Annotated in this window: 57 protein-coding genes (2 of these 57 cut by a window edge); 42 read left to right on the top strand and 15 right to left on the bottom strand. The window is 60.5% G+C overall.

What is annotated here, in order from left to right; translation table 11 throughout:
- The 23 genes from rpsA to cysE all read left to right on the top strand — a co-directional run.
- A protein-coding gene (gene rpsA / locus DWB67_RS00845; RefSeq protein ID WP_119805611.1) for a 30S ribosomal protein S1 crosses the window boundary here: on the top strand, window positions 1-1,609 show its 3' portion. It extends 74 nt beyond the left edge of the window; only the last 1,609 of its 1,683 coding nucleotides appear in the window; its start codon lies beyond the left edge, outside the window; its stop codon occupies window positions 1,607-1,609.
- Window positions 1,610-1,841: 232 nt separating this feature from the next.
- Window positions 1,842-2,126 carry an integration host factor subunit beta gene (ihfB, locus tag DWB67_RS00840; RefSeq protein WP_119805610.1) on the top strand — a complete coding sequence of 95 codons (285 nt, stop codon included), beginning with the start codon at window positions 1,842-1,844 and terminating at the stop codon, window positions 2,124-2,126.
- Window positions 2,127-2,186: 60 nt separating this feature from the next.
- Window positions 2,187-2,582 (top strand): LapA family protein, encoded by a 396-nt coding sequence (locus DWB67_RS00835; protein ID WP_119805609.1) that lies wholly within the window; start codon window positions 2,187-2,189, stop codon window positions 2,580-2,582.
- A 3-nt stretch (window positions 2,583-2,585) separates the two neighbouring features.
- Entirely contained in the window at window positions 2,586-3,224 is a 639-nt protein-coding gene (locus tag DWB67_RS00830) for a phosphoribosylanthranilate isomerase (RefSeq protein ID WP_119805608.1), read from the top strand.
- A 239-nt stretch (window positions 3,225-3,463) separates the two neighbouring features.
- Entirely contained in the window at window positions 3,464-3,871 is a 408-nt protein-coding gene (locus DWB67_RS00825; RefSeq protein ID WP_119805607.1) for a permease, read from the top strand.
- Window positions 3,807-5,168 carry a DNA-packaging protein gene (locus DWB67_RS00820; RefSeq protein WP_255418495.1) on the top strand — a complete coding sequence of 454 codons (1,362 nt, stop codon included), beginning with the start codon at window positions 3,807-3,809 and terminating at the stop codon, window positions 5,166-5,168. Before DWB67_RS00825 ends, DWB67_RS00820 begins: the two co-directional genes overlap by 65 nt.
- A gap of 68 nt (window positions 5,169-5,236) precedes the next feature.
- Window positions 5,237-6,421 carry a phage portal protein gene (locus DWB67_RS00815; RefSeq protein WP_182911447.1) on the top strand — a complete coding sequence of 395 codons (1,185 nt, stop codon included), beginning with the start codon at window positions 5,237-5,239 and terminating at the stop codon, window positions 6,419-6,421.
- A 4-nt stretch (window positions 6,422-6,425) separates the two neighbouring features.
- Entirely contained in the window at window positions 6,426-6,656 is a 231-nt protein-coding gene (locus DWB67_RS00810) for a hypothetical protein (protein ID WP_072297881.1), read from the top strand.
- Window positions 6,657-6,659: 3 nt separating this feature from the next.
- Window positions 6,660-7,187 (top strand): HK97 family phage prohead protease, encoded by a 528-nt coding sequence (locus DWB67_RS00805; RefSeq protein ID WP_119805605.1) that lies wholly within the window; start codon window positions 6,660-6,662, stop codon window positions 7,185-7,187.
- A 117-nt stretch (window positions 7,188-7,304) separates the two neighbouring features.
- Window positions 7,305-8,468 carry a phage major capsid protein gene (locus DWB67_RS00800; RefSeq protein ID WP_119805604.1) on the top strand — a complete coding sequence of 388 codons (1,164 nt, stop codon included), beginning with the start codon at window positions 7,305-7,307 and terminating at the stop codon, window positions 8,466-8,468.
- Window positions 8,469-8,665: 197 nt separating this feature from the next.
- Window positions 8,666-9,280 (top strand): hypothetical protein, encoded by a 615-nt coding sequence (locus DWB67_RS00795; protein ID WP_119805603.1) that lies wholly within the window; start codon window positions 8,666-8,668, stop codon window positions 9,278-9,280.
- Window positions 9,280-9,606, top strand: coding sequence for a head-tail adaptor protein (locus DWB67_RS00790; protein WP_119805602.1), 327 nt, complete (start codon window positions 9,280-9,282; stop codon window positions 9,604-9,606). The genes DWB67_RS00795 and DWB67_RS00790 overlap by 1 nt, the downstream gene beginning before the upstream one ends.
- Window positions 9,603-10,019, top strand: a complete 417-nt coding sequence (locus DWB67_RS00785; protein ID WP_119805601.1) for a DUF3168 domain-containing protein — start codon at window positions 9,603-9,605, stop codon at window positions 10,017-10,019. The genes DWB67_RS00790 and DWB67_RS00785 overlap by 4 nt, the downstream gene beginning before the upstream one ends.
- Before the next feature lie 13 nt (window positions 10,020-10,032).
- On the top strand, window positions 10,033-10,446 hold the full coding sequence (locus tag DWB67_RS00780) for a phage major tail protein, TP901-1 family (protein ID WP_119805600.1): 414 nt from the start codon (window positions 10,033-10,035) through the stop codon (window positions 10,444-10,446).
- Window positions 10,446-10,760 carry a gene transfer agent family protein gene (locus tag DWB67_RS00775; protein ID WP_119805599.1) on the top strand — a complete coding sequence of 105 codons (315 nt, stop codon included), beginning with the start codon at window positions 10,446-10,448 and terminating at the stop codon, window positions 10,758-10,760. Before DWB67_RS00780 ends, DWB67_RS00775 begins: the two co-directional genes overlap by 1 nt.
- Entirely contained in the window at window positions 10,757-11,005 is a 249-nt protein-coding gene (locus DWB67_RS00770; RefSeq protein ID WP_119805598.1) for a phage tail assembly chaperone, read from the top strand. The genes DWB67_RS00775 and DWB67_RS00770 overlap by 4 nt, the downstream gene beginning before the upstream one ends.
- Window positions 10,992-11,657, top strand: a complete 666-nt coding sequence (locus DWB67_RS00765; protein ID WP_119806127.1) for a phage tail tape measure protein — start codon at window positions 10,992-10,994, stop codon at window positions 11,655-11,657. The genes DWB67_RS00770 and DWB67_RS00765 overlap by 14 nt, the downstream gene beginning before the upstream one ends.
- Window positions 11,658-11,671: 14 nt before the next feature.
- A complete protein-coding gene (locus tag DWB67_RS00760; RefSeq protein WP_119805597.1) occupies window positions 11,672-12,304 on the top strand; it encodes a DUF2460 domain-containing protein in 633 nt (210 codons plus the stop codon).
- Complete coding sequence (locus DWB67_RS00755; RefSeq protein ID WP_119805596.1) at window positions 12,301-13,125, top strand: DUF2163 domain-containing protein; 825 nt, start codon at window positions 12,301-12,303, stop codon at window positions 13,123-13,125. Before DWB67_RS00760 ends, DWB67_RS00755 begins: the two co-directional genes overlap by 4 nt.
- Window position 13,126: 1 nt before the next feature.
- Entirely contained in the window at window positions 13,127-13,555 is a 429-nt protein-coding gene (locus tag DWB67_RS00750; RefSeq protein ID WP_119805595.1) for an NlpC/P60 family protein, read from the top strand.
- Between the two features lie 24 nt (window positions 13,556-13,579).
- Window positions 13,580-17,458 carry a glycoside hydrolase/phage tail family protein gene (locus tag DWB67_RS00745; protein WP_119805594.1) on the top strand — a complete coding sequence of 1,293 codons (3,879 nt, stop codon included), beginning with the start codon at window positions 13,580-13,582 and terminating at the stop codon, window positions 17,456-17,458.
- Window positions 17,448-18,158 carry a DUF2793 domain-containing protein gene (locus DWB67_RS00740; RefSeq protein WP_119805593.1) on the top strand — a complete coding sequence of 237 codons (711 nt, stop codon included), beginning with the start codon at window positions 17,448-17,450 and terminating at the stop codon, window positions 18,156-18,158. The genes DWB67_RS00745 and DWB67_RS00740 overlap by 11 nt, the downstream gene beginning before the upstream one ends.
- Window positions 18,159-18,272: 114 nt before the next feature.
- Window positions 18,273-19,064 carry a serine O-acetyltransferase gene (gene cysE, locus DWB67_RS00735; RefSeq protein WP_370453562.1) on the top strand — a complete coding sequence of 264 codons (792 nt, stop codon included), beginning with the start codon at window positions 18,273-18,275 and terminating at the stop codon, window positions 19,062-19,064.
- On the opposite strand, the gene DWB67_RS00730 is transcribed toward cysE, so the two are convergent.
- Both DWB67_RS00730 and DWB67_RS00725 read right to left on the bottom strand, forming a co-directional pair.
- Window positions 19,061-20,119, bottom strand: a complete 1,059-nt coding sequence (locus DWB67_RS00730; RefSeq protein WP_119805591.1) for a quinone-dependent dihydroorotate dehydrogenase — start codon at window positions 20,117-20,119, stop codon at window positions 19,061-19,063. The genes cysE and DWB67_RS00730 overlap by 4 nt on opposite strands.
- Complete coding sequence (locus DWB67_RS00725) at window positions 20,116-20,451, bottom strand: DUF952 domain-containing protein (protein ID WP_119805590.1); 336 nt, start codon at window positions 20,449-20,451, stop codon at window positions 20,116-20,118. The genes DWB67_RS00730 and DWB67_RS00725 overlap by 4 nt, the downstream gene beginning before the upstream one ends.
- A gap of 138 nt (window positions 20,452-20,589) precedes the next feature.
- On the opposite strand from DWB67_RS00725, the gene DWB67_RS00720 reads away from it, so the two are divergent.
- From DWB67_RS00720 to DWB67_RS00710, 3 genes are all read left to right on the top strand, one after another.
- Window positions 20,590-22,191, top strand: coding sequence for a bifunctional UDP-sugar hydrolase/5'-nucleotidase (locus DWB67_RS00720; RefSeq protein WP_119805589.1), 1,602 nt, complete (start codon window positions 20,590-20,592; stop codon window positions 22,189-22,191).
- 87 nt (window positions 22,192-22,278) lie between these two features.
- Window positions 22,279-22,875: a nicotinate-nucleotide adenylyltransferase gene (locus DWB67_RS00715; RefSeq protein ID WP_119806126.1), complete on the top strand. Its 597-nt coding sequence runs from the start codon at window positions 22,279-22,281 to the stop codon at window positions 22,873-22,875.
- A complete protein-coding gene (locus DWB67_RS00710) occupies window positions 22,872-24,275 on the top strand; it encodes a D-alanyl-D-alanine carboxypeptidase (RefSeq protein ID WP_119805588.1) in 1,404 nt (467 codons plus the stop codon). Before DWB67_RS00715 ends, DWB67_RS00710 begins: the two co-directional genes overlap by 4 nt.
- On the opposite strand, the gene DWB67_RS00705 is transcribed toward DWB67_RS00710, so the two are convergent.
- A complete protein-coding gene (locus tag DWB67_RS00705) occupies window positions 24,272-24,694 on the bottom strand; it encodes a tellurite resistance TerB family protein (protein WP_119806125.1) in 423 nt (140 codons plus the stop codon). The two genes, DWB67_RS00710 and DWB67_RS00705, sit on opposite strands and share 4 nt — an antisense overlap.
- An 88-nt stretch (window positions 24,695-24,782) precedes the next feature.
- On the opposite strand from DWB67_RS00705, the gene DWB67_RS00700 reads away from it, so the two are divergent.
- The 9 genes from DWB67_RS00700 (at window position 24,783) to DWB67_RS00660 (ending at window position 37,844) form a co-directional block, all read left to right on the top strand.
- Window positions 24,783-26,369 carry a lysine--tRNA ligase gene (locus DWB67_RS00700; protein WP_119805587.1) on the top strand — a complete coding sequence of 529 codons (1,587 nt, stop codon included), beginning with the start codon at window positions 24,783-24,785 and terminating at the stop codon, window positions 26,367-26,369.
- 163 nt (window positions 26,370-26,532) lie between these two features.
- Window positions 26,533-28,827, top strand: a complete 2,295-nt coding sequence (locus DWB67_RS00695) for a glycosyl hydrolase family 28-related protein (RefSeq protein ID WP_119805586.1) — start codon at window positions 26,533-26,535, stop codon at window positions 28,825-28,827.
- Between the two features lie 232 nt (window positions 28,828-29,059).
- Window positions 29,060-31,015: an acetate--CoA ligase gene (acs, locus tag DWB67_RS00690; protein ID WP_119805585.1), complete on the top strand. Its 1,956-nt coding sequence runs from the start codon at window positions 29,060-29,062 to the stop codon at window positions 31,013-31,015.
- A gap of 118 nt (window positions 31,016-31,133) precedes the next feature.
- Window positions 31,134-31,391, top strand: a complete 258-nt coding sequence (locus DWB67_RS00685; RefSeq protein WP_119805584.1) for a DUF4212 domain-containing protein — start codon at window positions 31,134-31,136, stop codon at window positions 31,389-31,391.
- Window positions 31,392-31,401: 10 nt separating this feature from the next.
- Complete coding sequence (locus tag DWB67_RS00680) at window positions 31,402-33,213, top strand: sodium:solute symporter family protein (RefSeq protein ID WP_119805583.1); 1,812 nt, start codon at window positions 31,402-31,404, stop codon at window positions 33,211-33,213.
- 60 nt (window positions 33,214-33,273) lie between these two features.
- The gene (locus tag DWB67_RS00675) at window positions 33,274-35,076 is read left to right on the top strand and encodes a DUF294 nucleotidyltransferase-like domain-containing protein (protein ID WP_119805582.1); all 1,803 of its coding nucleotides are present in this window, start codon (window positions 33,274-33,276) and stop codon (window positions 35,074-35,076) included.
- Entirely contained in the window at window positions 35,073-35,579 is a 507-nt protein-coding gene (locus DWB67_RS00670; protein WP_119805581.1) for a hypothetical protein, read from the top strand. The genes DWB67_RS00675 and DWB67_RS00670 overlap by 4 nt, the downstream gene beginning before the upstream one ends.
- Window positions 35,572-35,940 (top strand): response regulator transcription factor, encoded by a 369-nt coding sequence (locus DWB67_RS00665; protein WP_119805580.1) that lies wholly within the window; start codon window positions 35,572-35,574, stop codon window positions 35,938-35,940. The genes DWB67_RS00670 and DWB67_RS00665 overlap by 8 nt, the downstream gene beginning before the upstream one ends.
- Entirely contained in the window at window positions 35,934-37,844 is a 1,911-nt protein-coding gene (locus DWB67_RS00660) for an exonuclease domain-containing protein (RefSeq protein ID WP_119805579.1), read from the top strand. Before DWB67_RS00665 ends, DWB67_RS00660 begins: the two co-directional genes overlap by 7 nt.
- Here the strand turns inward: DWB67_RS00660 and DWB67_RS00655 are convergent.
- The 4 genes from DWB67_RS00655 to trpA form a co-directional block, all read right to left on the bottom strand.
- Complete coding sequence (locus tag DWB67_RS00655; protein ID WP_147385894.1) at window positions 37,841-38,221, bottom strand: hypothetical protein; 381 nt, start codon at window positions 38,219-38,221, stop codon at window positions 37,841-37,843. The two genes, DWB67_RS00660 and DWB67_RS00655, sit on opposite strands and share 4 nt — an antisense overlap.
- Before the next feature lie 43 nt (window positions 38,222-38,264).
- Complete coding sequence (locus DWB67_RS00650; protein WP_119805577.1) at window positions 38,265-39,008, bottom strand: molecular chaperone DjiA; 744 nt, start codon at window positions 39,006-39,008, stop codon at window positions 38,265-38,267.
- 63 nt (window positions 39,009-39,071) lie between these two features.
- Window positions 39,072-39,560 (bottom strand): GNAT family N-acetyltransferase, encoded by a 489-nt coding sequence (locus DWB67_RS00645; RefSeq protein ID WP_220475082.1) that lies wholly within the window; start codon window positions 39,558-39,560, stop codon window positions 39,072-39,074.
- A gap of 11 nt (window positions 39,561-39,571) precedes the next feature.
- Window positions 39,572-40,369 carry a tryptophan synthase subunit alpha gene (gene trpA / locus DWB67_RS00640; protein ID WP_119805575.1) on the bottom strand — a complete coding sequence of 266 codons (798 nt, stop codon included), beginning with the start codon at window positions 40,367-40,369 and terminating at the stop codon, window positions 39,572-39,574.
- A 127-nt stretch (window positions 40,370-40,496) separates the two neighbouring features.
- On the opposite strand from trpA, the gene ychF reads away from it, so the two are divergent.
- Window positions 40,497-41,594 carry a redox-regulated ATPase YchF gene (ychF, locus tag DWB67_RS00635; protein WP_119805574.1) on the top strand — a complete coding sequence of 366 codons (1,098 nt, stop codon included), beginning with the start codon at window positions 40,497-40,499 and terminating at the stop codon, window positions 41,592-41,594.
- Between the two features lie 74 nt (window positions 41,595-41,668).
- Here ychF and DWB67_RS00630 read toward each other — a convergent pair whose 3' ends face one another.
- Window positions 41,669-43,330: a D-alanyl-D-alanine carboxypeptidase family protein gene (locus DWB67_RS00630; protein WP_119805573.1), complete on the bottom strand. Its 1,662-nt coding sequence runs from the start codon at window positions 43,328-43,330 to the stop codon at window positions 41,669-41,671.
- A 255-nt stretch (window positions 43,331-43,585) separates the two neighbouring features.
- Between DWB67_RS00630 and clpS the strand changes: the two genes are divergently transcribed.
- Genes clpS through DWB67_RS00615 form a run of 3 tightly spaced genes read left to right on the top strand, consistent with a single transcriptional unit; the run spans window position 43,586 to window position 45,760 of the window.
- Window positions 43,586-43,915 (top strand): ATP-dependent Clp protease adapter ClpS, encoded by a 330-nt coding sequence (gene clpS / locus DWB67_RS00625; RefSeq protein ID WP_182911446.1) that lies wholly within the window; start codon window positions 43,586-43,588, stop codon window positions 43,913-43,915.
- 4 nt (window positions 43,916-43,919) lie between these two features.
- Window positions 43,920-44,957, top strand: coding sequence for a class I SAM-dependent methyltransferase (locus DWB67_RS00620; protein ID WP_119805572.1), 1,038 nt, complete (start codon window positions 43,920-43,922; stop codon window positions 44,955-44,957).
- A complete protein-coding gene (locus tag DWB67_RS00615) occupies window positions 44,954-45,760 on the top strand; it encodes an SDR family NAD(P)-dependent oxidoreductase (RefSeq protein ID WP_119805571.1) in 807 nt (268 codons plus the stop codon). Before DWB67_RS00620 ends, DWB67_RS00615 begins: the two co-directional genes overlap by 4 nt.
- Here DWB67_RS00615 and DWB67_RS00610 read toward each other — a convergent pair.
- Window positions 45,757-46,176, bottom strand: coding sequence for a hypothetical protein (locus DWB67_RS00610; RefSeq protein ID WP_119805570.1), 420 nt, complete (start codon window positions 46,174-46,176; stop codon window positions 45,757-45,759). The two genes, DWB67_RS00615 and DWB67_RS00610, sit on opposite strands and share 4 nt — an antisense overlap.
- Before the next feature lie 64 nt (window positions 46,177-46,240).
- Here DWB67_RS00610 and hemF point away from each other — a divergent pair, with 64 nt between their 5' ends.
- Window positions 46,241-47,107 (top strand): oxygen-dependent coproporphyrinogen oxidase, encoded by an 867-nt coding sequence (hemF, locus tag DWB67_RS00605; RefSeq protein ID WP_119805569.1) that lies wholly within the window; start codon window positions 46,241-46,243, stop codon window positions 47,105-47,107.
- A gap of 45 nt (window positions 47,108-47,152) precedes the next feature.
- On the opposite strand, the gene parE is transcribed toward hemF, so the two are convergent.
- From parE to DWB67_RS00590, 3 genes are all read right to left on the bottom strand, one after another.
- Window positions 47,153-49,111: a DNA topoisomerase IV subunit B gene (parE, locus tag DWB67_RS00600; RefSeq protein WP_119805568.1), complete on the bottom strand. Its 1,959-nt coding sequence runs from the start codon at window positions 49,109-49,111 to the stop codon at window positions 47,153-47,155.
- Window positions 49,112-49,220: 109 nt separating this feature from the next.
- Window positions 49,221-49,880: a glutathione S-transferase family protein gene (locus DWB67_RS00595; protein WP_119805567.1), complete on the bottom strand. Its 660-nt coding sequence runs from the start codon at window positions 49,878-49,880 to the stop codon at window positions 49,221-49,223.
- Window positions 49,881-49,938: 58 nt separating this feature from the next.
- Window positions 49,939-50,913, bottom strand: a complete 975-nt coding sequence (locus DWB67_RS00590; RefSeq protein WP_119805566.1) for an alpha/beta fold hydrolase — start codon at window positions 50,911-50,913, stop codon at window positions 49,939-49,941.
- Between the two features lie 165 nt (window positions 50,914-51,078).
- Between DWB67_RS00590 and DWB67_RS00585 the strand changes: the two genes are divergently transcribed.
- The gene (locus tag DWB67_RS00585; protein ID WP_182911445.1) at window positions 51,079-51,744 is read left to right on the top strand and encodes a DUF1007 family protein; all 666 of its coding nucleotides are present in this window, start codon (window positions 51,079-51,081) and stop codon (window positions 51,742-51,744) included.
- Window positions 51,745-51,761: 17 nt separating this feature from the next.
- A complete protein-coding gene (locus DWB67_RS00580) occupies window positions 51,762-52,652 on the top strand; it encodes a nickel/cobalt transporter (protein ID WP_370453555.1) in 891 nt (296 codons plus the stop codon).
- Here the strand turns inward: DWB67_RS00580 and hisG are convergent.
- The 3 genes in view from hisG to hisS are tightly spaced (each overlapping or abutting the next) and all read right to left on the bottom strand, a layout consistent with a single transcriptional unit that may run on beyond the window.
- Complete coding sequence (gene hisG / locus DWB67_RS00575) at window positions 52,649-53,329, bottom strand: ATP phosphoribosyltransferase (RefSeq protein WP_119805563.1); 681 nt, start codon at window positions 53,327-53,329, stop codon at window positions 52,649-52,651. The genes DWB67_RS00580 and hisG overlap by 4 nt on opposite strands.
- On the bottom strand, window positions 53,326-54,384 hold the full coding sequence (locus DWB67_RS00570) for an ATP phosphoribosyltransferase regulatory subunit (protein WP_119806123.1): 1,059 nt from the start codon (window positions 54,382-54,384) through the stop codon (window positions 53,326-53,328). Before DWB67_RS00570 ends, hisG begins: the two co-directional genes overlap by 4 nt.
- A protein-coding gene (gene hisS / locus DWB67_RS00565; protein WP_119805562.1) for a histidine--tRNA ligase crosses the window boundary here: on the bottom strand, window positions 54,384-55,317 show its 3' portion. It continues 551 nt past the right edge of the window; 934 of the gene's 1,485 nt are visible here — the last part of the coding sequence; the start codon falls outside the window, past its right edge — the gene reads right to left on this strand; the stop codon is at window positions 54,384-54,386. The genes DWB67_RS00570 and hisS overlap by 1 nt, the downstream gene beginning before the upstream one ends.

Raw genomic sequence — 55,317 nt, 5'->3', positions numbered from 1 at the left:
AGGTTCGGTTGTCAAAGGCCGTGTCATTGCTATTGAAGCAGGTCAGGCCATCATCGACGTCGGCTACAAGATGGAAGGCCGCGTTGATCTGAAAGAATTCGCAAACCCCGGCGAAGAAGCCAACCTGAGCGTTGGTGACGAAGTCGAAGTTTATCTGGACCGCGTCGAGAACGCCCGTGGCGAAGCCAGCATCAGCCGTGAGAAGGCCCGCCGCGAGGAAGCTTGGGATCGTCTGGAAAAAGCCTATGGCGACGAAGAGCGTGTCGAAGGCGCTATCTTCGGCCGTGTCAAGGGCGGCTTCACGGTCGATCTGGGCGGCGCTGTTGCGTTCCTTCCCGGTTCGCAGGTTGACGTGCGCCCCGTGCGCGACGCCGGCCCGCTGATGGGTCTGAAGCAGCCGTTCCAGATTCTGAAAATGGACCGTCGCCGTGGCAACATCGTTGTGTCGCGCCGCGCCATCCTTGAAGAATCGCGTGCCGAACAGCGTGCAGAAGTCATCGCCAACCTGACCGAAGGTCAGACGGTTGACGGCGTGGTCAAGAACATCACCGAATACGGCGCATTCGTCGATCTGGGCGGTGTTGACGGCCTGCTGCACGTCACTGACATGGCATGGCGTCGTGTGAACCACCCGTCCGAGATCCTGGCGATCGGCGAGACCGTCAAGGTCCAGGTCATCAAGATCAACAAGGACAGCCACCGTATCAGCCTTGGCATGAAGCAGCTGCAGGCAGATCCGTGGGATACCGTTGCGGACAAGTTCCCGATCGAGTCGGTCCATCAGGGTCGCGTCACCAACATCACCGACTATGGCGCATTCGTCGAGTTGGAAGCTGGTGTCGAAGGTCTGGTCCACGTTTCGGAAATGAGCTGGACCAAGAAGAACGTCCATCCGGGCAAAATCGTCTCGACCTCGCAAGAAGTCGAAGTGATGGTTCTGGAAATCGACGAAGCCAAGCGCCGCGTTTCGCTGGGTCTGAAACAGACCATGCGTAACCCGTGGGAAGTCTTCGAAGAAACCCACCCGACCGGCACCGTCATCGAAGGCGAAGTCAAGAACATCACCGAATTCGGTCTGTTCGTTGGTCTGGACGGCGACATCGACGGCATGGTTCACCTGTCGGACATCAGCTGGGATGCACGTGGCGAAGACGCCATTCAGGACTTCCGCAAGGGCGACGTCGTCAAGGCAGTTGTTCAGGATGTGGACGTTGAGAAAGAGCGTATCTCTCTGTCGATCAAATCGTTGGCGAACGAGCACATGGCCGAAGCCGTTGACGGCGTGAAGCGTGGCACGATCATCACCGCCGAGATCACCGCGATCGAAGAAGGTGGCATCGAGGTCGAATATAACGGCGTCAAGTCGTTCATCCGCCGCAGCGACCTTGCACGCGACCGTCAGGACCAGCGCCCCGAGCGTTTCCAGGTCGGTGACAAGATCGACGCACGTGTGACCAACGTCGACACCAAGACCCACCGTCTGGGCCTGTCGATCAAGGCACGCGAGATTGCTGAAGAAAAAGAAGCCATCGACACCTATGGCAGCTCGGTTTCGGGTGCGTCCTTGGGCGACATCCTTGGTGCCGCTTTGGGCAGCAAGAGCGAGTAAGCTTTTCTAGCATGATTTTGGCCCGCCCCGGTTCGTCCGGGGCGGGCTTTTTGTTGCCTATGGATTGACCTGTGATTGCCAAGTGCCTTGCGCGAAAGGAATAAAGCTGGCAACGCTATGAAACCAGAGGCTTCTTGCCTGCGTTGTTCGGGTTCGTGGGGACGGTCGTCGGCCCTTTTATACGGTTCCTTGAGGCGCTTCGTGTGAGGGACTCATCTATTTGGGGGAAAGCATGATCCGTTCCGAATTGATTCAAATGATTTCTGACGAAAACCCGCATCTTTTTCGCAGGGACGTCGAAAGAATTGTTAATACTGTATTTGAGGAAGTGATCGACGCCATGGCGCGTGGCGATCGGGTCGAATTGCGCGGTTTCGGCGCGTTTTCGGTCAAGCAGCGCGATTCCCGCGTGGGGCGTAACCCGCGGACGGGTGAATCTGTAGATGTCGACGAAAAGCACGTTCCTTTCTTTAAGACCGGAAAGCTGTTGCGTGACCGGTTGAACGGGGACGCCTGAGCGTCTTAAAAGGGGAACAGCCTGGCGCGACCGGGCGGGACAATTCAAGGGACACCGCCCATGCGCTTTATCCGTCTGATTTTCGTGGTTCTTCTGGCCTTGGTTCTGGTGGCCGTAGCGCTTGCTAACCGTCAGGTCGTCACGCTGTCTGCATTCCCCGCGAATTTCGGTCAATTCCTTGGTGGAACCTGGTCGGTCGGCTTGCCGCTGTTCCTTGTGATCTTTGTGGCATTCGCCCTTGGCATGCTGGCGGGTTTGTTGTGGGAATGGATGCGCGAATCGAAGATCCGTCGCACGTCACGGGCACGTAATGCCAAGGTTGTCCGTTTGGAAAACGAAGTCGGCCAGCTGCGTGAAAGCCACGCAGCCCCGCGCGATGACGTTCTGGCCATTCTTGAGCAGCCCGAAGCCAAACGTCCTGCACACGGTCGTGCACAACTGCCCGCGGCACGATAAACCGTGGCACAGGTCAAGATATGCGGGCTAAGCCAGCCCGCCCATGTCCATGCCGCTGTCGACGCAGGTGCGCGGTTTTTGGGCTTTGTGTTTTTCCCGAAATCCCCCCGTGCAGTCACGGCTGAAGTTGCTGGCGAACTCGCAGCGCTTGCACCTGTTGGTGTGGCGCGGGTGGGGCTGTTTGTGAACCCCGATGACGCTTTATTGGAACAGGTTCTGGCTGTCGTGCCGCTGGACATCATTCAGCTGCATGGTGCTGAAACGCCCGAACGTGTCACGCAGGTCAAAGAGATGTTCGGCCTGCCGGTGATGAAAGCAGTCGGGATCAGCGGTCCTGATGATTTGGGACAACTGACGGACTATGGGCTGGTTGCGGATATGCTGCTGGTGGATGCCAAGCCGCCGAAGGATGCCGCTCTGCCAGGGGGCAACGGATTGGCCTTTGACTGGCGATTGTTGGTGGGCCGTCATTGGCTGCGTCCATGGATGTTGGCCGGTGGTCTGACCCCCGACAACGTCGCCGAGGCTGTGCGCCTGACGGGGGCACCTGTGGTCGATGTCAGTTCGGGTGTTGAATCCGCGCCGGGGGTTAAGGATTCGCAACTGATCGCCGGTTTTGTTGTAGCCGCCAACGGTAAATAGGCCGCATATCGACAACCTGTTGCGTAACGTGCGCAACGGGTGTTGCATTGGTAACCTTATGAAAAATCAGTGTATTCGCATGTTGCAAAACAACCTTAGGTTTATAGATTGACTTTGCGAACGGCCTAAGGTAGAACTTTTACATGCTGGGAGAGATGGGCAAGCGGCCAAGGGAAACCTTGGGCCGCTTTTTTCGTCTTTCGGCTCGTGCGGACAGGACACGGGGCGGGACAGTTTGCATGGACAATATCAATTGCTGCGGGGGCAAGACCCCCGAAGGACCTTTTGTGGCTGGATCCTTGCCGGAAAAGGCAGGGCTGCGGTTTCCTGAAATTGCCAAGGACGAAGATGAAATCTCGGTCCTGCAATGGCTGTTCTGGGATTACGTCAGGGATCTTCGGGGTCTTCAGGCCAAGCTGGAAGTGGCAAAGCCGGAGGATCTTGATCCGGCTAAGTTGAAAAAGGCGATGGAGACCGCAAAGACCGTTCGCGAGGCGGTCCAGTTGCTGATGGCGGAAAGGAACAAGGTTGAAAAACTTCGCAAGGACATCGCGGGCGGGGTCGCCGAAGGCGGCCTTGACCTTGACGCCGCACGAGACGAGATCGGGCGCCGCTTGGCTTGCCTCCGCAACGCCGCAGGAGGTTGAGGCGTTTCTGGGCGGCTTATCGGAAAACACTTTGGGCAGCCTGCCGTGGCTGTTCGAATTCTGGGCCTTGCCGCATCAGTTGCCCCCGACGGGCGACTGGAAAAGCTGGGTAATCATGGGGGGGCGCGGGGCGGGGAAAACCCGCGCCGGTTCCGAATGGGTGCGGCGGATGGTCGAAGGGCCGACTGCGCGTACCGCAGGCCAATGCCATCGTGTCGCCTTGGTCGGGGAAACCTTCGATCAGGTTCGCGAAGTGATGGTGTTCGGTGAAAGCGGGATCCTTGCCTGTTCGCCCCCGGATCGTCGTCCGGTCTGGGAAGCCGGTCGGCGCAGGTTGGTCTGGGCCAATGGCGCGACAGCCACCGTCTATTCCGCACATGAGCCAGAGGCGCTGCGCGGGCCGCAATTCGACGCGGCTTGGGTGGATGAGTTGGCCAAGTGGAAAAAGTCGGAGGAGGTTTGGGACATGCTGCAATTCGCGTTGCGGCTTGGCAGCCATCCCCAACAGGTGGTGACAACGACGCCGCGCAATGTTGGTGTGTTGAAGCGGATTCTGGGGAACGCCTCGACCGTGGTGACGCATGCGCCGACGGATGCGAACCGTGCCTATCTGGCGGAAAGCTTTCTGGCCGAGGTTCAGAGCCGTTATGGCGGGACGCGGTTGGGGCGACAGGAGTTGGACGGCGTGTTGCTGGATAATGTCGAAGGCGCGCTGTGGACAACCGCGATGGTGGAAGGCGCGCGGGTTGAGCAGGTGCCGAAACTGGACCGCATTGTCGTGGCGGTCGATCCTTCGGTGACGAATGGAAAGTCAAGCGACGAATGCGGGATCATCGTTGCGGGTGTCGTTGCGCAGGGCGAGCCGCATGACTGGCGGGCCTATGTGTTGGAGGATGCCAGCGTGCGGGGCGGGCCATCCGATTGGGCCAAGGCGGCGATTGCAGCTATGGACCGCCACGGGGCCGAGCGTCTGGTCGCCGAGGTCAACCAAGGCGGTGACATGGTTGAAAGTGTCATCCGGCAGATTGATCCGTTGGTTCCGTTTAAAGGGTTGCGGGCATCGCGGGGCAAGGGATTGCGGGCCGAACCCGTGGCAGCGCTGTATGAACAGGGCCGTATCAGCCATCTGCGGCAGGGTGATCTGGGGTCACTGGAGGACCAGATGTGCCAGATGACTGTTCGCGGGTTCGAAGGGCGGGGCAGTCCCGACCGTTTGGATGCCATGGTTTGGGCCATGCACGAGCTGATGATCGAACCCGCGGCCAGTTGGCGACGACCACAGATGCGGCGGTTGTAAGATAACGAAAATGATATGAAAGGCCGTCCGTTTGGGCGGCCTTTTTCTTTGCCGATATGGAGGCGGATATGGCGTTTCGAATGTTTTCGGGGCAGGGAAAATCCTCTGCCGTGCCTGAACGAAAGGCAAGTGCAACAGGGCGGGTGGTCGCCTTTGCCAGCGGCGCGGGGCGCTCGGTCTGGTCGGCGCGTGATACGGGCAGCCTGACACGCGGCGGATTCGTCGGCAATCCGGTGGGCTTTCGGTCGGTCAAGCTGATCGCCGAGGCGGCGGCTGCGGTGCCGCTGATCTGTGCCAATCGCGACCAGCGGTTCGAGGTCCATCCGGTCATCGACCTGCTGCGCCGTCCCAATCCTGGGCAGGGGCGGGCCGAGTTGCTGGAGGCGCTGTTCGGACAGATGCTGCTGTCGGGCAACGGCTATCTTGAGGCGGTCAGTCTGGATGATGCGGGTCTGCCGCAAGAATTGCATGTCTTACGGGCGGACCGGATGACGATTGTGCCGGGGGCGGACGGCTGGCCGGTTGCCTATGAATATGCGGTCGGCGGGCGCAAGCACCGGTTCGATATGACCGGCAGTCCGGACCCGATCTGCCATATCAAAAGCTTTCATCCGGTGGATGACCACTATGGTCTGTCGCCGATGCAGGCGGCGGCGGTGGCCTTCGACGTGCATAACAGTGCCTCGGCCTGGTCGAAGGCGCTGCCGGACAATGCGGCGCGGCCAAGCGGGGCCATCATCTATAAGGGGATGGACGGGCAGGGCACGCTGAGCGCGGATCAATATGACCGCTTGGTGGGCGAGATCGAGATGAACCACCAAGGCGCGCGCAACGCCGGTCGGCCCATGCTGCTGGAGGGCGGTTTGGATTGGCGGCCCATGGGGTTCAGTCCAAGCGATATGGAGTTCCACGAAACCAAGCTGTCGGCGGCGCGGGAAATCGCGCTGGCATTCGGGGTGCCGCCGATGCTGCTGGGGATACCCGGCGATGCGACCTATGCCAATTACGCCGAGGCGCATCGGGCGTTCTATCGCCTGACGGTGCTGCCTTTGGCGACGCGGGTTGCGGCCTCGGTCGCGTGGTGGCTGTCCGAGCATCTGGGCGAAGAGGTTGAGTTGCGCCCAGACCCCGACCAAATTCCCGCGCTGGCCGAAGACCGCAACCAGCAATGGGCGCGGATCGCGGCGGCGGATTTCCTGACGGATGCGGAAAAGCGCGCCCTGCTGGGTCTGCCGCCTATGGACGGAGAATGAGCGGATGGAAGGCTCGCGTTTCGTCAAGGACGGTCTGTGGCAGGACCAGCGGATCGACGCGCAGGAACGGATCATGGCGCTGCAATTCGGGCAGGTCGAACGCCGGCTGGAACGAATCGAGGCCATGATCGAGGGGCTGGAGCGGCGGTTGTGGATGACCGTCTATGGCGTCGTCGCCGTGATCCTGACGCAGGCCGTCCAGGGGATACTGGATTATGCACCAAGAGGAGGCTGAAGGATGGTTCCGGGGTTGGAAGTGAAATTCGCGGGCGGTGCGCCTGTGCTGTCGGAAGGACAGGTGATCGAGGGCTATGCCAGCCTGTTCGGCCTGACCGATCAGGGCGGCGATGCCGTCGCCAAGGGGGCGTTTTCGGCATCCTTGGCGCGGCTGGCGGGCAAGGGCGACAAGGTGCGGATGCTGTGGCAGCACGACCCCACCCGCCCCATCGGTGTCTGGGATGAAATCCGCGAAGACGACGCGGGTCTGTGGGTCAAAGGCCGGTTGCTGCCCGAGGTGGCGCAGGCGCGCGAAGCCGCCGCGTTGATTCAGGCGGGTGCGATCGACGGGCTGTCGATCGGCTATCGCACCATCCGCGCCGAGCGCAACCAGAAGGGCGCGCGCGTTCTGACCGAGGTTGAGCTGTGGGAGGTGTCCTTGGTGACCTTCCCGATGCTGCCCGAAGCCAAGGTGGGCCGCAAGGAGGCCGATGATCTGCGTGAGGTTGCAGCCCTTTTCACAGCCGCCGCCGACGCGCTGCGCGGCTGACAGGTTTCAGGGATGCGCGCCTGACGCGCGTCCCGTTCAGGTTCGGACCCTGCCCCAAGCGGCCCGGTCCGGCAACTGGGGCGGTCGCGCCCTGATCATCGTGATGAGGAGAAGACCATGACCGAGGCGAAAACCGCGGCCGGCGGCGTCATGCCTGCCGATCTGCGCGGGGCCATGATGGGGTTCGTCGATGAACTCAAGGGCTTTCGTGAAGACATCCAGACCAAACTCAATGCACAGGAACACCGTATGACCATGATCGATCGCAAGACTGCCCTGCGTGGCCGCGCCCCTTTGTCCGCAACCGCCGAGGTCGAAGTGCCCCATCAGAAGGCGTTCAACGCCTATCTTCGCAGCGGTGACGATGACGGCCTGCGCGGTCTGGCCATCGAGGAAAAGGGCCTGACGGTTGCCAGCGACGGCGGTTTCCTTGCCGCGCCGACGGTTGCGGAATCGGTTCAGCGGGTGCTGCTGGGCGGTGCCTCGCTGCGCCGTCTGGCCAATGTGGTCGCCATCGAAAGCGCGTCATACGAGGTGCTGGTCGATAAGGGTGATCTTGGTGCCGGCTGGGCCACCGAGGCGGCTGCGGTCGAAGGATCGGCTGGCGGGATCGAGCGGATTTCCATTCCCGTTCATGAACTCTCGGCCATGCCGAAGGCCAGCCAGCGTCTGCTGGATGATGCGGCTTTCGACGTCGAGGGCTGGCTGGCCGAGCGTATCGCCGATAAATTCGCACGTTCCGAAGCGGCTGCTTTTGTCAGTGGCGATGGCGTCGATAAGCCGAAAGGTATCCTGTCCTATACCACGGCATTGAATGCGGCGGCAGGCGACAACCAGATCGGCACGGTTGTGACCGGCAAGGCGGGTGACTTTGCGGCGACCAACCAGGCCGATTGCCTGATCGACCTGATCTATGCCCTTGGTGCGAAATACCGTGCCAATGCCTCGTTTATCATGAATTCGAAAACGGCCGCGCGTATTCGCAAGATGAAGGATACCGACGGCCGTTTCTTGTGGACCGACGCGCTGAGCGTGGGTCAGGTGCCGCAGCTGCTGGGCTATCCGGTGCTGATCAGCGAGGATATGCCCGACATCGCCGCCAATTCGAAATCGGTCGGCTTCGGTGATTTCCACGCCGCCTATACCATCGTTGAACGCCCCGACCTGCGCGTTCTGCGTGATCCCTTCAGCGCCAAACCGCATGTGCTGTTCTATGCCACCAAGCGTGTTGGCGGCGGCGTGACCGATTTCCGCGCCGTCAAGCTGCTGCAGTTCACCTGAGCCATTTGCGGGACGGGTGAGGGAAGGGGACGCGCGCGTTGCCGGCCGTACCGGTTAAGCAACTGTCCGCGCGTGCTGATGGCTGGCGTGCGGGCGCGTCCCTTTTTTTCGAAACCTTTGGCAAACCGGACCATCCCCCGTTTCGGGGGGATGCGTCCTGATGATGTGTGCGGACGGCAGGACGGGAGGTTCGCAAGATGATGCTGATAGAGGAAACGGCGCCAGCGGCAGAGGCGCTGCCAGTGGCAGCGCTGCGCGGACATTTGCGTTTGGCATCGGGGTTTGACGGACCCGATGATGTCGCAGAGACGGCGGCGCTGTCCGGATTTCTGCGCGCTGCAATCGCCACGATCGAGGCGCGGACCGGCAAGGTGCTGCTGAAGCGGCGCTTCCGGATGCAGCTGGACGACTGGCGCGACCGGTTGGGGCAGTCGCTGCCTTTGGCACCTGTCCATTCGGTCGAGAAGATCGAGATCGACGATGGTTCGGGGACGGTGACAGCGCTGGCCGCCGAAGGCTGGCGGCTGGTGCCTGACGGACAGCGGCCGGTGATTTTGCCGACGGGGGTGATTCTGCCGCATGTGCCGCGCAGGGGCAGCGTGACCGTGACCTTTGTCGCGGGATTTGGCGATACATGGACACAGGTTCCTGCCGATCTTGCGCAGGCGGTGATCCTGTTGGCCGCGCGGTATTATGACGACCGAAGTCAGGACGGGCTGCGTCAGGCGCTGCCTTTTGGTGTCAGTGCCCTGATCGAGAAATGGCGGGCGGTCCGGACCCTTGCGGGACGCGGCAATCAGGGGTGGCGCTGATGGCCACACCGGATTTGAACGTCCAGCTGGCCCTGGAAACCCCCGACCGGCGTGCGGATGGCATGGGCGGCTATGTCAGCGCATGGCGGCGGCTGGGTCTGCTTTGGGCCGGAATGGATGCGGGATCGGCCAAGGATCAGGGTGCGATCAGTACCGTGCGCTGGAAAATCACCACCCGCGCTGCGCCCGTTGGTGACGCAAGGCGACCGCAGGCGGGACAGCGGCTGCGGTTGGGCGGGCGGTTGTTCCTGATCGAGGCGGTCGCTGAACAGGATGCGCGCGGCAGCTATCTGGTCTGTCACGCCCGGGAAGAGGATCCGACATGAGTTATGGCGCAGGTGTCGCCCTTCAAGCGGCTGTCTATCAGCAATTGCGCAACGACGAGGCGCTAGCCGATCTGGTCGGTGACGCGATCTTCGACGCAATGCCCGTCGAGGCCCCCAGCGGGGTGCATGTCGCGTTGGGGACCGAGGATGTGCGCGATGTCAGTGATGTCAGCGCCCGCGGCGCACGGCATGATTTCATCGTCTCGGTCATGTCCGGCAGCGATGGCGCCGGTTTCGGCGCGGTCAAGGCAGCAGCGGTCGCGGTGGCCGATGCTTTGCAGGACGGGTCATTGCAGCTGTCGCGGGGCAAGCTGGCGGGTTTGTGGTTTCTGCGCGCTTCGGCGCGTCGAATGAAAAGTGGCGCGTCACGGCAGGTCGATCTGACCTTTCGCGCTCGTATCGATTTAATCTGAGGGAGACTGGATCATGGCAGTACAGAATGGACGCGATCTTCTGATCAAGATGGACATGTCCGGCGACGGGGCGTTCGAAACCGTGGCCGGGCTGCGTGCCACGCGCCTGTCGTTCAATGCCGAAACCGTCGATGTCACCAGCCTCGAAAGTGAAGGCGGATGGCGTGAACTGCTGGGTGGTGCGGGGGTGCGCAGCGCCTCGGTTTCCGGATCGGGTGTGTTTCGCGATGCCAACAGTGATGGTCGCGCGCGTCAGGTGTTTTTCGACGGTGAAATTCCGCAATTCCAGATCATCATTCCTGATTTTGGTCAGGTTTCGGGGGCATTCCAGATCACCTCGCTGGAATATGCGGGCACCCATGACGGCGAGGCGACCTATGAACTGTCGCTGGCATCCGCAGGTGCCCTGACTTTCGAGGCGATCTGATGGTCAATCCGCTGAGAGGAGAGGTCCAGATAGTTCTGGATGGTCAGCCGCATATCGCGCGGCTGACCTTGGGGGCTTTGGCCGAACTGGAAGACGCGCTGGCCGAAGACAATCTGGCGGCGCTTGCGGGCCGTCTGGAAGAAGACCGCTTTAGCAGCAACGATATTATGGCGGTGCTGGTCGCAGGTCTGCGCGGTGGTGGCTGGACAGGGACGCAAGATGATCTGTTGGCCCGACAGATTGATGGCGGTCCGCTGGAAGGCGCGCGCATCGCCGCCCGTTTGATCACATTGGCCTTTCGGGACGCCGCATGAGCGGTGGGACCACGCTGGATTGGCAGGGATTGATGCGTGCAGGGATGCGGGACCTGCGTTTGCGGCCCGATGATTTCTGGGCGCTGACGCCCTCCGAGCTGGCCTTGATGCTGGGGATGGAACCCGCAGCCAGCCGTATGAACCGCAACCGTCTGGCGGATTTGCAAATCAAATTTCCCGATGCGCCCCGCTTAGGGGGCGGACCGGATTATGCATGTGGGGAAAATGGTCATGGCAATGAATGATGGCATCGGGTCGTCGCTGGACCTGCTAGAGGAGGATCTGGGCCGCAACGCCCAGATGACCAGCGAATTCGAAAGCGAACTGGCACGGCTGCGGCAGTCGATGCTGTTCACCACGCGCGAGGTGACGACCTTATCATCCGGTCTTGAACGGGGCTTGGGCGGGGCGATCGACGGTCTGGTTCTGGATGGTGGCAAGCTGTCGGATGCGTTGAAATCTATCGGCCAGTCGCTGGCTGATACGGTCTATTCCATCGCGATGCAGCCGGTGGAAAGCACGCTGGCGGGTAGTTTGGCGGGTGGGATGGCCTCGGTCCTTGGGGGCGGGACGTTCGGTCAGGTTCTGACGCCCTTTGCCAAGGGTGGTGCCTTTTCACAGGGTCGGACCACCGCAGTGGGCGGTATCGCCCAAAGCCCGACTGCCTTCGCGATGCGCGGCGGCTCCGGCCTGATGGGCGAGGCTGGCCCCGAAGCGATCATGCCGCTGCAACGCGGCGCGGATGGCAAGCTGGGCGTCGCGACATCGGGCGGGGGTAGTGCGGTCAATATGACTTTCAACATCCAGACGCCGGATGTTGCGGGTTTCCAGCGCAGCCAGTCGCAGATTGCCGCACAGATGTCGCGCGTTCTGGCGCGCGGCGACCGCAACAGCTGAAAACAGGTACTATCATGGCATTTCATGACGTCAGATTTCCCGCCAATCTGTCCTTCGGGGCGATTGGCGGGCCGGAACGCCGGACCGAAATTGTGTCCTTGGCCAGCGGTTTCGAACAGCGCAACACCCCGTGGACCCACGCCCGCCGCCGCTTTGACGCGGGGATGGGGTTGCGGTCGCTGGATGATCTTTCTGCGGTCATCGCCTTTTTCGAGGCGCGGGCAGGGCAGTTGCACGGATTTCGCTGGAAAGACTGGACCGATTACAAAAGCTGCTTGCCTTCACTTGCGCCGGTTTTTAGCGATCAGGTTATTGCCAAGGGCGATGGCGTTACGCGCAGTTTTCAACTGACAAAGGCCTATGTTTCGGGGGGGGCGACCTATCACCGGCCGATTTGCAAGACGGTGCTCAATTCGGTGCGTGCCGGGATCGGCGGTGCCGAGCTGTTTATCGGCATCAACTATCAGGTCGATCACCAGACAGGCATCATTACCTTTGACGAGGCACCTGAAACCGGTGCCGACGTCATGGCAGGATATGAATTCGATGTGCCGGTGCGGTTCGATACGGATCGGATCGCGGTGTCTGTCGCCTCGTTCCAGGCGGGGCAGGTGCCCGATATTCCGGTGGTCGAGGTGCGGCTATGACGACGACGACATTTGCACGGGCCTGGTCGGTCCGCCGTGCCGATGGCTTTCTTCTGGGCTTTACCGATCATGACCGTGGGTTGGACTTCGAGGGTATCAGCTTTCGTCCTGATCTGGGATTGACGGCGCAGGCCATCGTGCAGGCGACGGGGTTGTCGGTGGACAATACCGAAGCCTCGGGGGCGCTGGATAATGATGCGATCACCGAACGCGATCTGATGGCAGGTCGCTGGGATGACGCCGAATTACAGATGTGGGAGGTGGATTGGTCAGATGTCACATCCCGCAAGCTGGTCTTTCGGGGGTCACTGGGCGAAGTCACACGTGCCAATGGTGCCTTTCAGGCCGAACTGCGCGGCATCGCCGATAAGTTGAATGCGCCACAGGGACGGGTCTATCATCCGCGGTGCAGCGCGCGTTTGGGCGACGGATCATGCTGCGTCAATCTGGCAACCGAGGCCCTGTCGCTGGAACTGGCCGTTCAAGACGTTCGGGACGGTCGTATCTTCACGTTCGACGCCTTTCCCGCATTTGCCGGGAATTGGTTCGAACAGGGCCAGTTGCATCTGCTGGACGGCAATGCACAGGGGCTTCACGCGGCCATCAAGAACGACACCGCGCATGAGGATGGCACCCGCACCATCGAACTATGGGCCGGATTGGCAATCCCCCCCGCTGCCGGCGACCGGATCAAGCTGATCGCGGGCTGTGACAAGGCCGCCGGAACCTGCCGGCTGAAGTTCAACAACTTCCTGAACTTTCGGGGCTTTCCGCATCTGCCATCGGAAGACTGGCTGCTGGCACCGCAGGTGGGGGGGTAGGATGGAAAATGCGGTTGTTGATGCTGCCCGTCAATGGCTGGGCACGCCCTATGTGCATCAGGCCAGCGTGAAAGGCAGCGGTGCCGATTGTCTTGGTCTGATCCGCGGCGTCTGGCGCGATCTGCATGGTGACGAACCCGAAGCGCCGCCCGCCTATACCGCAGATTGGGCCGAATGTAACAGTGCAGAGGTTCTGCAGGATGCTGCCATGCGCCATCTGGTGCCTGTTGCCCGCGATGATGACTGGCAAGCGGGGCAGGTCTTGTTGTTCCGTATGCGTCAGGGCGCGATTGCCAAGCACCTTGGCATCCTGTCGCAGACCGGCCCCGAGGCGCGGTTCCTGCATGCCTATACCTATCACGGAGTTATCGAAAGTCCGCTGACGCCGCCATGGCAGTCGCGGATTGTTGCGCGTTTCTGCTTTCCCTGAGCAATTCCAACAAAGGAGGTCCTTATGGCCACGATTGTCCTGTCAGCGGTGGGTGCATCGCTTGGCGCGGGTTTTGGCGGCGCGGTCCTTGGGCTGTCCGGCGCTGTCTTGGGGCGCGCAGCCGGTGCTTTGGCCGGGCGCGTGATCGACCAGCGTTTGCTTGGTGGGGGTGCCAAGGCGGTTGAAACCGGACGCATTGATCGCCTGCGTATCCAGACCGCAGGTGAAGGTGCGGCGGTGCCGCGCGTCTGGGGCCAGATGCGTCTGCCGGGCCATGTGATCTGGGCCTCTCCGATGGAGGAGATCACCAAGACCGAGGGCGGTGGCGGAAAAGGTGCGCCCCAGACGCAGGTCACGCAGGTCAGCTATCGTTTGTCGGTCGCGCTGGCGCTATGCGAGGGGCGTATCCTGAGCGTTGGTCGCGTCTGGGCCGATGGCGAGGAGATTGCCGCCGAAGATCTGAACATGCGCATCTATCGCGGTGGTGAATCGCAAAGCCCCGATCCGGTAATTTCCGCGATCGAGGGTGAGGATGCGCCTGCCTATCGCGGTATCGCCTATGTCATTCTGGAAAACCTGACGTTGGAGCGCTGGGGCAACCGCATGCCGCAGCTTAGCTTCGAGGTGACCTGTCCCGCCCGTGACGGAACCGGCATGTGCACCGACGTCCGCGCGGTGGCCCTGATCCCCGGCACAGGTGAATATTCGCTGGCCACCACGGCTGTGTCGGAAGGCGATGATCTGGGTGAAAGCCGCAGCTTCAACGTCAATACCCCGATGGGCGGGACGGATTTTTCCGCCTCGCTTGATGTGTTGGGGCGCGAGCTGCCGAATGTCGGATCGGTCTCTATGGTGGTGTCATGGTTCGGCAGCGACCTGCGGATCGGTGATTGTCAGGTCCGCCCCAAGGTAGAATTCAAAGAAGTTGATGGCAACCAGATGCCGTGGCGTGCAGGCGGTATCAGCCGCAACGCGGCGCAAGAGGTTGCGCGTAAAGACGGTCGCCCGATCTATGGCGGCACGCCTGCAGACAGGGCGGTGATCGAAGGGCTGCGCGCGCTGTCGGCGACGGGGCGCAAGGCGATCTTTTATCCCTTCATCCTGATGGAGCAGCTGGCCGGCAATGGATTGCCCGATCCATATGGTGCCACCGAACAACCTGTCATGCCGTGGCGCGGCCGCGTGACCACAGCGATCGCACCGGGGCGTGCAGGCACACAGGATCTGACGCAGGCGGCAGTGGATCAGGTCAGCCGGTTTTTTGGACAGGCGAATCGCGATGATTTCCGGACGTCGGATGAGACGGTCATCTATTCCGGCCCCGATGAATGGAGCTATCGCCGGTTTATCCTGCATTACGCCCATCTTTGTGCCCTTGCGGGCAATACGGATGCGTTTCTGATCGGGTCGGAAATGGTCGCGATGACGCAGATCCGCGGGCCGCAGAACAGCTATCCTGCGGTGGCGGCGTTGAAGGTTCTGGCGGCGGATGTGCGTGCCATTCTGGGGCCGGATGTCAAAATCGGCTATGCCTCGGATTGGTCGGAATATTTCGGGCATCATCCGGGTGGCGGGGAACTGTTCTTCCATCTTGATCCGCTGTGGGCTGATCCGAATATCGATTTCATCGGCATCGATAATTATATGCCGCTGTCGGATTGGCGTGATGGCGACACCCATCTGGATGCACATTGGGGGCGGATCGACAATATCGACTACCTCAAGGCGAATGTGGCGGGTGGCGAAGGCTATGACTGGTTCTATGCCAGCGACGCCGACCGCGACGCCCAGAAACGCACGCCGATCACCGATGGCCAATATGACGAGGCATGGGTCTGGCGGTATAAGGATCTGGCCAGCTGGTGGCAGAACCTGCATTACGACCGTCCCGAAGGGGTAAGGCAGCGGCAGGCCACCGGTTGGGTTCCGGGGTCAAAGCCGATCTGGTTTACCGAATTGGGTTGTGCCGCGCTGGATAAGGCGACGAACCAGCCGAACAAGTTTCTGGATGCCATGAGCTTGGAGAGTATGCTGCCGCATTATTCGAACGGTGTTCGAAATGACGCGATTCAGGCGGCCTATATCGAAGCCTCGATGGGGTTCTGGAACGATCCTGACAATAACCCGCGCAATGCGGACGGTATGCCGATGCTGGACACCGATCGCGCGCATATCTGGTGCTGGGACGCGCGGCCCTATCCGGCGTTTCCGGGGCGGGATGATCTGTGGTCGGACGGTCCGGCATGGGATCGGGGGCATTGGCTGAACGGTCGGGCAGGTGCCGTGAACCTGCGCACGGTTGTCCGTGATATCTGTGCGGTGTCAGGTGTGACCGATGTCGATACCAGCGCCATTTCCGGCGTTGTGCGCGGGATGTCCCTGCAGGGCAATGAATCCGCCCGTGCAGCTTTGCAGCCCTTGATGCTGGTGCATGGGTTCGATGCAATCGAACGTGGCGGACGCTTGACCTTTATTGCGCGTGACGGTCTGCCAAAGGCGCGTATCGGTGCTGATGATCTGGCAATCGCGGGCGAGCTGACAGGCTTTGAAACCGCTCGTCTGGTCGAAGCATCGACTGCGGGGCGCATCCGTCTTAGCCATATTGCGGCGGGGGGCGACTATGTCACAGCAACGGCCGAATCCTGTCTGTCCGACGAGACGCGGCAAGCGGTTTCGGACAGCGAATTCTCGATGGTGTTGACGCGCCCTGAAGGTCGCGCGATTGCCGACCGCTGGATCGCCGAAGCCGAGGTGGCGCGTGATACCGCACGATTTGCCTTGGCACCGTCGATGTCGGATCTGGGGCCGGGGGATGTGGTTCTGTCAGATATTCCGGGGCAAGAGGTTCTGCGCTGGCGGATCGACAGGGTGGAACGGGCCGGTGTCATCACGGTGGATGCTGTGCGGATCGATCCGGGCCTTTATACGCCACAGCTTAGCCATCAGGAACAGGGCGCGATCCGTCGCTATTCCCCGCCGACGCCGGTCTATCCGGTGTTTCTGGACCTGCCGCTGCTGCGCGGGGATGAAGTGCCCTATGCCCCCTATCTGGCTGCGTCGGCCTATCCCTGGCCCGGCACGGTTGCGGCCTATTCCTCGGTCGAGGAAGAGGGCGGGTTCGAGACGAACCTGGTGCTGGACCGTCGTTCACTGATTGGCCGGACCATGACGCCGCTGGCCCGTGCAAGGGCCGGTATCATCGACCGCGGCGCGCCACTAAAGCTGCGTTTGACGAATGATCCGCTGAAATCCGTGACCGAGCGTGCGCTGTTGGCGGGGGCTAATACACTGGCCATCGGTGACGGTTCCCTTGACGGGTGGGAAGTTATGCAATTTGCCAAAGCCCAACTGGTCGCCCCGAACATATGGGAGATCAGTCAACGCCTGCGAGGGCAGGCTGGCACTGACGCCCTGATGCCTGATATCTGGCCAGAAGGCAGTCTGGTTGTCCTGCTGGACGGTGGACCACAGCAAGTCGATCTGCCGCCGTCGGCGCGGGGGCAGGAACGGTTCTGGCGTATCGGTCCGGCACTGCGCAGCCCTGATGATGCCAGCTATCGAAGCCGGTCAACCGTGGCACAGGGGGTTGGACTGCGTCCCTATTCACCCTGCCATCTGATGCTGTCGGGACGCCAGATCACATGGGTCCGTCGTGGCCGGATCGAAAGTGACGGCTGGGACGGCACCGACATTCCACTGGGCGAGGATAGCGAAAGCTATCTGGTGCAAGTGGAACAGGACGGACGGCTGATTTTTGAAACCCAGACCGATAGAACCTCGGCCTCGCTTTCGGATCTGGCGTGGTTCCAACTGAAATCGGGCATCGCGACGGTACGTGTTTGCCAAATGTCGCGCACCTTCGGTCGTGGCCCATTCGCAAGGAGAGATTTTGATGTCCAGTGAAACGACACGTCTGCAAATGTCGCTGCTGCAGCCTGCACAGGCCCAGAAACATGTCACCGTGAACGAGGCGCTGATGCGTCTTGATGGCATGGTCAATCTGGTGCTGGAAAGTGTGTCCACCGTGACACCGCCAGCGGCGGCCATTGACGGCCAATGCTGGGGGGTTCCGGCGCAGGCACAGGGTGACTGGTCTGGGCATGCAGGAAAAATTGCTGTCGGGTCCAACGGCGGTTGGATCTTTGTCATGCCCGTTCGGGGTATGCAGGGGTTTGTTCTGGATCGCGCGTCCCGTGCGATCCATGACGGTGACGTTTGGGTTGTCGGGGCGCTTGGGCTTGGCACGACAGGTTCGGCAATGATCGCAGGCATGGCCGAGGGTGAGGTGGATCTGGCATCCGGTTCCACCATCATCAGCGATGTCTTTATTCCCGGCGGGGCGATGGTGATCGGGGCTGCGGCGCGCGTCGTCACACCGCTGTCTGGAACATTGTCCAGCTGGCGGTTGGGGACAAGCGGTGCAACCAACCGGTTCGGGCAGGGCTTGGGCAAGGATACGGGTTCCTGGGCACGCGGGATGCTGGGCAGCCCGATGACATATTACCAGCCCGAGCCTTTGATCATCAGCGCGGAAAACGGTGAATTTACCGGTGGTCGTATCAAGCTGGCTGTGCACTGGTGGGAAATGCGACTGCCCGTCTGAAGGTATCGGGTCCGCCTGCTTTTCCCTGCGCGTGTTCTGGGCTAAGGTTTCAGGCTCAAGCGACTGGGCGGGCCCGATATGAATATGCTGACTGCTGAAAAACGACCGGTGACAATGGACCGTGACGCCATCTGGGCCCAATTGCGCGACGAGGCCCGCGAGGCCGTTGCGAACGAGCCCTTGCTTGGGGCATTGATCCACGCCGGTCTGTTACATCATCACAGTCTGGAAGGGGCATTGGCGTTCCGCCTGTCGTTGAAGCTGGCCTCGGGCGAAATGAGCGAGCAGATCTTGCGGGAAATTGCGGATCAGGCCTATGCGAATGCGCCCGAACTGGGTGACGCCGCACGTGCGGACCTGATGGCGGTCTATGATCGCGATCCGGCGACGCATCGTTTGCTGCAGCCTTTGCTGTTCTTCAAAGGCTTTCAGGCATTGCAGGCCTATCGTATGGCGCATTGGCTTTACGTCAATGACCGCAAGGATATGGCCTATTTCGTCCAGATGCGCTGTTCGGAATGTTTCGGAGTCGACATCCATCCGGCAGCCCGTATCGGTACCGGCGTGATGATCGACCATGCCCATTCCATCGTCATCGGGGAAACGGCGACGGTCGGCAACGATGTTTCAATGCTGCATTCGGTGACGCTTGGCGGGACCGGCAAAGAGGATGGTGACCGCCATCCCAAAATCGGTGATGGCGTGTTGATCGGGGCAGGGGCCAAAGTGCTGGGCAACATCCGGATCGGCCACCATTCGCGTATTGCGGCGGGATCAGTCGTCTTGCACGAAATTCCGCCGTGCAAGACCGTGGCAGGCGTGCCGGCCCGTGTTGTGGGTGATGCGGGCTGCGCCGAACCGTCCCACAGCATGAACCAGTTGCTGGGCACGCAAGACTTCGGTTAGGTCCAGTCCTTGACGCCGCTGCCGCAAAGTTCGGCCAGTGATATCTTGTTTTTGGCAAGACGGTCATCAAGCCCCTGCGCAAGGCGCGGGGCAATACCAAGGCCCTGATAGATCATCGCAGAATAAATCTGAACCGCGCTTGCACCGGCACGAAGCTTTTCCCAGACATCATCCAGCGTCGATATCCCACCGACGCCGATCAATGGCACCTGTCCGGCGGTTGCCTGATGCAACAACGCCAATACGCGGGTTGATTTTGCGAAAAGCGGACGGCCTGATAACCCGCCGCCTTCCGAAGCATGCGGACCGGTGATCCCATCACGGGACAATGTGGTATTGGTGGCAATAATGCCATCCAGACCGGCGTTCACGACGACCGAGGCGACCTTGGATATTTCGGCGTCGGACAGGTCGGGGGCAATTTTCACAAAGACCGGCACGCGACTGGCCAGACTGTCGCGGGCGGTCATGACGCGATCAAGCAATGCGGCCAATGCCTCAGCCCCCTGCAGATCCCGAAGCTTTTCAGTGTTTGGCGACGATACATTGACTGTTACGAAATCCGCCGATCCGCCTGCGGTACGCACCACCTGCGCAAAATCATCGGCGCGGTCCTGACTGTCTTTATTGGCCCCCAGATTAAGGCCGACCGGTATCCCCGACGGGCGTGCAGCAAGGCGTTCCTGAACCGCCTGCGCGCCTTCGTTGTTGAACCCGAAACGGTTGATGATCGCTTGGTCTTGGGTCAGCCGGAACAGGCGGGGTTTGGGATTACCGGGTTGGGCACGTGGCGTGGCGGCTCCGATTTCTATGAATCCGAACCCAGATTTCATCAGCGATGCGATGGCTTTGCCATTTTTATCGTAACCTGCGGCCAGACCGATCGGATTGGGCAGATCAAGCCCTGCGACGGTCTGGTGCAGACGGTCGGATGTGACCGGATGTCCGTGCAAAGGGGCAAGCCCGTTGGCCAAGGCGCGGATCGACAGGTCATGTGCCTTTTCAGGGTCCATCCGGTGCAATGCGGCCAGACCCAGTTTTTCAATCAGGCTCATTCGATCTCTCCGACGTCGTGGCCTTGCGGGGTCAGGCCGATGTCGCGTGACCAAAGGATATCGGTCATGCGCAGATCCCGATAAAGATGCGGGAAAAGGTCGCCGCCGCGCGACGGTTCCCACACCAGATCATCGACCAGTGCCTGCGGATCGCAGGCCAGCAGGGTCAGATCCCCCTCTCTTCCGAAATGCTTGGACAATGTGACGCGCAACTGCGCGGCAGTCGAAAAATGGATATAGCCGTCGGTCACATCGACGGGCGCGCCGGCGGTATGGCTGTCGCGTTGCAGTTGGGCCCATTCGCCCGCACGGAAGACTTTGTATATTTGCATGGTGTTATTTGCCGAACCATTAGGCATCGGGTCAAGATGTGATTACGATGCTGCGTCGCTTCGCAGAATATTTGACCAGTGTAAGGCACTGCGTCAATCTGCGCGCGCAGACATAATAAGACCCAAAAGGAATCAGGCATGACACGAGGCCTTCTTGCAGCGGCATCCGCTATTGCGTTGTTCGCCGGAACCGCTCAGGCAGAGATGGTGCTGGACATTCTTCACACGAATGACGTCCACAGCCGGATCGAACCGATCAACGCCTATGACAGTACCTGTGATGCGGAAACCATCGCGGCGGGTGAATGTTTTGGTGGCGTTGCGCGTATTGCAACGAAAATCAACGAATTGCGTGACCAGATCAACGCGGACGGCGGCAATGTCATTGTGCTGGATGCAGGTGACCAGTATCAGGGATCGCTGTTCTATTCGACCTATAAGGGCAAGGACGTTGTCGAATTCATGAATGACATCGGCTATGATGTCATGGCGGTCGGCAACCACGAATTCGACGATGGCCCCGAAGGTCTGGCGGTTCTGACAGAAGGTGTCGATTTCCCTGTCATTTCCAGCAACCTTGACATGTCGCAGTCGGAACTGTTGTCCGGACAGGTTGATAAATACACCGTGCTGGAAGTCGGCGACCAGAAAATCGGTATCATTTCGGCACTGGCCACGGATACGGTCGAAACTTCCTCGCCCGGTCCGGATGTCATCTTTCAGGATGAGGTCGACGGGCTGAAAGCATCGGTGCAGGAACTGACCGATCAGGGTGTCGATAAAATTATCGCCCTGACCCATGTCGGCTATCTACGCGACAAAGAACTTGCCGCTGCAGTGCCGGGGCTGGACGCGGTTGTCGGCGGCCATTCGCACACCTTGCTGGGTGATATGGAAGGTGCGCTTGGTAAATATCCGACGATGATCGACGGTGCGGATGGGGTGCCTGTTCCGGTCGTAACGGCCTATGCTTACAGCAAATATGTCGGTCATCTGAAGCTGACTTTTGACGATGAAGGCGTATTAACCAAGGCCGAGGGCGAGCCGATCCTGCTGGACAATTCCGTCCCCGAGGATGAGGCGATTGCCGCCCGTGTTGCCGAAATGGCCGCCCCCATTGCCGAAGTCCGCGCCAAAGTCGTCGCGACCAGCACCGGCACCATTGATGGCGACCGGAACAATTGCCGTGCCCGTGAATGCCAGATGGGCAATCTGGTGGCGGACGCCATGCTGGACCGTGTCAAGGATCAGGGCATCACGATTGCCATCCAGAATGGCGGCGGCCTGCGATCCTCGATCGATGAGGGCGAGGTCACGATGGGTGAGGTTTATACCGTCCTGCCGTTCCAGAACACGCTGGCCACATTCCAGCTGACCGGCGAAGATATTGTGACCGCACTGGAAAACGGTGCAAGCCAGTATGACGAAGTCGCCGGTCGTTTCGCGCAGGTTGCAGGTCTGAAATACACCGTTGATCCCGCCGCTGAAGTCGATGCCCGTATCAGTGATGTCATGGTGCAGGCTGATGGCGAATGGGTGCCGATTGACCCTGCGGCCACCTATGGCGTGACCACCAACAACTATATGCGCGGTGGTGGCGACGGTTATGCGACCTTCGCGCAGAATGGCCAGAACGCCTATGATTTCGGCCCCGATCTGGCCGAGGTTGTGGCTGAATATCTTGGCGCGCAGGACAACGGATATGCGCCTTATCTGGACGGTCGTATTACCGTTAAATAACACACGTCAGGTGCCGGACATCGTGTTCGGCACCTGCGGTTCATGCCGGGCGTTGGCTTGCCCGCATCTATCGGCTATGCGGACAGCATGAGAACCGGTTTCCCCATTGCATTGCCCAGCCAGAAAATCGGCCTGTTGGGTGGATCATTCGATCCCGCCCATCAGGGTCATGTCCTGATCAGCAAGGTCGCATTGCGGCGTCTTGGGCTGGATCGGGTATGGTGGCTGGCATCGCCGGGAAATCCGCTAAAGACACATGGTCCAGCCCCCTTGGACAGCCGCATCAGCGCCGCGCGTCAGCTGATTTCCGATCCGCGAATAATTGTGTCCGATATCGAGACGCGGTTGGGTCTGCGTATGACCGCAGATACGTTGCAGGCTTTGGTCCGGATTTATCCCCAAGTGCATTTCGTTTGGTTGATGGGGTCGGACAATCTGGTGCAATTCCACAAATGGGATCGCTGGAAACAGATTGCGCAGACGGTTCCAATGGCCGTTATGGCGCGACCGGGAACGCGGCTTGCCGCACGTCATTCGGTTGCGTCACAAGTTATGAAACCCCACAGACTTCCCGAATATCGCGCCGCCGAAGTGGCGCATTTCAAAGCGCCGGCATGGGCGTTCCTGAATTTGCCGATGTCCGGAATGTCCTCTACCGCGCTTCGCCAAAAGGATAACCTATGACCTTCAATCGCCGTCGCTTTCTTGTTTCGGGTCTTGCCGCAGGGCTGGCTTCGGGCGGGGCGATGGGGCAGGGGCTGGACCAGCGGCCTCCGGTCAGGCCGGCGCCCGACCCGCGGGACATCATCGCGGGTTCCGGCTTGCCGGGGCAGGTGGGCTTTGCGCTGACCAATGCGCGTGGCGAGGCGCTGTCGCTGGGACATGCGGCCCTGAAGGTTGCCCCCGCCAGCACAATGAAGGTTCTGACATCGCTGTTCGCCTTGGACCGTCTGGGCCCTTCGCATCGCTTCCGGACAAAGATTGTCCGGTCGGGCGACATGTTGATCCTTGTCGGAGGCGGTGATCCGGTGCTGACTACGGATGATCTGGCCCAGCTTGCGGCGCAACTGGCGAATTCGGGACAAGGCCGGCCTGCGCGATTTGCTGTCTGGGGTGGGGCATTGCCGCAATTACCTGAAATCACCAACCAGCAGGCAGATTATCTGGCCTATAACCCCTCGGTTTCAGGGATCATGCTGAACTTTAACCGCGTCCATCTGGGCTGGCGGCGGGTTGGTGTCGATTACCAACTGTCGATGGAGGCGCGGGGCGCGGAACATTCCCCCCGGGCCTATACCATGACTGCGCGGCCAGCAGATCAACGCGATCTGTTCACCTATCGCAATGATGGCGAACGCGAATACTGGACGGTGTCGCGGGCGGCGATGGGGCGGAACGGCAGCCGCTGGTTGCCGGTACGCCTGCCTGAACTTTATGCCGCGGACGTGCTCCAGACGTTATGTCGTGCACGTGGCATGGTTCTGCCCACGCCCGAGGTGATAGATCATTTGCCCCAAGGCGATGTCGTAGCCTTCCATGACAGTCCGCCAGTCGAGGTGTTGATCCGCGATATGCTGAAATATTCCACCAATCTGACAGCGGAGACACTGGGATTACATGCCAGTGGTGCCAAAACCTTGGACGAATCAGCAGGGCAGATGCAGGAGTGGCTTGGCAATATCGGGCGCGGGATGCAGCTGGCCGATCATTCGGGTCTGTCGTCGGATAGCCGGATATCGGCCTTTGGTATGACGCGGGTCCTTTCGGGGCCGGGGCGTGATCTGAACCTGCAACCGCTTTTGAAACAGAACCCGCTTGTCGATGATCTGGGGCGCGATTCGTCGGCCCGCCATCTGATCGCCGCAAAAACCGGAACGCTGAACTTTGTGTCGAACCTTGCCGGCTATGTCACCACGGCAGATGGCGCCGAAGGGACGTTTGCCGTATTCTGTACCGATCCCGGGCGTCGGGACGCCAGCAAGGGGTTGGAATTGCCCGCAGGGGTCAGCACATGGACCCGTGCGGCCAAATCCTTGCAACGCGACCTGATCAGAGGCTTTGGAAAGCGGCTGGACGCTGCTTAAAGCGTGATGTGGCGAACGCGGGACGACAGTTCGATCGCTGCGGCATGCAGGCGGGAAATGTCCAGCTGGTCACGGATTTCCGCCAGCATCACGATTTCACCATCGTAAAGGCGACCATCCGCTGCACCGACGTCGCAGGCCAGCGCATAGGCGGTTTCATACAGCTTTTCCGGCAAGGCATCGCGGATCAACCCGAACATGGCGTCCAGACCGTCTTCCTCGTCGAACAGGGTCATTACGGTCTGGCTAATGGCGCGGATGCGATCTTCGTCGTAATTGGCAAAGACGGGGGCGTGATCCACCATGCGCTGGATCGCCACCAGTTCCGATGTGCGGATGGTATTATCCGACGCCGAAACGGCCACCATCACCGCGACGAGCGCATCGCAGGGTGACAGGGAAGGCAGGTCGATGGTCATAAGGATCTCCTGATAGGTTAGGCGCAAATTATTGACGATGGCGCGCGCTTTCAATAAGCCATCCGGACCCTCAGCAGGAGAAGATGATATGACCACCTTGCGCGATGCCGCAATGCAATCGAAGGCCTGGCCGTTCGAAGAGGCGCGCCGGGTGCTTAAACGGTACGAAAAGAAGGCGCCTGAAAAAGGCTATGTCCTGTTTGAGACAGGCTATGGTCCGTCGGGTTTGCCCCATATCGGCACCTTCGGTGAAGTTGCGCGCACGACGATGATCCGCCGCGCCTTCCAGCTTATCAGCGATATCCCCACGCGTCTGGTTTGTTTTTCCGACGATATGGACGGCATGCGTAAAGTGCCTGAAAATGTGCCCGATCAGGACAAGCTGCGCGAAAGCCTGCAGATGCCGCTGACCTCGGTTCCCGACCCGTTCGGCAAGTTCGACAGCTTTGGCGCGCATAACAACGCCATGCTGCGTCGCTTCCTTGACACCTTCGGGTTCGATTATGAATTCGTCAGCGCCACCGAATACTACAAATCGGGCAAATTCGACGAGACGCTGCTACGCGCCGCCGAGAAATATGACCAGATCATGGACGTCATGCTGGCCAGCCTGCGCGAGGAACGGCAGCAAAGCTATAGCTGCTTCTTGCCGATCAGCCCCACCACGGGCCGCGTGCTTTATGTCCCGATCAAGAATGTCGATGCCAAGGCGGGCACCATCACCTTCGACGACGAAGACGGAAACGAAATGACCCTGCCGGTCACCGGCGGTCAGGTGAAACTGCAATGGAAGCCCGATTTCGGCGCCCGTTGGGCCGCGCTGGACGTCGATTTTGAAATGTATGGCAAGGACCACAGCACTAATACGCCGATCTATGACCGCATTTGCGAGATCCTTGGCGGTCGCAAGCCCGAGCATTTCACCTATGAGCTGTTTCTGGATCAGGACGGGCAGAAGATCAGCAAGTCCAAGGGCAACGGCTTGTCGATCGACGAATGGCTGACCTATGCCTCGACCGAGAGCCTGTCGTATTTCATGTATCTGAAGCCGAAGACGGCCAAGCGCATGTATTTCGATGTCATCCCGAAGGCCGTCGACGAATATCACCAGCAGCTGCGCGCCTATCCCGACCAGACGCCGGAACAACAGTTGGCGAACCCCGTCTGGCATATTCACGGTGGCGATGTTCCGGAATCCGATATGGTTGTGCCGTTCCAGATGTTGTTGAATCTGGCCTCGGTTGCAGGGCAGACCGGAAAAGAGGGGCTGTGGGGCTTTATCCAGCGTTATGCGCCCGATGCCAGCCCTGAAACCCATCCGGGTCTTGATGCGGCAGCCGGATTTGCGCTGCGGTATTTCAACGATTTCGTGGCCCCCACGCGGACCTTCCGCGATCCGACCGAAGTGGAACGCCGCGCGATGGAGGATTTGGCAAGCCGTCTGGCGGCATGGGACCAGCCCGCCGATCCTGAGGCCTTGCAGACTATGGTCTTCGCCATCGGCAAAGAGCATGGGTTCGAGCCGCTGCGGACGTGGTTCTCGGGCCTGTATCAGGTGTTGTTGGGTGCGGATCAGGGGCCGCGGTTCGGCGGCTTTATCGCGCTTTACGGGATTGATGAAACCCGCAAGCTGATCGAATCGGCTTTGGCGGGTGACCTGACCAAAACCGCATAAGGATCAGGGGGTTTCGGCCCCCTTTTTCGAACGCTAGTGTTGCGCGGCATGCCGTTGCACCGGACTATGCGTTCAGCCCCCGTTAACACTTTATCAACTATTCCTTTGCGCAATATGCCGGACGGATCCTGTCCGGTTCCTATGTCGATGCAAGGGATAGCGAATGAATATTGCGATCACCAACGGGCTTTTGCTGACACCTTCGGCCTTTCGCGCGGGGTTGGGCGTCTGGTCCAGAACCGATGGTACATCGGGCAGCCCGACTTGGGACAAGGTGGATAACGCATCGCTGGTGCCTGCCGATCAGGATTTCGGTTCCTGCTTCGAGGTGACCAAGCAGCAGACCACCACCAGCCTGCGGTTCATGGGTGAAACGCCTATGATCCCCGGTGTCTATCTGCGCGTTTCTGCGCGGGTTAAGGCGGTTGCAGGCGCGCTGGCCAGTGCGCGCATTGCCGGATGGGCCGGCAACGGGTCACGCAGCCATGTGACCGGTCTGGTCGAGGTTGGCCCCACCACCGCTATGCGCAGTTATGGCGAGATCATCGAGATAAGCGCGATTGTCGGCGTCGGGTCGCGTCAGGGTGTTGATATGTCATGGGGCACCGCACCGGTTTTCGGCCATTTCGGTGTGGATCTGGTCGGGGCGAACGGCGGTGTTTTCCGAGTCGAATCCTTGAAGATTGACGATATCACCGCCGCCTTTGTGCCATCCCTGCTGGATTGGGTGGACGTCCGTGATTTTGGTGCCGTGGGCGACGGCAAGACCAATGACCGCGCCGCTTTTCTGGCGGCGGATCAGGCCAGCGAGGGCGGTTGGGTCGTGGTACCAGATGGCGACTTCTATATTTCGGGCGATTTGTCGATCAACAGTCCAATCCGCTTTAAGGGGCGGATCAGTACACCAGCCAATACCCGTGTTGCTTTCCTGAAAAGCTTTGATTTTCCGACCTATGCCGATGCTTTCGATGATGAAACACTGGGAATGCAAAAAGCAATTCAGGCACTGCTTGGGTATACTGATCATCAATCGCTGGATCTCTGCGGTCGCCGCGTCGATCTGGACGCACCGCTGATGCTAGATCAGTTCGCCCCTGATCTGGACGGATTTTCGAACCGGCGTGTGATCCGCAATGGTGGCGTTCAGGCCAAGGCGGGGTCTGCATGGGATACAGGGCGCTGGACCAGCGTTGCGACGTATAAATCGACCAATCCGATGGTGCTGACATCGGTCGCAAACGTCGCCCAGATCGAGGTCGGCAGCCGCGTCATCGGCAGCGGCGTCGGTCGAGAGGTCTATGTGAACGCAAAAAACGTCAGCGCAGGCACATTGACCCTGTCACAGCCGCTTTATGGCGGTGCGGCAACGCGGACCTACAGCTTTGAACGCTATCGCTATCTGTTCGATTTTTCAGGCGTGCGCCAACTGGACCGGCTGAATTTTGTTGATATCGATTTTGGCTGTGAAGGCATCGCAAGCGGTATCATGCTGCCCCCCAAGGGCGAAATGATCCAGATAAAGGACTGCTATTTCACACGCCCCAAGGATCGCGGCATCACCTCGATCGGGCGGGGCTGTCAGGATATGTTGGTCGATAACTGCCAGTTCCTGTCCAATGACATGGAACTGCCCGCCCAGCAGCGCACGACGGTCGGCATCAATGTGAACGCCAATGACAGCAAAATCCGCAACAACCGCTTTGTCCGGTTCGCGCATTTTATGGTGGCCAATGGCGGCGGGCATATTATTTTCGGCAACCACTGGTTTCAGGGCGATGGTTCGGGTGAAGGGCTGCGCTATGCCGGTCTGGTCCTGACACAGCCCAACGTGCAGACCACTGTGACAGGCAATTACATCGACAATGCCTCGATCGAATGGACGAATGAACACAGCGCCTATCCGGTCTTCAGCAACAGTGAATTCAGTTTTGGCGGATTGACCGTCACAGGCAATACCTTCCTGTGTTCAAACACTGTGGCGTGGTTCACATGGATCACAGTAAAACCCTATGGCAGCGGCCATTTCGTGCAAGGTCTGAATGTCGTCGGCAATGTTTTCAAAGCGCTTTATGGCAATATCGACCGGATCGACCGAGTTGATACCTCTATCGCTGACCTGAATTATAACAGCATGCGGAACCTGCAGTTTCAGGCCAATACATTCAACGGCATCAACACCTATGTTGCCAATCCGTTGATGATACAGGTCACGCAGAACAATCCGGGGGCGAATTGGACGACCGACAACATCACCGGCTTGCCGTTTCAGGGTTGGGCAAAATCGGTGGAATCCGTTGTGACAGAGACCACATTGCAAACCTCGAATGGGACACGCGTCGACGCCAGCCCGACCGTCCAGTTCGAGGTCGGCAGCGCGCGCCGGCAGATCAGGCTGAGTTGGTCGCAACCGCTGAAAGGCCGCGTTTCGGTCTTTGTCAGGATGGATCGACCGCAGTAATTCAGGATCGGGCGCAGGGATGGAATCCTGCGCCGTTTTCTATAGCTGGTGAATTATTTACAGAATACGTATAAGAAATGTCAATTAATTGACAAATAAATCGTTTTAAAAAAAAGTGTTAACTTTATTGATGGCTTATGATTAACATTCTTCCAGACGCAGCAGCGCACCTTTGGGACAGGCGCGCATCCTGAGGGAAAATGCTGCGACATGGCCGAGAGAAGGGGATGTCATGAGCGCTGACAAAATTCAGAAATACGCGGTTCCGGCAGGTCTGGAAAACGCCCATGTCGGCCCTGACGACTATACGCGTCTATATGCCGAATCAATTAACGACCCCGAAGCTTTCTGGGGCAAAGAGGGGCAGCGGCTTGACTGGATCAAGCCCTATACCAAAGTCAAAAATACCGATTTCACTTTCGGTCAGGTCGACATCAAATGGTTCGAGGATGGCATTCTGAACGCCAGCGTGAACTGCGTCGACCGCCACCTTCCGACCCGCGCGAACCAGACCGCGATTATCTTTGAACCCGATGATCCTGAAACCCCTGCACAGCATATTACCTATGCGCAGTTGTCCGACAGTGTGAACCGCTTTGCCAATGTCCTGCTAAGTCAGGGTGTGATGCGCGGCGACCGTGTCGTGATCTATATGCCGATGATCCCCGATGCGGCCTATGCCATGCTGGCCTGTGCGCGGATCGGGGCGATCCATTCGATAGTCTTTGCGGGTTTTTCGCCTGATGCATTGGCCAATCGTGTCAACGACAGTGGTGCCAAGGTCGTCATCACCGCCGATACTGCGCCGCGGGGTGGCCGTCGGACGAACCTTAAATCCAATGCCGACGCAGCGCTGCTGCATTGCTCGGACAAAGTGCGGTGCCTTGTTGTCAAGCACACCGGCGACCAGACGACATGGATCGAAGACCGCGACGTCGATGTCAAAGCGCAGATGAAGCAGGTCAGCCCCGATTGTCCGCCGCGCCCGATGGGGGCCGAGGATCCTTTGTTCGTCCTCTATACCTCGGGGTCGACGGGTAAGCCCAAAGGGGTTGTGCATACCACCGGCGGCTATCTGGTCTATGCCGCGATGACCCATCAATACACCTTCGATTACCATGACGGCGATGTCTTCTGGTGCACGGCAGATGTGGGCTGGGTCACGGGGCACAGCTATATCATCTATGGTCCGCTGGCGAACGGCGCGACGACACTGATGTTCGAAGGGGTGCCCACATGGCCCGATGCCGGCCGCTTCTGGGAAGTTTGCGCTAAGCATAAGGTCACGCAGTTCTATACCGCACCGACGGCAATCCGCGCGCTGATGGGCAAAGGGCCGGAATTCGTTCAGGGCCATGACCTGTCCAGCCTGCGTATTCTGGGAACGGTGGGCGAACCCATCAACCCCGAGGCTTGGAACTGGTACAACGATCATGTCGGCCAAGGGCGCTGTCCCATCGTTGACACATGGTGGCAGACCGAAACCGGCGGCCATCTGATCACGCCGCTGCCCGGTGCGACGGAAACCAAGCCCGGTTCGGCCACGGTGCCGTTCTTTGGTGTCAAACCAGAGGTTCTGGACCCTGCCACCGCAGAACGACTCGACGGCAACGGGGTCGAGGGTGTGTTGTGCATTGCCGACAGCTGGCCCGGCCAGATGCGGACCGTCTGGGGCGATCACCAGCGCTTTATGGAGACGTATTTCCAGCAATATCCCGGTTACTATTTCACCGGTGATGGCTGCCGTCGGGACGAAGACGGCTATTACTGGATCACCGGTCGCGTCGATGATGTCATCAATGTCAGCGGCCACCGCATGGGCACTGCCGAGGTCGAAAGCGCCCTTGTTGCCCATGAAAAGGTCGCCGAGGCTGCGGTGGTCGGATACCCGCATCAGGTTAAGGGGCAGGGCATCTATGCCTATGTCACGCTGATGAACGGGATCGAGCCTTCCGACGAATTGCGCGCCGATCTGGAAAAATGGGTGCGCACCGAAATCGGACCGATTGCAAAACCCGACCTGATCCAATGGGCACCCGGTTTGCCCAAGACACGGTCGGGCAAGATCATGCGCCGCATCCTGCGCAAGATCGCGGAAAACGACTATGGCGCATTGGGCGATATCTCGACCCTGGCGGAACCGGAAGTCGTCGATGAATTGATCGAAAACCGCATGAACCGCGGCTGAGATCGGTAGGGGCGGCCACGCTGCCGTCCCGAAACCTGCTCTGGCGGACCCGCCACGCACAGAGCATGGAACAAGGCCAAGGCGGATCGACATGTCTGAACAGGGAGGACCTAGGGACATGAGTGACCGACAATCTTCGAATGCTTATTGGCAGGCCAATCTTCGCATCATCTATGGCTGTATCGCCGTTTGGGCGCTGGTGTCATATGGTGCGGCGATCCTTTTCCGCCCGCTGCTGAAATCCATTCCGGTCGGAGGAACGGACCTGGGTTTCTGGTTTGCGCAGCAGGGATCGATCCTGTGTTTCATCGTGCTGATCTTTTTCTATGCTGCACGCATGAACAAGCTGGACGCCGAATACGGCGTGGATGAGTGAGGATGCGCAGATGAGCCAGTTTACACTTAACCTGCTGTTTATCGGCGCCTCTTTCGCGCTGTATATCGGTATTGCCATCTATTGCCGTGCGAAATCCACGGCTGAATTCTATGCTGCGAACCGGGGTGTCAGTCCGGTCATGAACGGCATGGCGACCGCTGCCGACTGGATGTCGGCTGCGTCATTCATTTCGATGGCCGGTCTGATCGCTTTTACCGGCTATGACAACTCGACTTACCTGATGGGGTGGACGGGTGGCTATGTGCTGCTGGCGTTGCTGCTGGCACCCTATCTGCGGAAATTCGGCAAGTTCACCGTGCCGGAATTCATCGGCGACCGTTTCTATTCGCCGACCGCGCGTATCATCGGCGTGATCTGCCTGCTGATCGTGTCGATCACCTATGTGATCGGCCAGATGACGGGCGTCGGGGTGACATTCTCGCGCTACCTCGAGGTGTCGAATTCCACCGGTCTGTGGATCGGTGCGGCGTTGGTCTTCTGCTATGCGGTTCTTGGCGGCATGAAGGGCATCACCTATACGCAGGTCGCCCAATATGTCGTGCTGATCACCGCCTATACAATTCCGGCGATCTTCATTTCGCTTCAGCTGACCGGTAACTTCCTGCCGCAGCTGGGATTGTTCGGCACCCATGAAGGATCGGGCACGGCCTTCCTTCTTAAGCTGGATCAGGTCGTCACGGATCTGGGCTTCCGTGAATATACCGCGCATCACACATCCACGCTGGATATGGTGTTGTTCACCATGGCCCTAATGATCGGCACGGCGGGTCTGCCGCATGTCATCATCCGCTTCTTTACCGTTCCCAAAGTCTCGGACGCGCGTAAATCGGCTGGCTGGGCGCTGGTGTTCATCGCGCTGCTTTACACGGTCGCACCTGCGGTCGGGTCGATGTCGCGTTTTAACCTGACGGCGACGATGTGGCCGGGTGCGCGTACGGGCGATACCTATAGCCAGCCCGCCGTCTCGCTGGACAGCATCCAGAATGATGCCGATAAAGCGTGGATGCGGAACTGGCAGGTCACCGGTCTTCTGAACTGGGAAGACAAGAACGGCGATGGCCTGATCCAGTATTACAATGACACCGCCGCCCCCGAAGGCCCCTTGGCCGCCACCATCGAGGAACAGAACCTGCAAGGAAACGAGCTGGTCACTGTGAACAACGACATCATGGTGCTGGCCAACCCCGAAATCGCCAACCTTCCCGGTTGGGTGATCGCGGTGGTTGCAGCCGGTGGTCTTGCTGCCGCGCTGTCAACGGCGGCGGGTCTGCTGCTGGCGATTTCAGGTGCTGTCAGCCACGATCTGATCAAGGGCACGCTGCGTCCGAACATCAGTGAAAAGGGTGAACTGATGGCCGCGCGTGTGTCGATGGCGCTGTCCATTCTGGTGGCGACGATCCTTGGTCTGAACCCGCCGGGCTTTGCGGCGCAGACTGTGGCGCTGGCCTTTGGCCTTGCGGCAAGCTCGATCTTTCCTGTGCTGATGATGGGCATCTTTTCGAAGACCATCACCAAGGAAGGCGCGATTGCGGGGATGCTGGCGGGGATCATCGCGACCCTTGTCTACATCTTTACCTACAAGGGTTGGCTGTTCATCGGCGGCACCAACATGTTGGAGGATACGGCAGCGAACTGGCTGTTCGGTATTTCGCCCGCATCGTTCGGGACTGTCGGCGCGCTGATTAACTTTGTGGTCGCGTATCTTGTGTCGCAAGCGACCGAAAAGCCCCCCGCCGAGGTGCAGGATTTGGTGGAATCGATCCGTGTCCCACGCGGTGCCGGCAGTGCGGTCGATCACTGATAAACCCGCCGCGCCCCTGTTCGTGGGGCGCGGCATCCCAACCGCAAAGGTTTTAGGGTGATGACGCAAAGCATCGTCGATTTCATCGCCACCGTGCATCCCTATGACAGCCTGCCGCAGGATGAGCTGATGCGTGTTGCCAGCTTTTTCAGCCGCAGAATATATGACGCCGACGCCCTGATCTATCAGCTGGGCGAACGCCTGCCGGGGTTGTACTTGATCGAAAGCGGCGCTGTGACGGTCACCGACCGCAATGGCGACATTGTCTCGCAATTGGGGGCGCGCAATTCATTTGGCGAACGCGGGTTGCTGCGGGACGGAGTGGCGGTGACATCGGCCCGCGCATCAGAACAGGCGCAGGTGCTGATGTTGCCGCGCGAACAGGTGACGGGTCTGATTGAACGCCACCGCGTTGTGGCGCGGTTCTTTGACCGGTCCGGCACTCGCGGGTCCGATATGGCGACGTTAAAGGTCGCGGACCTTTTGTCGGGCAAGCCGGTCAGTTGCGCCCCTGAAACCCCCATCATCGACGCGGCCCGTATGATGCGCGACGGCCGTATCAGCAGCCTTGGCATCACCATTGGCGATGAGCTGATCGGGCTGGTGACCATTCGTGATATGTCCAACCGCGTGGTGGCCGAGGGGCGCGATATGCGCCAGCCCGTCGAAACCATCATGACCCGCGATCCGGTAACGCTGTCGCCATCTGCCCTTGGGCATGACGTGCTGAACATCATGGTGGAACGCCGCGTGGGCCATCTACCCGTGGTCGAGGGCGGTCGCTTTGTCGGTATGATCAGCCAGACGGATCTGACCCGTGTTCAGGCTGTGTCCACCCCCGCCCTGATCCGTGACATTGCCTTGGCCGATAGCGTTGCTCAGATGGCCCGCGTCACGGCCCGCATTCCCGAACTGCTGACGCAACTGGTGCAGGCCCGCCAACGGCACGAAGTGATCACCCGCATGATCACCGATATTGCCGATGCCGTGACGCGACGCCTGTTGGATCTGGCGCAGGCCAGCTTGGGTGAACCGCCCGCACCTTTTTTATGGGCGGCCTGCGGATCGCAGGGGCGGCAGGAACAGACCGGCGTCAGCGATCAGGACAACTGTCTGATCCTTGCGCCCGATGCCGACCCTGACCACCCGTGGTTCCGCGATCTGGCGCAGATGGTCTGCGACGGCCTGAATGCCTGCGGCTATGTCTATTGTCCGGGCGATATGATGGCCTCGAACCCGCGCTGGCGTCAGCCGGTGGATGTGTGGCGCGGCTATTTCAACGACTGGATCGCCCATCCATCCCCCGAGGCGCAGATGCTGGCCTCGGTCATGTTCGACCTGCGGGCGATCGGCGGGGATGTCAGCCTGCTGGACGCATTGCACAGCGATACGCTGGATCAGGCATCGCAAAATTCCATTTTTGTTGCGCATATGGTCGCCAATTCGCTGAAACACCGCCCGCCTTTGGGCCTGATCAGCGGCTTTTCGACAATCCGGTCCGGACAGCATCGCCACCATATCGATATGAAGCATAATGGTGTGGTGCCGGTCACCGATCTGGCGCGCGTCTATGCGCTGCAAGGCCGGATCAAGGCCGTCAATACCCGCGCCAGACTGGAAGATGCCGAGGCCCGCGGCGTGATTTCTGCCAGCGGCGGTCGCGACCTGCTGGCCGCCTATGACATGATCCAGACCACGCGGCTGGAAAATCAGGCGCATCTGATCAAGGCCGGTCGTCAGCCGGATAACTATCTGTCCCCCGCGGATCTGCCCGATCTGGACCGCAGCCACCTGCGCGACGCATTTGTTGTGGTGCGGTGGATGCAATCGGCGGTGGGACATGGAAAGGGAATGTTGGCATGAATGGTATCGGAACAGATCTGCTGGGCGTGATTGCAGTCGGCATCGGGATGGCCGCCGTCCTTTATGCGGGCATGCATGCCATCCGGCGCGCCGGATTTTCACCCGCGCCATGGCTGCTGCCTGCGGGGATCGGTCTGTCAATGGTCGTTTATTCCGTCTATAACGATTACAGCTGGTATTCCCGCGCGGTCGATCAACTGCCCGATGACGCACAGGTTCTGCTGGTCGGGCGCGATAAACAGCCTTGGGCGCCTTGGACCTATCTTGTGCCAGTTGCCATGCGTTTTGCCGCCCTTGATCCCGCCAGCATCAGCGATGCCCCGCAGGGAACGCGCAACGCGCAGATCATGCTGGTGGAACGTCGGGGCCAGACGGTGATTGTCCCGCAGGATTTCGACTGTGATGGCCAGCGCATCCGCCCCGCGCGGGGTGAATGGACAGCGGCCCAACCCGACGATCCGGCCTATGCCGCCGTCTGCATGGACGGAGCGGGAAATGGCTGACATTCTGGTCGTCGAGGATGAGGATAACATCGCCGTCGCGCTGGACTTCCTGTTGACCCGCGACGGCCATAAACACGCGCGGCTGGCCACCGGCAACGGGGCGGTTGACTATATACGCCGCCAGCGTCCGGATCTGGTGCTGCTGGATGTGATGTTGCCCGATGTTTCGGGCTATCAGATCGTGCAAGAGGTGCGCGCCGATCCCGATCTGGCTGCGATCAAGGTGCTGATGATGACGGCGCGGGGATCGGTCGTTGAACGCCGCAAGGGGTTGGCCCTTGGCGCGGATGGTTTCATCGCCAAACCGTTCGAGCTGGCCGAGTTGCGCACCGAAATGGCCCGCCTTTTGGCTCCATGCTGACGCATCTGTCCCTGCGCTTGCGCATTCTGCTGCTGTTCGCCGGTCTTGGGGCGCTGTCGCTGGTGATGGCGGGGATGGGACTGATGGTTCTGGCCAGAACCGCGGCGCTCAGCGATCCCGACCCGCTGATTCAGGGCACGATGATTGCGGGCTTTGGCATTACCGCGGGGGTGGTCGGCATCTGGTTCCTGTTCGATCTGCACCTTGCCCAACCGCTGGAACGGCTGGCCGGTGCCTTGCGGACAGGACATGCCCCTGACGATGCCACGGCGCGCTATCTGGCCGATCTTGGTCCTGCCGCCCGTGATGCAGCCCGCGCAAGGGCGCAGGCCGATCAGGCATTGGCCGATGCAATCCGCGCACATGCCGAAGAACAGCAGGCCGAGAAATCCAGCCTCGAATCCATTCTCGCAGATTTCGGGGCAGGGGTTGTGATGACCGACCTGCACGGGCGGGTGATCTTCTATAATGCCAGCGCATCGGGGTTTCTGCCGGGGTTGGCGCTGAATCGCCCGCTGGACCGGCACCTGCATTCAGGTGCGCTGGATGCCGCCAGAGTGCGCCTGCAGGCGGGGGCCGAGGCGACAGATTTCGGTTGCCTGACATCCGAGGGTACGCGCCTTTCGGGCCGTTTGCGCGCCATGCCGGACGGGCAGCTGCTGATCCTGCGTGATCGCCACGTCGAACGCCCCGCACCCCGCGCGACGCTGGAAGCACTTCGCCGCCATGCCTCGACCCTTGTGCCGATGCTGGGGGCGCTGGATGGCCCCATCCCCGACGCGCTTGCCGCCGCTATTAGTGCCGAGGGGCAGGGCCTTGCAGATACCACCCGTGAATTGTCACGCATTCTGGCCAGCGAAGCCCCGACAGGCACCGCCACCCTGACCGAGCTGACCGCAGGGTTGTCCGCGAAAAACACCCTGCCGCCCGTGATGTTTCAGGCAGATGCGGGCCAGATGAATGCGCTGCTTCTTGCGCTGGATCAGGCGCTGCAGGGGCAAGGGATTGATGCCCATGCCGCGATCCACCCCGATCAGGGTGACCAGCTGCGGATCACGTTGGAATGGCAGGGCGATCCGGTCCTGATCGACCGGCTGGACGCATGGTTGTCACTGCCGCCCGATCCGATGCATCCCGATCAAAGCGGCGCCGACATCTTGGCCCATCATGGCACGGGCATCTGGCCTGAAACGCAGGACGGGATCGCGCGTCTGGTCATGCCCCTTGGAACTGTTCCGGCGGCGGTCTCTGGCAGTGGCGTAACCTATGATTTCGCGCTGGCGGCCAAAGGTGTCGCCTCGACCCGACTGGCGGATCTGACATGCGTGGTCTTTGATACCGAAACGACGGGGCTAAGCGACCATGACGCCATCGTGCAGATCGCCGGCCTGCGCCTTGCCCGTGGCCGCCTGACAGGGGAAAGGTTCGAAACCCTGATCAATCCGGGCCGGCCTATCCCGCCTGCCTCGACCGCGATCCACGGGATTACCGATGCGATGGTGGCAGATGCGCCAGACCTGACCGCGGCACTGACAGCCTTCCGGCATTTTTGCGATGACGATGTACTGGTCGCCCATAATGCCCCCTTCGATATGGGCTTCCTGCGTCGCGCCGCCGCTGAAACCGGCGCGCATTTCGACAATCGGGTGCTGGACACGGTCTTGCTGTCTGCCATGGTCTGGGGCCATTCGGCGGTTCATAGCCTTGACGCGCTGACCGAACGCCTTGGTATCACCATTCCGGCTGAAGACCGCCATACCGCCATGGGTGATACTGTCGCCACAGCGCAGGCCTTCCTGCGGCTGATCCCCGCGCTTCAAGCCAAAGGCATCCAGCGATTCGAAGAAACCGTGGTCGAAGCCCGCCGCCACCGTCGGTTGATCGAGGATGCGAATTCCGCCTAAAGCTCTATCTGCGGTGCGTCCGGGTCAATCGGTATATCGGTTTCAGATGGATCGGTCAGATCGCGCAGACTGTCGCCAAGCGGCGGCGCTGGTGGTGCATCCGCGCGACGGCGAATGATAATGTCGCCGTTTTCCTGCCGCGGCGGTGGGTGATAGTTTTCCAGATCATCCACCAGTACCGCCAGATCCTTCAGCACCGGTGCCATCTGTTCCAAAGCGCCAGACAGGTTATTCAACTGCGGCACATCATCCTGCATCAAATTTCGAAAGAACCCCTGAAACCCGCGCTGGATCAGGCCACCTTCCGCTTCGGGTTCGGCAGCGACAGGGGAGGCGGCCAGAATACCGGCCAAAGCAAGGGCGGTCATATGTTTCATTGTGAAGACATGGGGGCGGATCGCCCGCGACACAAGTTCGGTTCTAGGCTGCGCCCTGTTGCGACGATGCGTGGTGCATATTGCGGAAATTTTCCCACGCTTCGTTCAAACGGCGCGTACGGGCCTCGGCAAGACGGATCGCCTCGGGGGGCAGGCCGCGACCGATGGCGCGGTCGGGATGCGATTCGCGGATTAATTCGCGCCAGCGCTTGCGCGCCTCGGCCAGCGGGGTGTCGGGTTTAACGCCCAACATCTGGCAGGGCGGGCAGCTGGCCTTGGGATCATGACGGTGACGGATTTCCGTCATTTGTGCCGCTGTCAGACCGAAAATGCGCGCAACTTCGTCCATAAACAGGATTTCGGCTTCGTGCAGATCGCCATCGGCAAGGGCGATGATCATCAACCCTTCCATCACATCGACCAGCACCGGATCGCCCGCTTGGAACATCGAAGCGATGCGCCGTGCCCATGCGTCGAAACCTGCAACATCCTGACGCGCCAGATCGAACACACGGGCAGCGTTCTTTTCTTCGGCGCGGGGAATGACGAAAACACGGCGGAAGGCCGCAACCTCGGACCGGTCAACGCGACCGTCGACCTTGGCCAGCTTTGCCCCAAGCGCAATCACCGCGATGGTAAAAGCGACCGAGCGTTCGGGCGGCACCGCCGCAGGGGCCGTGCCCAAAAAGGCTGCCAGCCGGTCACCAATCCGCTGCCAGAAGCTGCGCGGCTTTGGCAATTCGGGGCAGGGACCGTAACAGGTCTCGGGGGTTGTACAGCATTCCATGGGGTCAGTTTAACGGCATATGACGGGTTGCGATAGGGGCAGGTTGTCACGCAAAACCGCTGTCTAAGGGGCCAGATCCTTGCCCATCAACACAAGGTCGTGAAATTCGCCGAACTTCCAGCCTGCAAAGGGAACGCGTCCGTATTCCTGATACCCCATCGCCTGATGGAACAGGACCGAGGCCGTGTTCGACGCCGTAATTGCCCCTATCATCATGCGGTAATGATGCTGGCGGGCGTGATCTTCGATAGCATTCAGCAGCATGCGACCGATACCCGCACCACGATACTGTGGCGCCGCGTGGATGGTATGTTCCATACATCGCGCGTAGCCAATTCCGGCGCGAAACTGCGAATAGGTCGCAAATCCGGCGATCTCTCCGTCAATATCGGCAACCATGAACGCCAGAGCGGACGACGGGCGTTCAAGGATCAAAGCAGCCACTTCGTCGTGGCTGCGTTCGGTCGGTGAAAAGCTGATTGGTGTGTCGCGGATGATTGGGTTCCAGATGGATGCGATCCCTGCCGCATCCAGTGGTGTCGCATCACGCAACACGGGCCGTGTTATCCGCGGTGGCATCCGTCCGCCAGACTACGGATAAAATCAAGGATTTCCGGCACAGGACGACCTTCGCCGATCTGCTTGACGATCGCGCTGCCGACGACACATCCGTCTGCCACGCTGGCGATGTCCTGCGCTGCATCGGGTGTGGAAATGCCAAAGCCGACAACGACCGGCAATCCGGCCGCGGCGCGGATACGGGCAACCTCGGGGGCGACATCCGCGGCATTGGCAGCGGCACCACCGGTGATGCCCGTGACGCTGACGTAATAGACAAACCCCGAGGTATTCTTGACCACCGCGGGCAGGCGCTTGTCATCCGTCGTCGGTGTCGCCAGCCGGATAAAGTTCAGACCCGCATCGGTGGCAGGCAGGCACAGTTCGCTGTCTTCTTCGGGCGGCAGATCGACGATGATCAGGCCGTCCACACCTGCCTCTGCGGCATCGGTCAGGAATTGCGTCACGCCACCGGTCCGCGCATAGATCGGATTATAATATCCCATCAGCACCACGGGCGTGGTCGTGTCTTCCTCGCGGAAGCGGCGCAGGATATCCAAAGTGCGCGTCACGCTGCCACCTTGGGCCAATGCGCGCTGGCCCGCGGCCTGAATGGTGCCACCGTCGGCCATGGGGTCGGTGAACGGCATCCCCAGCTCGATGATATCAACACCCGCCGCCGGCATGCCGCGCATGATTTCCAGCGCCGTGCCATCATCCGGATCAGAGGCCATCATATAGGCCACGAAGGCTTTCTTGCCCTCGGCCTTCAGTGCCGCAAATCTGTCGTCAATTCTGGTCATATCTGCCCCCGAACGTCTTTTGCCCAGAAGTAGCCGCCTTAAGGCACGGGCGCAATGCGCCGCGGGCTGGACTTAAAAGGCGCGGACGCGTAACAGACGCCGGAATTCAGATAAAAAGGGTGCTGTCATGGGTTTTCGCATGGGGATTGTCGGGCTGCCGAATGTCGGCAAGTCCACGCTGTTTAACGCTTTGACGCGCACTGCCGCCGCGCAGGCCGCAAATTTCCCGTTCTGCACAATCGAACCGAACGTGGGCGAGGTTGCGGTCCCCGACCGTCGTCTTGATACGCTGGCTGATATTGCGGGCAGCAAGCAGATCATTCCGACGCGGATCACCTTTGTCGATATCGCCGGTCTGGTCAAAGGCGCCAGCAAGGGCGAGGGTCTGGGCAACCAGTTTCTGGCCAACATCCGCGAAACTGACGCCATCGCCCATGTGCTGCGCTGTTTCGAAGATGGTGATGTGACCCACGTCGAAGACCGCGTCGATCCCGTCGCCGATGCCGAGATCATCGAAACCGAGCTGATGATTTCCGACATGGAATCGATCGAGCGTCGCTTGGCCAATATTGCCCGCAAGCTGAAAGGTGGCGATAAAGAAGCCGCCGCACAGGAACGCCTGTTGAAAGAGGCGCTGGCCGCCTTGGAACAGGGCAAGCCCGCGCGTACGCTGAAGATCGACGAAGATGATCAGAAGGCATGGGACATGCTGCAACTGCTGACCGCAAAGCCGGTGCTGTTTGTCTGCAACGTGGCCGAAGACGAAGCCGCCAATGGCAATGCGCTGTCCGAAAAGGTCCGCGAAATGGCCGAGGCGCAGGGTGCGGGTCATGTCGTTATCTCGGCGAAGATCGAGGAAGAGATCAGCCAGCTGAACGCCGAAGAAGCCGAAATGTTCCTTGGCGAAATGGGTCTGGAAGAAGCTGGTCTGGATCGCCTGATCCGCGCAGGTTACGGCTTGCTTGGCCTGCAAACCTATTTCACCGTCGGCCCGAAAGAGGCCCGTGCATGGACCATTACCAAAGGCACGCTTGCACCGCAGGCAGCCGGGGTGATCCATGGTGATTTCGAAAAGGGCTTCATCCGCAGCGAAACAATCGCCTATGACGATTATGTTGCAGGCAAGGGTGAAGCCGGCGCGAAAGAGGCTGGCAAGCTGCGCGTCGAAGGCAAGACATACGAGGTAAAGGACGGTGACGTCCTGCACTTCCTGTTCAGTTCCTAAGGGGGGCGTCGCCCTGTATTGAAACCAAAAAGGCCCCGCAGATTTGCGGGGCCTTTTTGGTTAGGCAGTATGGTTCAGTTCGCGATGACGGTGCATTCCTGCGACTGGGTCTGCATTCTTTCGCAGGCCAGCTGTGCCATCGCTTTGCTAAGGTTCAAAAAGCGCGGCTCGAACCCGCGGTTGGTGTCGGCAACATGGCGGCGGGCGCCGCTGAACGTGCTGCCGTTCTGCAATGCCTTGCTGATCAGCACATTTTCAGCCGAGGCTTTCGACCGGTACATGCCAAGGGATACGCCCCAATTACGACCGCTATCGGCGGGACGGCTGACCACCTCCAGCTCCTCGACGGGGGTGCGGTCGCCTTCGCCCATTGCGGCCAGAATGACCGTTTCCGAACGTGGCTTGGGCGCATGCGAACTGTCCAGCAGCATGTCTTCGGCCAAGGCTTCACGGATCGGGGCGGGTTCAGGTGTCGGCGCCGCCTGCGAAATATCCGCCGTGCTAGCACTGCGGCGCGGGGACCGCAGCGGACGTTTCGACGCTGCAAGAACCGGTGCTGCAAGGCTGGGCGAGGCTGCGGGTGCATCATCTGATGCGACAGCATTTGCAACGGCTTGCTCAACAGCCTGATTCTGGCTGCCAGGACGCGCCTTGGGGCGCATGCTGCTGGCCAGATCGGTGCTTTTGCCTAATTCGACACCGGCTGTGGCTTTGGCCAAAGCCTCTGTCAGGTTCATTGTCGGGGCAGAGGCAACGACCGTGGATGCGGCAGCCGCAGGACGGGTCGATGGCGGGGGCGATGCTTCCAGCACAAGACGCTGCGGTTCGGGGCTGGTCGCTGCGGGGGTCGGTTCGACCTGTGCCCGGCGCGTGGTGGTCTGTGCCAGCAGCCGCGGCTTGGAAGGGCGGGTTTCGCGGACACGGTCGGGAACGCGGGTAAAGCTGCTGTCCAGCAGTTCCGACATGACCTGATTGCGATGCGCGGTCGAGGTTCCGCCAAAGACGGTCGCAATCAGACGCTTGTTTCCACGCTGCGCTGATGCCGTCAGGTTGAAACCTGCTGCCCGCGTATATCCGGTCTTGATCCCATCAGCACCTTCATAGGCATCCAGAAAGCGGCGGTTGGTCGAGGAGACCTGCGCGATTCCCGCATCCGCCGAACGGCGTGAGAAGATGTTGTAATACTGTGGGAAGTCATAGAACAGATGGCGGCCAAGAATGCTCATATCATGGGCACTTGAATAGTGACCTTCCAGCGTCAGACCGTTCGCATTGCGGAATTGGGTGTTGTTCATCCCCAAAGCGCGGGCCATCTGGGTCATGCGGCGGGCAAATTCATCCTCGGATCCCGCGATGCCTTCGCCGATGGCGGTGGCTGCGTCATTGGCCGATTTGATCGCTGCGGCGCGGATCAGATAACGCAATTCGATCTGCTGGCCTGCGCGCAGACCCAGCTTTGATGGCGGTTCAGCCGCAGCGTTGGACGATACGGTGAACTTGGAATCAAGCCTGATCTGGCCGCTTTCGATGGCCGTGAAGGCCAGATAAAGCGTCATCATCTTGGTCAGGGATGCCGGATGAAGCCGTGTGTCGGCGTTCTGCGTATAGATGGGCTGGCCTGTGCGTGCGTCCATCACATAAGCGGCGAAGGGGGCTGCGGCGGCGGGAAGGCCCAGCAGCAACACGGCAAGCAGGGCATGGCTCCACAGCCGGAATGCGGTAAGGATTCGGGTCACTGTCGCTGTCTTTCTGCCTCATGCGGGCCTGTCGTTTGTCGCATGCCCGTCGTTAATCAACCCATAATAGCACGGCAGTTTTATTCCGGAAACCGCGCATTCAAGTAATTTATCGCGAAGTTGGAACTGTCATCGCGACAGATGCGGGGGTGGGGGGCTTTTATCCGCGCCAGTTTGCGCTATATTTTGCAGATGCAATGCCCGATCCGTCGGGCAACCTTTCGTTGCAGCACCAAATGGATGACCTTAGCCACGATGACGCATTGGATGACCGATCCCGACACGCCTGACGATGATTTCGATCTTGCGGTCAAGCCGCGGACGCGGTCCCAGCGTCCGCCCATGTATAAGGTGCTGCTGCTGAACGACGACTTTACGCCGATGGAATTTGTCGTGCATGTGCTGGAACGCCTGTTCCACCTGACCCATGCCCAAGCCATCGAGATTATGCTGACCGTGCATCGCAAGGGTGTCGCCGTGGTGGGCGTCTTTTCACATGAGGTGGCCGAAACGAAGGTCGCCCAGGTGATGGAACTGGCACGCCGCCAGCAGCACCCCCTGCAATGCACCATGGAAAAAGAGTAATTACGTGACAAATCCAAGATTGGATCTGGCCTTTCCGGACGGCGCTCCGGAGGGTGAAGTACTATTTTTCGGCGCAGCAGCAGCCGATGATCTGTCACCGCTGGACCCGCAGCGTATGCTGATCGTTCAGGGCAATTTTGCCGAATATGACGGCTTGTCCACCCGCGGCTATCGCGTTGCGACCGATGCCACCGGCAGCTTCGATCTGGCCGTCGTCCGTCTGTCGCGCGCCAAGGCCGCATCAAGGGCGCGTATTGCCGATGCGGCTGGTCGGTTGTCTGCCGGTGCGTCGATGTGGATCGACGGTCAAAAGACCGATGGTGTCGACGCGATGGTCAAGGAATTGCGTAAGCTGGCCCCTGTGACTGATGTGCACAGCAAGGCGCATGGCAAGATATTCCGTGTTGAAATTCCCGCCGGTGAATGGCTGCCCGAAGATTGGGCAAGCCGTGAAACCGATGCTGCGCCAGGCTTTATCACCCTGCCGGGCGTTTTTTCGGCGGACGGGATCGATCCGGGATCACAGATGCTGGCGGATCACCTTCCTGAAAAACTGCCGACGCGCATGGTTGATCTGGGCGCTGGCTGGGGCTGGCTGTCCGCGCAGGTTCTGGCCCGCCCCGGCGTCGAGGTGTTGCATATGGTCGAAGCCGACCATGCCGCCATCGAATCCGCCCGCAAGAATGTCACCGATCCGCGCGCCAAGTTCCATTGGGCCGACGCGCGCGATTTCCGTCTGCCCGATCCGGTGAACGGCATCGTCATGAACCCGCCTTTCCATGAAGGGCGTCAGGCCGATCCCAAGCTGGGGGCGGCATTCATCGCGACTGCTGCGCGTTTGCTGACCGGTGCGGGCAAGCTGTGGATGGTGGCCAACCGCCATCTGCCCTATGAAACCGTGCTGTCGCAATATTTCGGTCAGGTCCATGAAATCGGCGGCGATACCCGCTTCAAGATCATCGAGGCAACAGCTGCTGGCAAAGGCTCGGCCAGCAAGGGTGCTGCCGCCAAATCCGGTACAGCAAAAGGTCGCCGCAGATGAGCATGTCGGTTCAGGGCAAAGTTGCCATTGTGACAGGCGCTGCACGCGGTGTCGGTCTGGCCATCGCCCGCCATCTGGCCGAACGCGGTGCATCGGTCATGTTTGCGGACAATGACGAAGCTGCCCTGAATTCGGTCATTTCGGATTATCACGACGACCAGACGCAAGTGCGTCGTTTTGCGGGCAATATGTCCGAAAAACTGTGTATGGCCAATTTGTTATCGGCAACTCTTGATGCCTTCGACCGTGTGGATATTCTGGTGAACGCGCATCGCTTTGTACGCAACAGCGATCCGTTGGACACTGATATGGACGCGCTTGAAGAAATGCTGCGCCAGAATATGCTGGCCGGTTTGCGCCTTTCGCAGATCGTCGCCAAACGCATGATCAAACAGGCCGAGGGTGAAGGTCCGACTGCCCAGACAGGTGCCATCGTCAATATCTCGACCTTGGCTGCGCGGCGTCCGGTGCCGACGATGCTGGGATACTCCATCGCTTGCGCGGCGCAGGAACAGGCAACGCGGGGGCTGGCGCTGGCTTTGGCCGAACACCGCATCCGCGTGAACGGTGTCAGCTTCAGCAGCGTCATGTCGCATGAATTGCAATGCGCCTTGAAGGAAGACCCTGAAAAGCGCGCCCAGATCATTGCGGGCACGCCACTTGGGCGCATTGCCCCGGCAGATGAATTGTCCGAGGCGGTGCATTATCTTGTCAGCGATGGCGCGCGTTTCGTGACCGGCCAGATTTTGACCGTGGATGGTGGCCGCAGTCTGGCCGATCCGGTCACGGCGCAGATCCTTTAGGCTGCTTCCTCGGGATAGGCGGTGCGACAGGCGTCCACCGCCGCCTTGGCGCGCGTGGCCAAGGCCTTTTGCCGTTCCGCCAGATTGTCACGCTTGCGGGTTTCCGAGGCCGGATCGATCGGCACGCGGTAACGTTCGTTGTCTACGTAATCCCGCCAGCAGGTATAGGTTCTGACGTATTCCTCGCCGTTTTTGTCGCGGCGGCGCTGTCGGCATTGCGACGGACGGCTGCGGACAACCTGCCGTTCCTGCCATGCATAGCCCCGCGACAAATTGCCCTCGACCTGCGCCAACAGGCGACTGACGGTGCGGTATTCATCGGTATTGCGTGAAATGCAGCGTTCCTGCGGCGTGGCGCAGGCCGCAAGACCAAAGGGCAGGGCGATCATCAGGGCAAGGGTAGTGTTGCGGGGCATCGTCGCTCTCATTACAGCAGGTAACGGATGCTAGCCGCAGCAGAGGTGGCTTTGCAAATCACATATGAGGGCCGACATGGACGAACAGCGCCGCCAAGCCGCAGATTGGTTCAAGCAACTTCGTGACCGGATCGTCACCGCATTCGAAAAGCTTGAGGATCAGGGATCAGGCAGCGAACCTGCAGGCCGGTTCGAAGTCACCCCGACGACCCGCGACAATGATGGCGGCGGCGGTTTGATGTCGGTGATGCGTGGCGGACGGGTTTTCGAAAAGGTCGGTGTCAACTGGTCCGAGGTTCACGGAACCCTTGCCCCGCGCGCCCAAGCGGCCATGGCGGCACGCGGCGTTCCGGGCATGGATCAGGACCCGCGCTTCTGGGCCAGCGGCATCAGCCTTGTCGCGCATATGCAAAACCCCCATGCGCCCGCAGTCCATATGAACACCCGTATGTTCTGGACCCCCGGTGCGATGTGGTTCGGGGGCGGTGCCGATTTGAACCCCTGTATCGAATACGCAGAAGATACGGCGCATTTCCATGACACTCTGCGCGATGCCTGTGCCGTGCATGGCGCGGATTACTATGACCGGTTCAAGGCATGGGCGGATGAATATTTCTTCATCCCGCATCGCGGTCGCGCGCGTGGTGTTGGCGGCATTTTTTATGATGATCTAAACACCGGCGACTGGCAGGCCGATTTCGACTTTACCCGCGCCGTGGGCGAGGCGTTCCTGCCCGCCTTCCTGCCATTGGTGCAAAAACGCATGGCCACGGATTGGACCGATGCGGATAAGGATACGCAATTGGTGCATCGCGGGCTCTATGCCGAATATAATCTGGTCTATGATCGCGGGACCAAATTCGGGCTGGAAACCGGCCACAACCCCGATGCGGTATTGATGAGCCTGCCACCACTGGCCAAATGGGTCTGACGGAAATTTAAAAAGCCCCCCTGCATCGGCAGAGGGGCTTTTTCCTTAAACGTCCAGCTCTTCCACGAATTGCGCGTTGGCCTGAATATACTGGAAGCGCAATTCCGGCTTTTTGCCCATCAGGCGTTCCACCAGATCACCGGTTTCGCCGCCCTCATCATCATCGATGCTGACACGGATCAGCCTGCGGGTGGCGGGGTTCATCGTGGTGTCTTTCAAGTCTTTTGCGTCCATTTCACCCAGACCCTTGAAGCGCTGGACGTCGATCTTGCCGCGAGCGCCCAGACCTTTGGCCATCATCCGTTCTTTTTCCGCATCATCGGCGACATAGACCCGCTGCGCGCCCTGCGTCAGGCGATATAGCGGCGGGCAGGCCAGATACAGGTGTCCGCGGTCGATCATCGGGCGCATCTGCGTAAAGAAAAAGGTCATCAGCAGACTGGCAATATGCGCGCCATCGACGTCGGCATCGGTCATGATGATGATCTTGTCATAGCGCAGATCATCGATGTTGAACTTGGTTCCCATCGCCACGCCAAGCGCCTGACACAGATCGTTGATTTCCTGATTCGAGCTCATCTTTGAGGACGCAGCCCCAAGCACGTTCAGGATTTTACCGCGCAGGGGCAAAAGCGCCTGCGTCTTGCGGTCGCGGGCCATTTTTGCACTGCCGCCGGCGCTGTCCCCCTCGACGATGAACAATTCGGTGCCGTCGCGGTTGGTGGCGCTGCAATCGACCAGCTTGCCGGGAAGGCGCAGCTTTTTCGTCGCCGTCTTGCGGGCCGTTTCCTTTTCCTGACGGCGGCGCAGGCGTTCCTCGGCGCGCAGGATCAGGAAGTCCAGAATGGCACCGGCCGATTTGGTATCGGCGGCCAGCCAGTTGTCGAAATGGTCGCGCACCGCGTTTTCAACCAAGCGCGAGGCTTCGACCGTGGCAAGCCGGTCCTTGGTCTGGCCGACGAATTCCGGTTCGCGGATAAAGCAGCTGACCAGTGCACAACCACCGGTCAACAGATCGTCGCGGGTGATATTGGTGGCTTTCTTGTTATTGACCAATTCACCATAGGCACGGATGCCTTTCAGGATCGCAGACCAGAAACCCGCTTCATGCGTGCCGCCTTCGGGGGTGGGAACGGTGTTACAATAGGATTGGATAAAACCGTCACGACCTGGCGTCCAGTTCACCGCCCAATCGACCTTACCCGGTGCATTGAACCGCTTGAAATCGACGCTGCCTGCGAAGGGGCGTTCGGAATAGGTGCTGGCACCGGTCAGGGTTTCGCCCAGATAATCGGCCAGACCACCGGGGAAATGGAAGGTGGCTTCGCGCGGGGTTTCGCCGTCGTCGATTTCGGTCTTCCAGCGGATTTCAACGCCGCTGAACAGATAGGCCTTGGATTTGACCATCTTCATCAGGCGGGCGGGCTTGAATCGGTGATGGCCGAAGATCTGTTCATCGGCATGGAAGGTCACGGTGGTGCCGCGCCGGTTGGGGGCCGCACCGATCTTAGCGACCGGACCTTGCGGAATGCCGCGTGAAAAACGCTGTTCGAACAGTTCCTTGTTGCGGGCAACCTGCACGATCATGCTGTCGGACAGCGCGTTGACGACCGAGGCACCAACCCCGTGCAAACCGCCCGAGGTTTCATAGGTATCGCCCGAAAACTTACCCCCCGCATGCAGGGTGCATAAAATCACCTCCAGCGCGGATTTGCCGGGGAACTTGGGGTGCGGGTCAATGGGAATGCCGCGACCGTTGTCGCGCACGACCACGCTGTGATCGGCAAGCAATTCGATCTCGATGCGGCTGGCGTGGCCTGCCACGGCCTCATCCATCGAGTTGTCCAGAATTTCCGCCACCAAGTGGTGCAAGGCGCGTTCATCCGTCCCGCCAATATACATGCCGGGGCGTTTGCGCACAGGCTCTAGCCCCTCCAACACCTCGATCGAGGATGCGGAATAGGCGTCGGCGCTGTGGTCGCCTGAAAGAAGGTCATCGGCCATCTGGTATGCTCGTTCTGTCGCGTGTGTGGGGCGGTTATCTCATGCCATAGGGGCGGGCGGCAAGGGCTTGTGGGCCATCATGCCGCCAACACCATGGATTGCGGTGCAATCAGGCAGCCTCTGCCTCGCGCGCGGCTGACATCGCGCCAAATGCGGGGCGTTGCTGACAGGCGGTCAGCCATGCCTGCAGGGCAGGAAATTGGCCCATCAGTTCATGATGCCCTTGGGCATAGCGTAAAACCTCGGCCATATTAAGGTCGGCCACGGTGAAGCGGTCCCCGACCAGATGGCCGTGCAGCGCCAGATGATCGTCAACGACCTTCAGCGGGCGGACCAGACGCGTCGCAGCCTCGGCGACCAGTCCGGTATCTTCGGCGGATTGCAGGGTGCCACGGTTGTGCAGATACAGAATGGTCAGTGCATCGGGTTCGATGGCCGTCGCGGCATAGAATGACCATTGCATCATCAAGCCGTCTTCGGATGCATCCTGCGGGCCGATGGGGCCACCGTGTTTGCGCGCCAGATACAGCGTGCAGGCCAGCGATTCCGTCAAGGTCAGATCGCCGTCCTGAAGGACCGGAACCGCGCCAGCAGGCGACAGCGCCAGAAAATCCGCGCTGCGGGTGTTGGGTGGCGCATCTTCGGCGGATGCATCCGCCAGACGATAGGCCTGAATGACCGGACGATGCAGGAATGGCAGGCCCAATTCGTGGCACAGCCAGATGATGCGGGATGCGCGCGACCGCGCCACGCCGTGAATGGTCAGCATAATGCCCCCTTTGATTTGCCATTAACGTGAGGCTTACGGCAGCAGGGCGCAAGGGGCCTTACCTGACACCGGCACGTTCCGCCGCGCGGTCGATGGCGTCGACAATGGCCTGCGGGTCGGCATGATGCGGCATATGGCCGACGCCGTGCAGAACCGTCAGACTGGCGTTGGGCAATTCGCGTGCCATGCGCCCTGAATGGACATCCAGATAGACGGTGTCATCCGCGTCGCCATGCACGATCTCTATCGGCATGGTTAGTTCGGGATAATGCGGGGCCATCGCTGCCAGATAGGGTTTCAGATGGCCGACCTGCTTGGAATTGGCCGACAGGCTGGCCCGCCGCGCCGACAGTCCCGCGCCGATGAAATCGACATATCCCGCAGGCGGGTCTTGCGGCGCGAAGATCCCCGCCACGATGTCATCGACACGGCTTTCGGGGGCAAAGGCAGTGATCAAAGGCACGGCGGTATGTTCGCCGATACTGCTGTTGATGAAGTCATACCAACCGCTCAGCTCACCCGGCCACGGATATGTGGCGCCCGATACCAGCACCAAAGCCGCAGGCCCTGACGGATCGCGCAGCGCCCATGCCATTGTCACAGCGCCGCCATAGCTGTGGCCCAGAATGATCGGGTTTTTCACATCCAGCTGCTGTGCCGCTGCGCGCAACAGCTCGGCCTGTGCCAGCGGATTGTCGGTCTGGTCACCGATGGGGTCGGTCCAGCCAAGGCCAGGGCGATCAAAGGCAATGACACGGTAATGATCGGTCAGACGATCGACCAGATCGAAGGTGAAATCGCGGGTGTTGCCGCTGGCGCCATGGATCAGGACCAGATCGGGCCCCTGACCGCGGATATCGGCGTGAACCGTCGTTCCGTTTACCTGCAACAGCTGGCCTGTGGGGGGGAACCGGGCCTCGAACTCTGCTTCGCGGGTGGTGGCGCGCTTGTCGACGATTGCCGCGCATCCACCCAGAAGTAAGGCCGCTGCGGCAATGCCCAGCAGCGTCGGGGTTCGTCTAGCAGATGTCATCGAAGGCCCTTTCCAGATACATATGCCAACAGACACGTAGGGTTTCAGGTTCCGGTGCAGCGGCTTGTAAAATCGCGCCGAGTGCTGCGCGGACGCAAAGCAGTGATTTGCATGGCAGGCCGGATGGACGTAACTGGGGGCGATTCCATAAGGAAAGCCCCGTCCATGTTCGCCCGCACTGCCTGCCTGACGCTTGCACTGACATTGCCCCCTGCAATCGTCATGGCACATCCGCATGTCTATATCGATGCGGGTCTGGGTATGGATTACAATGCAGACGGCGATCTGGCGCAGATCACGGTGCAATGGGCCTATGATGATTTCTATTCGCTGCTGATCATCGAGGATATGGTCCTTGACCCCGATGGCGACGGTATCCTGACCGAGGATGAGACCCGCCAGTTGCAAGGCTTTGATTCCGAATGGGAACCGGGCTTTGATGGCCGGCTGTTCCCGACGGTCGACGGCACGCCAGTCGCCATGCAGCCGGGGCGCGATTTCACGGCGCGTTATCAGGACGGGCGGCTGATCTCGACCCATGTGAGGGTGCTGGATGTGCCGGTGCAGGGGGACAAACCGGTGCAGATACAGGTCTATGACCCCGAATATTATGTACAGTTTTCCATGCCCGAAGCACCGGCCATCACCGGCCGCGATGATTGCCGGATCGATCTGCAAAGTGGTGATCCGGTGGCGGCGGCGGCGGCCTATAACAAGGCGGTCTCTGATGCGCTGGATGACGACAGTATGGCACAGGCCGAGATGTTGACCGTCGATATCGGCGATGCGGGGGCCGATCAGGTCAGGGTTGTTTGCGGAGCGACAGAATGAACGCACGAATGGTTCGCATGCTGGCCCTGACCGGGCTGGTCGTCGGGATTGTCATCGCCCTGCTGTGGTTCAGCGGCGGTCTGGCCGAATTGCAAGCATGGGCCGCCATGCAACAGCGACAGGCCCAAAGCATGATGGCGGGGGCCTTGCGCGCCTTGCGGTCGGGGGAACCGGGCGCGCTGCTGGGGTTGGTGGGTGTGTGTTTCGGCTATGGTTTTTTGCATGCCGTCGGGCCGGGGCATGGCAAGCTGGTGATCGGCAGTTACGGCTTTGGCACGCAGGTGCCGCTGCGGCGGTTGGCGGTTCTGTCGGTTCTTGCCTCGGTCGCGCAGGCGGGGGCGGCGATTGCGCTGGTCTGGGGGGGCATCACCTTCCTGAACCTGACACGTGAAACACTGACCAGCCTGACCGAGGATCGCATGGCCGACATCAGCACGGCCCTGGTTGCGATGGTCGGGTTGTGGCTGGCGTTTCGCGGTGTGCGGATGCTGTCTGCTTTGACGCGGCAGCATGATCATCATGACCATGATCACGGGCCTGATTGCGGCTGTGGCCACGCGCATGGTCCGACGCCACAACAGGTGGCGCAAACGCGATCATGGCGGGACGCGATCCTGCTGATCGCCAGTATTGCAGCGCGGCCCTGCACGGGGGCGCTGTTCCTGTTGATCCTGACGTGGCGGATGCAGATTTTCGGCGCGGGCGTGCTGGGCACATTGGCGATGGGGCTGGGGACGGCCTCGGTCACGCTGGCGGTGGCGGGACTGGCGGTCTGGGCGCGGCAGGGCAGCTTTGCCCTGTTGCCGCAGACCGGCCCCTTTGCACAGGTGGCACGCTGGTTACCGGGCCTGATGCAATTGGGGGCGGGCTTGTTGATCGCCGCCGTGTCGACGGCGATGCTGCTTTAGGCGGTCAGCCCCAGCTGGGTCAGAAAGGCATCCATCTGCGCCCCTTGGGCAGCACGGTTGGCGAACAGCGTCGCCTGCGATCGCAGGATCGGTTCCGCCTGCAAAATCCGCAGGTTATTGGCCTGCAACGTCGCCCCTGATGAGGTGATGTCGGCGATCGCCTCGGCTGTCAGATTGGCGACGGTACCTTCGGTCGCGCCCTGACTGTCGACCAGTTGGTAATCGGCCACCTCGTGCTGGGCCAGCCATGCGCGGACAAGGCGGTGGTATTTGGTCGCGATCCGCAGGCGAAAGCCGTGTTCGGCGCGGAAATCACGGGCGATGGCTGCGAAATCATCCAGATCACGGCAATCGCGCCAGCATTCCGGCACGGCGATGATCAGATCGGCATGGCCAAAACCCATCGGGGCCAATTCCACCAGATCGGATTTCCAGCCCGCCAGCTTTTCACAAACCAGATCGGTGCCCGTGACGCCCATCTCGATCCGGCCAGCGGCCAGTTCGCGGGGGATTTCACCCGCCGATAGCAGCACCAGTGACACGCCTTCGACACCGTCCACCCGTCCGGCATATTCGCGGTCGGACCCGCTGCGCGACAGCGTCACGCCGCGCTGTGCAAACCAGTCAAAGGTCTGCTCCATCAGCCGCCCCTTGGACGGCACACCCAGACGGATCATGCGTCAGCCTCCAGTTCGGCGATCAGGCCGGGGCGGATGATGCCCCCCACGGCGGGAATTTCACGGCCCTTGCCAAGAACCCGTGTCAGCGCATCGTAACGCCCGCCCGAGGCAACTGGGGGCCAGCCGTCATGATTGGCCACAAAGCTGAAGGTGAAGCCGTCGTAATATTCCAGCGTCGTGCGACCGTGGCTGGCGTCAAAGATAATACCGTCCAGATCAATGCCACGATCCGCGATGGCCTGCATCCGCGTGGCGATACGTACCACGGCCGGGGCGATGGCGGGCATATCATCGGCCAGTTCATGCAGCGCGGGCAGGGCCTGCGTTGCGGGTGCGTGAAGGTTGAACAAACGCTCCAACCGTTCGGTCCAGATCGCGGGCAAGGGGGCCACGGCGGCATCGGCCTGCAGGCGGGCGATGCGGCGGGTCATTTCATCGGGCGTGCGAAGTCCGGCCCATGCGGCGGCCGGTTCGTCGAATTTATGCATCGGCGTCGGGGTTGAGAACCGCGCCAGAAGGCGGTCGAAACGACCGGGCCGCCAGATGTGGTGGGACAGAGCATAGGCGCGATCTTCGGTCAGTGGCAGGCCGGCAACCGCGTCCAGCAACAAGCCCATATCGCCCATCTGTGCAGTGACGCCGTAAGGGGCCAGCAGCCCGTGGAACAGTGCAAACAGCTCGGCATCGGCATCGGGGTCACGGCTGAACAGCTCGAACCCCGCCTGCAAGTATTCGTTGTCGCGGGGGTTGGCGGGGCGGATGTCGCCCATGTCCTGTTTGCGGAACACCTCGCCCAGATAGCAGTATTTTGCGGGTTCGGCACCATTTTCCATATGCGCCTGAACCACCGGAACGGTAAAATCGGGACGCAGCATCATTTCCCCACGGATCGGATCGGCAGTGACATAGGCGCGGGCGCGGATGTCTTCGCCATAAAGATCCAGCAGGCTTTCGGCAGGCAGCAGGATGTCAGGGGCAATTTCCACCGCACCCGCACCGCGGAAGGCCGCCAGCAGGGTCTGGCCGATGGCCTGCTTGTCACGCTTGCCGATCATCCCAGAATCCGCCGGACTTCAGCGACCAGATCGGCGCGGGCGACTTCGGTCTGCGCAGGCTGGGATTTCCATTCGTCCAAGGTCGCCTCGGCGGCGATCTTTGCCCCAAGGATCAGGTCCTTGACCTGAACCACACCGCGCTCGGCCTCATTCCCGCCCTGGATGATGGCAACGGGGGATGCGCGTTTATCGGCATATTTTAACTGGTTGCCAAAGTTCTTGGGGTTGCCCAGATAAACCTCGGCGCGGATGCCTGCGGCGCGCAGATCGGCGGCCATGGATTGGTAATCCGACATCCGGTCGCGGTCCATGACGGTCACGACGACGGGACCGATGTCGGTTTCCCCCGCCAGACCCTTGGCGCGCAGTGCGGCCAACAGGCGGTCAACGCCGATGCTGACGCCGGTGGCTGGGACCTTCTGGCCGGTGAAACGCTCGACCAGCCCGTCATAGCGACCGCCACCGGCGACCGATCCGAACTGACGCTTGCGGCCCTTTTCGTCAAGGATTTCGAAGGTCAGCTCAGCCTCGAACACGGGGCCGGTGTAATAGCCAAGGCCGCGCACGACCGAGGGGTCGATGACGGCGCGATCTTCGGCCACGCCCATCGCGGCCAGCATATCGGCGATCTGGGTCAGTTCGCCCACGCCCTCGGCCCCGATTTCAGATGCCCCGACGGCGGCGCGCAGGTTGGCCAGCGTTGCGGCGTTGTCGTCACCTTTCGAGGTCAGGAAGGCCAGCACGGGGGCCGCCTGTTCCGCGGTCAGACCGACACCGTCGATCTGTGCGCCGCTGTCATCGCGGCGACCGGTGGTCAGCAGGGACAGCACGCCATCGCGGCCAACCTTGTCGAATTTGTCGATGGTCCGCAGCACGTCATCGGATTGATCGGCACTGACGGATGCAGCCTCTAGCACGCCGTTCAGCACC

The organism is Paracoccus sp. JM45 (genome assembly GCF_003590715.1).
Classification (GTDB): domain Bacteria; phylum Pseudomonadota; class Alphaproteobacteria; order Rhodobacterales; family Rhodobacteraceae; genus Paracoccus.
The sequence above is the reverse complement of the archived record's forward strand: the minus strand, read 5'-3'. Positions and strand labels throughout refer to the sequence as shown.

What these genes read in the sequence shown, in the direction of transcription:
- ihfB (WP_119805610.1), top strand. Translation starts at nt 1,842, where the DNA reads ATGATCCGTTCCGAATTGATTCAAATGATTTCTGACGAAAACCCGCAT.
- DWB67_RS00835 (WP_119805609.1), top strand. Translation starts at nt 2,187, where the DNA reads ATGCGCTTTATCCGTCTGATTTTCGTGGTTCTTCTGGCCTTGGTTCTG.
- DWB67_RS00825 (WP_119805607.1), top strand. Translation starts at nt 3,464, where the DNA reads ATGGACAATATCAATTGCTGCGGGGGCAAGACCCCCGAAGGACCTTTT.
- DWB67_RS00815 (WP_182911447.1), top strand. Translation starts at nt 5,237, where the DNA reads ATGGCGTTTCGAATGTTTTCGGGGCAGGGAAAATCCTCTGCCGTGCCT.
- DWB67_RS00810 (WP_072297881.1), top strand. Translation starts at nt 6,426, where the DNA reads ATGGAAGGCTCGCGTTTCGTCAAGGACGGTCTGTGGCAGGACCAGCGG.
- DWB67_RS00805 (WP_119805605.1), top strand. Translation starts at nt 6,660, where the DNA reads ATGGTTCCGGGGTTGGAAGTGAAATTCGCGGGCGGTGCGCCTGTGCTG.
- DWB67_RS00800 (WP_119805604.1), top strand. Translation starts at nt 7,305, where the DNA reads ATGACCGAGGCGAAAACCGCGGCCGGCGGCGTCATGCCTGCCGATCTG.
- DWB67_RS00795 (WP_119805603.1), top strand. Translation starts at nt 8,666, where the DNA reads ATGATGCTGATAGAGGAAACGGCGCCAGCGGCAGAGGCGCTGCCAGTG.
- DWB67_RS00790 (WP_119805602.1), top strand. Translation starts at nt 9,280, where the DNA reads ATGGCCACACCGGATTTGAACGTCCAGCTGGCCCTGGAAACCCCCGAC.
- DWB67_RS00785 (WP_119805601.1), top strand. Translation starts at nt 9,603, where the DNA reads ATGAGTTATGGCGCAGGTGTCGCCCTTCAAGCGGCTGTCTATCAGCAA.
- DWB67_RS00780 (WP_119805600.1), top strand. Translation starts at nt 10,033, where the DNA reads ATGGCAGTACAGAATGGACGCGATCTTCTGATCAAGATGGACATGTCC.
- DWB67_RS00775 (WP_119805599.1), top strand. Translation starts at nt 10,446, where the DNA reads ATGGTCAATCCGCTGAGAGGAGAGGTCCAGATAGTTCTGGATGGTCAG.
- DWB67_RS00770 (WP_119805598.1), top strand. Translation starts at nt 10,757, where the DNA reads ATGAGCGGTGGGACCACGCTGGATTGGCAGGGATTGATGCGTGCAGGG.
- DWB67_RS00765 (WP_119806127.1), top strand. Translation starts at nt 10,992, where the DNA reads ATGGCAATGAATGATGGCATCGGGTCGTCGCTGGACCTGCTAGAGGAG.
- DWB67_RS00760 (WP_119805597.1), top strand. Translation starts at nt 11,672, where the DNA reads ATGGCATTTCATGACGTCAGATTTCCCGCCAATCTGTCCTTCGGGGCG.
- DWB67_RS00755 (WP_119805596.1), top strand. Translation starts at nt 12,301, where the DNA reads ATGACGACGACGACATTTGCACGGGCCTGGTCGGTCCGCCGTGCCGAT.
- DWB67_RS00750 (WP_119805595.1), top strand. Translation starts at nt 13,127, where the DNA reads ATGGAAAATGCGGTTGTTGATGCTGCCCGTCAATGGCTGGGCACGCCC.
- DWB67_RS00745 (WP_119805594.1), top strand. Translation starts at nt 13,580, where the DNA reads ATGGCCACGATTGTCCTGTCAGCGGTGGGTGCATCGCTTGGCGCGGGT.
- DWB67_RS00740 (WP_119805593.1), top strand. Translation starts at nt 17,448, where the DNA reads ATGTCCAGTGAAACGACACGTCTGCAAATGTCGCTGCTGCAGCCTGCA.
- cysE (WP_370453562.1), top strand. Translation starts at nt 18,273, where the DNA reads ATGGACCGTGACGCCATCTGGGCCCAATTGCGCGACGAGGCCCGCGAG.
- DWB67_RS00730 (WP_119805591.1), bottom strand. Translation starts at nt 20,119, where the DNA reads ATGAGCCTGATTGAAAAACTGGGTCTGGCCGCATTGCACCGGATGGAC.
- DWB67_RS00725 (WP_119805590.1), bottom strand. Translation starts at nt 20,451, where the DNA reads ATGCAAATATACAAAGTCTTCCGTGCGGGCGAATGGGCCCAACTGCAA.
- DWB67_RS00720 (WP_119805589.1), top strand. Translation starts at nt 20,590, where the DNA reads ATGACACGAGGCCTTCTTGCAGCGGCATCCGCTATTGCGTTGTTCGCC.
- DWB67_RS00715 (WP_119806126.1), top strand. Translation starts at nt 22,279, where the DNA reads ATGAGAACCGGTTTCCCCATTGCATTGCCCAGCCAGAAAATCGGCCTG.
- DWB67_RS00710 (WP_119805588.1), top strand. Translation starts at nt 22,872, where the DNA reads ATGACCTTCAATCGCCGTCGCTTTCTTGTTTCGGGTCTTGCCGCAGGG.
- DWB67_RS00705 (WP_119806125.1), bottom strand. Translation starts at nt 24,694, where the DNA reads ATGACCATCGACCTGCCTTCCCTGTCACCCTGCGATGCGCTCGTCGCG.
- DWB67_RS00700 (WP_119805587.1), top strand. Translation starts at nt 24,783, where the DNA reads ATGACCACCTTGCGCGATGCCGCAATGCAATCGAAGGCCTGGCCGTTC.
- DWB67_RS00695 (WP_119805586.1), top strand. Translation starts at nt 26,533, where the DNA reads ATGAATATTGCGATCACCAACGGGCTTTTGCTGACACCTTCGGCCTTT.
- acs (WP_119805585.1), top strand. Translation starts at nt 29,060, where the DNA reads ATGAGCGCTGACAAAATTCAGAAATACGCGGTTCCGGCAGGTCTGGAA.
- DWB67_RS00685 (WP_119805584.1), top strand. Translation starts at nt 31,134, where the DNA reads ATGAGTGACCGACAATCTTCGAATGCTTATTGGCAGGCCAATCTTCGC.
- DWB67_RS00680 (WP_119805583.1), top strand. Translation starts at nt 31,402, where the DNA reads ATGAGCCAGTTTACACTTAACCTGCTGTTTATCGGCGCCTCTTTCGCG.
- DWB67_RS00675 (WP_119805582.1), top strand. Translation starts at nt 33,274, where the DNA reads ATGACGCAAAGCATCGTCGATTTCATCGCCACCGTGCATCCCTATGAC.
- DWB67_RS00670 (WP_119805581.1), top strand. Translation starts at nt 35,073, where the DNA reads ATGAATGGTATCGGAACAGATCTGCTGGGCGTGATTGCAGTCGGCATC.
- DWB67_RS00665 (WP_119805580.1), top strand. Translation starts at nt 35,572, where the DNA reads ATGGCTGACATTCTGGTCGTCGAGGATGAGGATAACATCGCCGTCGCG.
- DWB67_RS00660 (WP_119805579.1), top strand. Translation starts at nt 35,934, where the DNA reads ATGCTGACGCATCTGTCCCTGCGCTTGCGCATTCTGCTGCTGTTCGCC.
- DWB67_RS00655 (WP_147385894.1), bottom strand. Translation starts at nt 38,221, where the DNA reads ATGAAACATATGACCGCCCTTGCTTTGGCCGGTATTCTGGCCGCCTCC.
- DWB67_RS00650 (WP_119805577.1), bottom strand. Translation starts at nt 39,008, where the DNA reads ATGGAATGCTGTACAACCCCCGAGACCTGTTACGGTCCCTGCCCCGAA.
- trpA (WP_119805575.1), bottom strand. Translation starts at nt 40,369, where the DNA reads ATGACCAGAATTGACGACAGATTTGCGGCACTGAAGGCCGAGGGCAAG.
- ychF (WP_119805574.1), top strand. Translation starts at nt 40,497, where the DNA reads ATGGGTTTTCGCATGGGGATTGTCGGGCTGCCGAATGTCGGCAAGTCC.
- clpS (WP_182911446.1), top strand. Translation starts at nt 43,586, where the DNA reads ATGACGCATTGGATGACCGATCCCGACACGCCTGACGATGATTTCGAT.
- DWB67_RS00615 (WP_119805571.1), top strand. Translation starts at nt 44,954, where the DNA reads ATGAGCATGTCGGTTCAGGGCAAAGTTGCCATTGTGACAGGCGCTGCA.
- DWB67_RS00610 (WP_119805570.1), bottom strand. Translation starts at nt 46,176, where the DNA reads ATGCCCCGCAACACTACCCTTGCCCTGATGATCGCCCTGCCCTTTGGT.
- hemF (WP_119805569.1), top strand. Translation starts at nt 46,241, where the DNA reads ATGAGGGCCGACATGGACGAACAGCGCCGCCAAGCCGCAGATTGGTTC.
- parE (WP_119805568.1), bottom strand. Translation starts at nt 49,111, where the DNA reads ATGGCCGATGACCTTCTTTCAGGCGACCACAGCGCCGACGCCTATTCC.
- DWB67_RS00595 (WP_119805567.1), bottom strand. Translation starts at nt 49,880, where the DNA reads ATGCTGACCATTCACGGCGTGGCGCGGTCGCGCGCATCCCGCATCATC.
- DWB67_RS00590 (WP_119805566.1), bottom strand. Translation starts at nt 50,913, where the DNA reads ATGACATCTGCTAGACGAACCCCGACGCTGCTGGGCATTGCCGCAGCG.
- DWB67_RS00585 (WP_182911445.1), top strand. Translation starts at nt 51,079, where the DNA reads ATGTTCGCCCGCACTGCCTGCCTGACGCTTGCACTGACATTGCCCCCT.
- DWB67_RS00580 (WP_370453555.1), top strand. Translation starts at nt 51,762, where the DNA reads ATGCTGGCCCTGACCGGGCTGGTCGTCGGGATTGTCATCGCCCTGCTG.
- hisG (WP_119805563.1), bottom strand. Translation starts at nt 53,329, where the DNA reads ATGATCCGTCTGGGTGTGCCGTCCAAGGGGCGGCTGATGGAGCAGACC.